General features: G+C 63.2%; 45 protein-coding genes, 1 tRNA gene and 2 rRNA genes (2 of these 48 running past the window's edge). 17 read left to right on the forward strand and 31 right to left on the reverse strand.

The window, feature by feature from the left end; genetic code table 11:
* Together DVR09_RS00325 and DVR09_RS00330 are read right to left on the reverse strand one after the other, a co-directional pair.
* On the reverse strand, positions 1-214 hold the 5' end (the start) of the coding sequence (locus DVR09_RS00325) for an alpha/beta hydrolase (RefSeq protein WP_115415173.1). Its footprint begins 704 nt before the window's first position; only the first 214 of its 918 coding nucleotides appear in the window; it begins with the start codon at positions 212-214; its stop codon lies off the left edge, out of view.
* Between the two features lie 13 nt (positions 215-227).
* Positions 228-632, reverse strand: a complete 405-nt coding sequence (locus tag DVR09_RS00330) for a GFA family protein (protein WP_115415174.1) — start codon at positions 630-632, stop codon at positions 228-230.
* A 199-nt stretch (positions 633-831) separates the two neighbouring features.
* On the opposite strand from DVR09_RS00330, the gene DVR09_RS00335 reads away from it, so the two are divergent.
* Positions 832-1,404 carry a hypothetical protein gene (locus DVR09_RS00335; RefSeq protein ID WP_115415175.1) on the forward strand — a complete coding sequence of 191 codons (573 nt, stop codon included), beginning with the start codon at positions 832-834 and terminating at the stop codon, positions 1,402-1,404.
* Between the two features lie 101 nt (positions 1,405-1,505).
* On the opposite strand, the gene DVR09_RS00340 is transcribed toward DVR09_RS00335, so the two are convergent.
* The 4 genes from DVR09_RS00340 to DVR09_RS00355 form a co-directional block, all read right to left on the reverse strand.
* The gene (locus DVR09_RS00340) at positions 1,506-2,087 is read right to left on the reverse strand and encodes a fasciclin domain-containing protein (protein WP_115415176.1); all 582 of its coding nucleotides are present in this window, start codon (positions 2,085-2,087) and stop codon (positions 1,506-1,508) included.
* A gap of 317 nt (positions 2,088-2,404) precedes the next feature.
* On the reverse strand, positions 2,405-2,620 hold the full coding sequence (locus tag DVR09_RS00345; RefSeq protein WP_115415177.1) for a hypothetical protein: 216 nt from the start codon (positions 2,618-2,620) through the stop codon (positions 2,405-2,407).
* A 77-nt stretch (positions 2,621-2,697) separates the two neighbouring features.
* Positions 2,698-2,910 (reverse strand): cold-shock protein, encoded by a 213-nt coding sequence (locus tag DVR09_RS00350; protein ID WP_115415178.1) that lies wholly within the window; start codon positions 2,908-2,910, stop codon positions 2,698-2,700.
* A 297-nt stretch (positions 2,911-3,207) separates the two neighbouring features.
* Entirely contained in the window at positions 3,208-3,552 is a 345-nt protein-coding gene (locus DVR09_RS00355) for an HPF/RaiA family ribosome-associated protein (RefSeq protein ID WP_115415179.1), read from the reverse strand.
* 98 nt (positions 3,553-3,650) lie between these two features.
* Between DVR09_RS00355 and DVR09_RS00360 the strand changes: the two genes are divergently transcribed.
* Both DVR09_RS00360 and DVR09_RS17740 read left to right on the forward strand, forming a co-directional pair.
* Positions 3,651-4,124 (forward strand): YaiI/YqxD family protein, encoded by a 474-nt coding sequence (locus DVR09_RS00360; protein ID WP_115415180.1) that lies wholly within the window; start codon positions 3,651-3,653, stop codon positions 4,122-4,124.
* Between the two features lie 96 nt (positions 4,125-4,220).
* Positions 4,221-4,352 carry a hypothetical protein gene (locus tag DVR09_RS17740; protein WP_255704424.1) on the forward strand — a complete coding sequence of 44 codons (132 nt, stop codon included), beginning with the start codon at positions 4,221-4,223 and terminating at the stop codon, positions 4,350-4,352.
* A gap of 5 nt (positions 4,353-4,357) precedes the next feature.
* On the opposite strand, the gene DVR09_RS00365 is transcribed toward DVR09_RS17740, so the two are convergent.
* The 3 genes from DVR09_RS00365 to DVR09_RS00380 form a co-directional block, all read right to left on the reverse strand.
* A complete protein-coding gene (locus tag DVR09_RS00365; RefSeq protein ID WP_115415181.1) occupies positions 4,358-4,537 on the reverse strand; it encodes a hypothetical protein in 180 nt (59 codons plus the stop codon).
* A gap of 310 nt (positions 4,538-4,847) precedes the next feature.
* Positions 4,848-5,237: a type II toxin-antitoxin system death-on-curing family toxin gene (locus DVR09_RS17480; RefSeq protein WP_115415183.1), complete on the reverse strand. Its 390-nt coding sequence runs from the start codon at positions 5,235-5,237 to the stop codon at positions 4,848-4,850.
* Between the two features lie 127 nt (positions 5,238-5,364).
* Complete coding sequence (locus DVR09_RS00380) at positions 5,365-5,592, reverse strand: AbrB/MazE/SpoVT family DNA-binding domain-containing protein (RefSeq protein ID WP_115415184.1); 228 nt, start codon at positions 5,590-5,592, stop codon at positions 5,365-5,367.
* A 236-nt stretch (positions 5,593-5,828) separates the two neighbouring features.
* Here DVR09_RS00380 and DVR09_RS00385 point away from each other — a divergent pair, with 236 nt between their 5' ends.
* Positions 5,829-6,956, forward strand: a complete 1,128-nt coding sequence (locus DVR09_RS00385; RefSeq protein WP_115417695.1) for a Fic family protein — start codon at positions 5,829-5,831, stop codon at positions 6,954-6,956.
* A gap of 2 nt (positions 6,957-6,958) precedes the next feature.
* On the opposite strand, the gene thiC is transcribed toward DVR09_RS00385, so the two are convergent.
* A complete protein-coding gene (gene thiC, locus DVR09_RS00390; protein WP_115415185.1) occupies positions 6,959-8,860 on the reverse strand; it encodes a phosphomethylpyrimidine synthase ThiC in 1,902 nt (633 codons plus the stop codon).
* Between the two features lie 304 nt (positions 8,861-9,164).
* Between thiC and DVR09_RS00395 the strand changes: the two genes are divergently transcribed.
* The 6 genes from DVR09_RS00395 (at position 9,165) to DVR09_RS00420 (ending at position 18,856) form a co-directional block, all read left to right on the forward strand.
* A complete protein-coding gene (locus tag DVR09_RS00395; protein WP_234041487.1) occupies positions 9,165-11,477 on the forward strand; it encodes a TonB-dependent hemoglobin/transferrin/lactoferrin family receptor in 2,313 nt (770 codons plus the stop codon).
* A 14-nt stretch (positions 11,478-11,491) separates the two neighbouring features.
* Positions 11,492-12,487, forward strand: a complete 996-nt coding sequence (locus DVR09_RS00400; RefSeq protein WP_234041488.1) for a DUF6607 family protein — start codon at positions 11,492-11,494, stop codon at positions 12,485-12,487.
* A gap of 277 nt (positions 12,488-12,764) precedes the next feature.
* A complete protein-coding gene (locus DVR09_RS00405) occupies positions 12,765-14,858 on the forward strand; it encodes a TonB-dependent siderophore receptor (RefSeq protein WP_162814792.1) in 2,094 nt (697 codons plus the stop codon).
* Complete coding sequence (locus tag DVR09_RS00410; protein ID WP_115415188.1) at positions 14,858-15,433, forward strand: hypothetical protein; 576 nt, start codon at positions 14,858-14,860, stop codon at positions 15,431-15,433. Before DVR09_RS00405 ends, DVR09_RS00410 begins: the two co-directional genes overlap by 1 nt.
* Entirely contained in the window at positions 15,430-16,746 is a 1,317-nt protein-coding gene (locus DVR09_RS00415; RefSeq protein WP_115415189.1) for a PepSY-associated TM helix domain-containing protein, read from the forward strand. The genes DVR09_RS00410 and DVR09_RS00415 overlap by 4 nt, the downstream gene beginning before the upstream one ends.
* Before the next feature lie 52 nt (positions 16,747-16,798).
* Positions 16,799-18,856 carry a S9 family peptidase gene (locus tag DVR09_RS00420; RefSeq protein ID WP_115415190.1) on the forward strand — a complete coding sequence of 686 codons (2,058 nt, stop codon included), beginning with the start codon at positions 16,799-16,801 and terminating at the stop codon, positions 18,854-18,856.
* Positions 18,857-18,926: 70 nt separating this feature from the next.
* On the opposite strand, the gene DVR09_RS00425 is transcribed toward DVR09_RS00420, so the two are convergent.
* The 6 genes from DVR09_RS00425 to hutI form a co-directional block, all read right to left on the reverse strand.
* Complete coding sequence (locus tag DVR09_RS00425; protein ID WP_115415191.1) at positions 18,927-20,702, reverse strand: DUF885 domain-containing protein; 1,776 nt, start codon at positions 20,700-20,702, stop codon at positions 18,927-18,929.
* 8 nt (positions 20,703-20,710) lie between these two features.
* Positions 20,711-22,498 carry a DUF885 domain-containing protein gene (locus tag DVR09_RS00430; RefSeq protein WP_115415192.1) on the reverse strand — a complete coding sequence of 596 codons (1,788 nt, stop codon included), beginning with the start codon at positions 22,496-22,498 and terminating at the stop codon, positions 20,711-20,713.
* A 189-nt stretch (positions 22,499-22,687) separates the two neighbouring features.
* Positions 22,688-24,361, reverse strand: coding sequence for a urocanate hydratase (gene hutU, locus DVR09_RS00435; protein WP_115415193.1), 1,674 nt, complete (start codon positions 24,359-24,361; stop codon positions 22,688-22,690).
* Positions 24,358-25,146 carry an N-formylglutamate deformylase gene (gene hutG / locus DVR09_RS00440; protein ID WP_115415194.1) on the reverse strand — a complete coding sequence of 263 codons (789 nt, stop codon included), beginning with the start codon at positions 25,144-25,146 and terminating at the stop codon, positions 24,358-24,360. Before hutG ends, hutU begins: the two co-directional genes overlap by 4 nt.
* Positions 25,143-26,678, reverse strand: a complete 1,536-nt coding sequence (gene hutH / locus DVR09_RS00445) for a histidine ammonia-lyase (RefSeq protein WP_115415195.1) — start codon at positions 26,676-26,678, stop codon at positions 25,143-25,145. The genes hutG and hutH overlap by 4 nt, the downstream gene beginning before the upstream one ends.
* Positions 26,671-27,888 carry an imidazolonepropionase gene (gene hutI, locus DVR09_RS00450; protein ID WP_115415196.1) on the reverse strand — a complete coding sequence of 406 codons (1,218 nt, stop codon included), beginning with the start codon at positions 27,886-27,888 and terminating at the stop codon, positions 26,671-26,673. Before hutI ends, hutH begins: the two co-directional genes overlap by 8 nt.
* 65 nt (positions 27,889-27,953) lie before the next feature.
* On the opposite strand from hutI, the gene DVR09_RS00455 reads away from it, so the two are divergent.
* Both DVR09_RS00455 and hutC read left to right on the forward strand, forming a co-directional pair.
* Positions 27,954-29,324, forward strand: a complete 1,371-nt coding sequence (locus DVR09_RS00455; RefSeq protein ID WP_115415197.1) for a formimidoylglutamate deiminase — start codon at positions 27,954-27,956, stop codon at positions 29,322-29,324.
* Positions 29,321-30,013 (forward strand): histidine utilization transcriptional repressor HutC, encoded by a 693-nt coding sequence (gene hutC, locus DVR09_RS00460; RefSeq protein WP_162814795.1) that lies wholly within the window; start codon positions 29,321-29,323, stop codon positions 30,011-30,013. Before DVR09_RS00455 ends, hutC begins: the two co-directional genes overlap by 4 nt.
* Positions 30,014-30,032: 19 nt before the next feature.
* On the opposite strand, the gene DVR09_RS00465 is transcribed toward hutC, so the two are convergent.
* The 11 genes from DVR09_RS00465 to DVR09_RS00515 form a co-directional block, all read right to left on the reverse strand.
* Positions 30,033-30,161 (reverse strand): DUF2474 domain-containing protein, encoded by a 129-nt coding sequence (locus DVR09_RS00465; protein WP_115415199.1) that lies wholly within the window; start codon positions 30,159-30,161, stop codon positions 30,033-30,035.
* Positions 30,161-31,156: a cytochrome d ubiquinol oxidase subunit II gene (gene cydB / locus DVR09_RS00470; RefSeq protein ID WP_115415200.1), complete on the reverse strand. Its 996-nt coding sequence runs from the start codon at positions 31,154-31,156 to the stop codon at positions 30,161-30,163. Before cydB ends, DVR09_RS00465 begins: the two co-directional genes overlap by 1 nt.
* Positions 31,156-32,598, reverse strand: coding sequence for a cytochrome ubiquinol oxidase subunit I (locus DVR09_RS00475; protein WP_115415201.1), 1,443 nt, complete (start codon positions 32,596-32,598; stop codon positions 31,156-31,158). Before DVR09_RS00475 ends, cydB begins: the two co-directional genes overlap by 1 nt.
* A 77-nt stretch (positions 32,599-32,675) precedes the next feature.
* Complete coding sequence (locus DVR09_RS00480; protein WP_115415202.1) at positions 32,676-33,305, reverse strand: peroxiredoxin; 630 nt, start codon at positions 33,303-33,305, stop codon at positions 32,676-32,678.
* 34 nt (positions 33,306-33,339) lie between these two features.
* Positions 33,340-33,858: a ferritin-like domain-containing protein gene (locus DVR09_RS00485; protein ID WP_234041489.1), complete on the reverse strand. Its 519-nt coding sequence runs from the start codon at positions 33,856-33,858 to the stop codon at positions 33,340-33,342.
* Between the two features lie 227 nt (positions 33,859-34,085).
* Complete coding sequence (locus DVR09_RS00490; protein ID WP_115415203.1) at positions 34,086-35,843, reverse strand: SulP family inorganic anion transporter; 1,758 nt, start codon at positions 35,841-35,843, stop codon at positions 34,086-34,088.
* A gap of 15 nt (positions 35,844-35,858) precedes the next feature.
* The gene (locus tag DVR09_RS00495) at positions 35,859-37,058 is read right to left on the reverse strand and encodes an NAD(P)/FAD-dependent oxidoreductase (RefSeq protein ID WP_234041490.1); all 1,200 of its coding nucleotides are present in this window, start codon (positions 37,056-37,058) and stop codon (positions 35,859-35,861) included.
* 43 nt (positions 37,059-37,101) lie between these two features.
* Complete coding sequence (locus DVR09_RS00500) at positions 37,102-37,515, reverse strand: protein tyrosine phosphatase family protein (protein WP_115415205.1); 414 nt, start codon at positions 37,513-37,515, stop codon at positions 37,102-37,104.
* Positions 37,512-37,931, reverse strand: coding sequence for a DUF6691 family protein (locus tag DVR09_RS00505; protein WP_115415206.1), 420 nt, complete (start codon positions 37,929-37,931; stop codon positions 37,512-37,514). The genes DVR09_RS00500 and DVR09_RS00505 overlap by 4 nt, the downstream gene beginning before the upstream one ends.
* Positions 37,928-38,377, reverse strand: a complete 450-nt coding sequence (locus DVR09_RS00510; protein ID WP_115415207.1) for a YeeE/YedE family protein — start codon at positions 38,375-38,377, stop codon at positions 37,928-37,930. Before DVR09_RS00510 ends, DVR09_RS00505 begins: the two co-directional genes overlap by 4 nt.
* Positions 38,374-39,306, reverse strand: coding sequence for an MBL fold metallo-hydrolase (locus DVR09_RS00515; protein ID WP_115415208.1), 933 nt, complete (start codon positions 39,304-39,306; stop codon positions 38,374-38,376). Before DVR09_RS00515 ends, DVR09_RS00510 begins: the two co-directional genes overlap by 4 nt.
* A gap of 73 nt (positions 39,307-39,379) precedes the next feature.
* Between DVR09_RS00515 and DVR09_RS00520 the strand changes: the two genes are divergently transcribed.
* The 4 genes from DVR09_RS00520 (at position 39,380) to DVR09_RS00535 (ending at position 43,132) form a co-directional block, all read left to right on the forward strand.
* Positions 39,380-40,036, forward strand: coding sequence for a peroxiredoxin (locus tag DVR09_RS00520; protein WP_115415209.1), 657 nt, complete (start codon positions 39,380-39,382; stop codon positions 40,034-40,036).
* Positions 40,033-40,371, forward strand: a complete 339-nt coding sequence (locus DVR09_RS00525) for an ArsR/SmtB family transcription factor (protein ID WP_174223707.1) — start codon at positions 40,033-40,035, stop codon at positions 40,369-40,371. Before DVR09_RS00520 ends, DVR09_RS00525 begins: the two co-directional genes overlap by 4 nt.
* 131 nt (positions 40,372-40,502) lie before the next feature.
* Positions 40,503-40,958 carry a hypothetical protein gene (locus DVR09_RS00530; RefSeq protein ID WP_115415211.1) on the forward strand — a complete coding sequence of 152 codons (456 nt, stop codon included), beginning with the start codon at positions 40,503-40,505 and terminating at the stop codon, positions 40,956-40,958.
* Between the two features lie 53 nt (positions 40,959-41,011).
* Positions 41,012-43,132: a TonB-dependent receptor gene (locus DVR09_RS00535; protein WP_115415212.1), complete on the forward strand. Its 2,121-nt coding sequence runs from the start codon at positions 41,012-41,014 to the stop codon at positions 43,130-43,132.
* A gap of 80 nt (positions 43,133-43,212) precedes the next feature.
* Here DVR09_RS00535 and DVR09_RS00540 read toward each other — a convergent pair whose 3' ends face one another.
* Positions 43,213-43,983: a hypothetical protein gene (locus DVR09_RS00540; RefSeq protein WP_115415213.1), complete on the reverse strand. Its 771-nt coding sequence runs from the start codon at positions 43,981-43,983 to the stop codon at positions 43,213-43,215.
* 98 nt (positions 43,984-44,081) lie between these two features.
* Here DVR09_RS00540 and DVR09_RS00545 point away from each other — a divergent pair, with 98 nt between their 5' ends.
* Entirely contained in the window at positions 44,082-44,957 is an 876-nt protein-coding gene (locus DVR09_RS00545) for a LysR family transcriptional regulator (RefSeq protein WP_162814797.1), read from the forward strand.
* Between the two features lie 169 nt (positions 44,958-45,126).
* Here DVR09_RS00545 and DVR09_RS00550 read toward each other — a convergent pair.
* From DVR09_RS00550 to DVR09_RS00560, 3 genes are all read right to left on the reverse strand, one after another.
* Positions 45,127-45,203: transfer RNA gene (locus DVR09_RS00550), tRNA-Met, on the reverse strand.
* A 223-nt stretch (positions 45,204-45,426) separates the two neighbouring features.
* Positions 45,427-45,541 (reverse strand): 5S ribosomal RNA (gene rrf, locus DVR09_RS00555).
* A gap of 117 nt (positions 45,542-45,658) precedes the next feature.
* A 23S ribosomal RNA gene (locus DVR09_RS00560) occupies positions 45,659-46,511 on the reverse strand (it continues 1,936 nt past the right edge of the window).

The raw sequence follows: 46,511 nt of genomic DNA on the forward strand, positions 1-46,511 counted from the left end.
CTCCGCCCCTCGGCTCTATAGTGACCACAGGAAAGCCGCGACTGGCGAATTCGCGAATGTCGAAGCGCTTATGCCATTTGGCCCGCGGACGGACCGGCCTTCGCGCGCGCAGTTTAGCGATCCTTTCATCGAGTCTGTCGGGTTCGGCGAAAAAACGCTTGATGCCGAGCAAGGGCAGAGCGAGGTCGACGAGGCGTGCGCGGATACTGGCCATTCTTCTCGCTCCCTCAGCCGGGGTTCGTATCGAAAGCGGGAATGTCGCCCGTATCGACCCAGCACTGCTTGCTGCGCGTCCAGATATGCGCGGACGGTTGGTAATCGGACGGATCGTCCAGCGTCCCCGCCTTGACCCACAACATCCCCGGCGACACCTCCACCTTCGAGAAGAGCGGCGAACCGCAGGTGCCGCAGAACTGCCTTTCAACCGATTTGCCGCTTTCACCGCTATCGCGATAGGTCACGGGTTCGCCGTTTATGGAAACCTTATTTTCGGGCATCCCGATGATCGTGGAAAACGCGCTGCCCGACTGTTTCTGGCAATGGGTGCAATGGCACACAATCGATGCCGCCGGATCGCCTTCAATCACGTAGCGGACCTGGCCGCATAGACAGCCGCCTTCAAAACGCTCCATATCTTCCTTTCCCTCCATTCGGCCCGCGAGACTAGCCCGGCCGATGCGCGTGTCCAGCACAGTCGCTGCTCATCTCTCCGGCTTCACCCCCGTTTCCGCGTGCCCATAGTCGGCGAAGGCCCTGACAGCGTACCGGAACGCAGTCTGCCGGAACACCAGGGCATGGATGGGCGTTAACTAGGGCGAAAGACGCATTCCCATGAAGCTACCCCGCCTCGATCCCCGCTGGTACGCCGTCCCGCTCATCGCCGCAATCGTCGCGGCGGGGGCGCTCAGTGGCAGCGCGATCGGGTCGACGCCGATCCTTGCGCGGAGCGAGAGCATGATCCCCGAGGCGCCGCGCAATGCCGGTATCGGCGAATTTCGCCTCGACACGCGCAAGCCCCCGCCCAATCACTATCCACTCGTCACGCCGACAGGCACGATTCCGGTGACGGAGCTGGCTCGCCACGGGCGTCTGCGCGATGAATGGCAGGCCTTCGGCAACCATGCCGAGGAGCGAACCCTGCTCGACGCCGATTACGGTTGGGAGCTGGGCGATGCGGAGATCGACCGGCTCGATCAGTGGCAGCCGAGCCCTGCCCGCGCCGGTCTTGCGGATCGCGCGGTGGTAATCGGACAGATGCCGCATGTGATCGTTTCTTCCCCGCAATCGCGTGACGAAGCCATCACACGGGCATCGGGGCCAATTGCGGCGCCCGTTGCCATGCCTCAGCCCGGCTTGGAGGAAACAGCGCTCGGGCATGCCGCTACATCGGGATCGGGCGAATAGGCCAACCGGTATTGCCGCAAACCATGCTGGGAAGCCCGATAAACGAAAGGCGGCCCCGTCGCCGGGACCGCCTCGCATTCCTACGATCTGGCGGGGTCCGCCTATTGCGGCATCAGCACCGTATCGATCACATGGATCACGCCGTTGGAAGCCGCGACGTCGGTCGCGGTGACGGTCGACGTACCGCCCGCGGCATCGGTCAGTACGACATCGCCATCGACCACAGTGGCGGTCAGCGTACCGCCATTGACGGTGGTGATGGTATAGCCGCCCTCCCCAGCATCGGCGATGGCCTGCGTCAGCGTGGCAGCGTCCACATTACCTTCCACCACATGGTAGGTTAGGATGGTGCCGAGCGTTTCGGTATCGTTGGTGGTCAGTTCGGTCAGCGTCGCCTCGGGGATCTTGGCGAAGGCATCGTTGGTCGGCGCAAAGACAGTGTACGGCCCTTCGCCAGACAGCGTCTCGCCCAGACCTGCGGCAGTCACCGCGCCGACCAGGGTGGAAAAGGTCTCGTCGCCCTGCGCGACTTCCACAACCGTGCCAGGCGCCATTGCTTCGGCATTGGCCATCTGATCGGCGGCGGCGGCTTCTTCATAGGTATCGCTTTCCGGCGGCGTTTCCGCGCAGGCGGCAAGCGCCAGCGATGCGGTGGAGGCGAGTGCGAGGGTTAGCTTGTTCATGATAGGTCCTTCTTCGGTAGTCAGTGAGCATGCCCACAGCCGATTCATCCGGCCGGTGCTTCTAGTAGATACGAACGATGGGCGCGCATGGATGTTTCGAACATCCGTCTCATTGTGCCGAAGCGGCGCGTAAGTGCGTTAAGCCGTGGCAAAATGCACGCGGAGGGCACAGCCTGGCCGGTGCGGGCGAACAGCCCGTCGAAAGTCGATGCCTCATCACCCCTCTGGCGGGGTTTTGCGGATTGGCGGTGCTGCGGGGAACCGGTTCACCCGTGCCGCGGGGTAAGGCCTGGGGGCCTTGATGGCGAAAGAAAGGGTCAGCCGCCCTGTGCGGCCAGCGCATCGCGCGCGGCGGCTTTTTCGCGTTCCACCTTGGCCCGGCCTTCGGCTACCCGCCGTGCCTGATCGGCCAGTTCGGTCCAGGTGGCGGCGGCGCGCATTTCGCGTTGGCGCACATTGTCGAGCGTGGCCTCCTCGGCCGCGGCGCGCGCTTCGCGAGCACGTGCAGCGTAAAAATCGTAGGTCTGGCTCATGACGTGCCCCTTTCGAGCGTTCGGAGGGTATGCCGCGCGCCGCCGGCCGAAGCCGGAACGGCGCGCGACGCGTGCGATCAGTCTGCGCTCGACAGGTTCACCGCGCTGGCCTTGCCGTTGCGGCCCGTTTCGACTTCGTAGTTGAGCCGCTGCTCCTTATCGAGCGTGGTCATGCCAGCGGCCTGCACGGCGCTGATGTGGACGAAGCTGTCGTCCGAACCGTCATCGGGCTGGATGAAGCCATAGCCTTTGTCGGAGTTGAAGAATTTGACTGTACCGGTCTTGCTCATGTGTCGTTCCTTTCAAGAACGCGAGGAGTTGCCGTGCCGCAACATGCGGAACGGTCGTGCGTAAGGTCGTCCGAAGAAAGGAAGTCGTCGTCTGGTTTTCGCCGGGGCCCCGAATGCATGGCAAGCGGGCAAGCGGCGTCGTCAAAATCCGAAGTCCGTCGCAAATTTCGACGTCAGCAGGGATGCTCTACCACGCCCCTGCCGAAATACCTAACTCTATTACCGGCTTCCCGATGAAGCGGCGCGAAACGGCGAACCCGCCATGGCGGGCTCGGCTCCAGTCGCAAGGAACGGTTCCTACATCACCTTGTCGGGACGCGCGTCGTGCCTATGCTTCTCGCTCTTGCCAAAATGCCGGTCGAGCCGCTGGGCGAGCGTGGCGGCGGCCTTGCGCGCGGCATCATCGACAGTGGAGGCATGTTCGGTCACGCCGATCGCCCGCCCGCCGCTGGGCCGCGCCTCGATGGTGCAGGCCTTGTCGTCGGCCCCGCCCTTGGCGCCATTCTCGTCGCGAACATGAATTTCGAGCCGCGTCAGCCGATCCTCGAACCGCGCCAGCTTGTCGCGCACGGACGCCTCGATGCGTTCGGCAACGTTTTCCGTGCCCATGACGCTGCTGTCGGAATTGAACTGGACCTGCATGTGTGACTTCCTCTTATTCTCTTTATCCCGTCCGCTTTCCGATATGGGCCTTCGTGCTGCACTTTCCAGCACAATCGCACGGGGTTAGAGCGCTTTTCATGAGCCTGTCCGCCCCAACGCCGCCCACCATCCTCGTCGATGCCGATGCCTGCCCGGTGAAGGACGAAATCTACCGCGTCGCCGAACGGCACGGGGCGCATGTCCGCGTGGTCAGCAACAGCCCCTTCCGCGTGCCGATGAGCGAACGGGTCAGGCGCGTGGTGGTGTCGGACAGCTTCGATGCTGCCGACGACTGGATTGCAGAGAATGCGGACGCGCGCAGCGTGGTGGTGACCGCAGACATACTGCTCGCCGAACGCTGCCTCAAGGCGGGTGCGCGCGTCCTGAAACACGACGGCCGCGAATTCGACGCCGCCAGCATCGGCAGCGCCATCGCCACCCGCGCAATCATGGAAGACCTGCGCGCCGGGATGGACGGAGTGGGAGGCGGCCCGCCGCCGTTCAGCAAGGCGGACCGGTCGAAGTTCCTGCAGGCGCTGGACCGGGTGCTGGTGAGGATGGCACGCGGCTGAAGCCGGTCAGGCAGGTGCGCCCGCCGGTTTCGCTATCTATTCCCTGCAATCGGCCCATAGAGGGGCCGGGGCATTCCGCCCCGATTGGAAAAGACCATGGCCAAGGGCCAGCAGAAGAAGAGCCGCGAGAACCGCAAACCCAAGCAGGAAAAACCCAAGACCAACGCCTCGAACCCCAGCACCAAGCCCGGCAGCGTCAAGGGGCTGGAGAATATGCGTAACAGCTAGGGGCCTCAGCCCTCCCCGCGCTCGACCGGCGGCTGTTGCTTCTTCGCCTCGTGCTCCGCCAGCAGCCGGTCGATCTCGGCAATTCGCAAGCGCTCCGACGTATCGCGCTTCAATCCCTTGAGGCGGCAGGTCGCCCACAGCTGGCGGCGTTCGGATTCGAGATTCTTGCGATAGAGATCGGCCATGCGCCGCTATGGGCGCGTTCGAGCGCGCTGGCTAGCGCAGTCGCGCTCGGTGGAACCGCGCAGCCCGTCAAGAGGGATGGTGTCGGAACCCGTCGGCGATTTCGACGCCGCCAGCATCGGCAGCGCCCCCAAAGCATTCGGGCCACCCGCGCGATCATGGAAGACCTGCGCGCCGGAATGGACGAAGTAGGCGGCGGCCCGCCGCCGTTCAGCAAGGCGGGAGTCGGAGCCGTAGGCGGAGACGGCCAAAGGCCACCTCTGCACGGTCGAAGTTCCTGCAGGCGCTGGACCGGGTGCTGGTGGGGATGCGCTAGGCGAGGTGCTGGCGGAACCAGTCGGCGAGTTCGTCTTCGGACAATTCGTCGGCCGCAAGGCGCTCGACCGTGCGGATGGCGTCCAGTTCTTCGAATGACAGGCTCAGCCCGTTCTTGCGCAGGAACAGCCTAGCGGTGACCCAGGCAGTGCGCTTGTTGCCGTCGGCAAAGGGGTGGTTGCGCGTGAGACCGAAGGCATAGGCAGCAGCCAGCGCGCACAGATCATCCTCGCCATAGGACCACTGGTTGACGGCGCGCGCCAATGCGGATCCGAGCATTCCCGCATCGCGAATGCCCGAAGGACCGCCGTGCTCGGCCAGTTGCCGGTCGTGCAGCGCAAGCGCGGTCGGCTCGCCCACCCAGCGCGGTTCGGTGCGGTTGGTCAAGCTTATCCCCTCCCTTGAGGGAGGGGTCGGGGGTGGGTGTACGGCATTGCGTGGTCGCACCGCACCTGAACCGCCAAGCCCCCACCCCTCGATCCCCTCCCCGCGGGGAGGGGAGGGTAGACAGCAATCATTTCGCCAGCGCGCGAAGGATGTTGCGATCCTCGCGCATGATTTCCTCGGCCAGTTCCATGTCTTCGGCAAAGTCCGGATCATGCGCGGTAAGCCTGACCCCGTCCGGCCCCTCGGTCAGGTACAATTGATCCCCCAGCCCCACGCGCAGCTTGGCGAGGACTTCCTTGGGCAGGATGACCCCGGCGGAATTGCCGATCTTGGTGACCTTAAGCGGTGTGTTCATACGGGTGTTATAACGATTTTGCGTCTTTTAAGATAGAGCTTTTGTAAGCTCATGATCAATCTGGCTTTGGAAACCCACTTTGTGAAATTTGAAGTTTGCAATTTGTGATTCGCGATAGGTGGAAGCGGTTTTTAGGAATCGATTGCAAACGCGTATAAACTCCAGTTTACGCAAAATGCGTTTTGAAAAGTGAGAAAGCCCTTCACTTTTCGCAATCGTTCACTATCAGAATTTGCATGGAACCATGCATACCAGACAAACTGCCGATTGATGACCTCGATTGGCGAGCGATCCTGCCAAATGTAGGGAAAGCAAATGCCGCGTTGGCTAGATATGACGGCATGCTTCAGACATTGCCAAACCCTGCAATCTTGCTTTCACCAATGACAGCAAATGAAGCAGTTCTTTCATCAAAAATTGAAGGCACGCAGGCGACGCTTGATGAGGTGCTTGAAGCCGACGCCGGGATTGCGACTTCAGAACTTCGCAAAGGCGACATTGAAGAGATATCAAACTACAGATCAGCCGTCGGCATAGCTGAAGCAGCTTTAGAAGAACGGGATATCACGCTGTCCCTGATCCGCGAAGTTCATCAGCGCCTCTTACAGGGCGTTCGCGGACGTAACAAAGCTCCCGGGCAATTCCGAGAAGATCAAAACTGGATTGGGCGCCGCGGGGACCCAATCGAGAGAGCACGTTTTGTGCCTCCCAATCCAGTCGCCCTTAAAACTGAACTCTCGAATTGGGAGGCGTACCTAGCATCGGAAGATGAGGATCCGATCCTCCAAACTGCAATAGCCCATGCACAATTTGAGATTCTTCACCCATTCAAAGACGGCAACGGGCGTATTGGACGCATGCTCATTCCGCTTTTGCTCTACAAGCGCAACACACTTTCAAGACCAATGTTTTACATGTCAGAGTACTTGGAAGATAATCGGGAGAAATACTACGATGGACTGCTGGCCATAACCGAACGTGGCGCATGGAAAAATTGGATCGACTTTTTTGTCAACGCCATGATCATCCAAGCCGAAAACAACCTCGAAAAGGTTAGGCTCATTCGGAATCTCTACGACGAAACACAGCGTCGCGTCGTGGACATCACGCACTCCCAATTCTCGATGGCGACTGTCAATGCGCTTTTCGAGAGGCCAGTGATTTCCAGCACGATGTTCGCCGACTCGGCAGGATTCAACAATCGCGTGACAGCGAACAACATGCTTAGGCAATTAGAGGCCGATAACGTGATCACGCGCATTCGTGAGGGTGGAGGCCGCACGCCAGCAGTCTATGCTTTCCCTGAACTGGTCAACATCGCAGAAGGTAGAGACATCTTCAGGCGGCGCCCGCCCGAAGCTTAGCCTTACCCCTCCGGCAAATACAGCTTCTCGCCCTTCTCGCGATACACCTCGCTCATCTCCTCCATGCCCTTCTGCGCTTCCTCGGCCTCTTCGGCTGAGGTATCGGCACGCAAGTTCTCGCTCGCGAGATAGCTGTCCGAGTTCTGCTTCGCTGCAAACTCCCGCACTTCCTGCGTGATCTTCATCGAGCAGAATTTCGGGCCGCACATGGAGCAGAAGTGGGCGGTCTTGGCGCCTTCCGCGGGCAGCGTCTGGTCGTGATATTGCTCGGCCGTGTCGGGGTCGAGCGACAGGTTGAATTGGTCGCGCCAGCGGAATTCGAAGCGGGCTTTCGACAGCGCATCGTCGCGGACCTTGGCGGCCGGGTGGCCCTTGGCGAGATCGGCTGCGTGGGCGGCGAGCTTGTAGGTCACCACGCCCACTTTCACATCGTCGCGGTCGGGCAGGCCGAGGTGTTCCTTGGGTGTGACGTAGCAGAGCATCGCCGTGCCGTACCAGCCGATCTGCGCCGCGCCGATACCACTGGTGATGTGGTCGTAGCCCGGCGCGATATCGGTGACGAGCGGCCCGAGCGTGTAGAACGGCGCTTCGCCGCAGGCCTCGAGCTGCTTGTCCATATTCTCCTTGATCTTGTGCATCGGCACGTGGCCGGGGCCTTCGATCATCACCTGCACGTCCTCTGCCCAGGCGCGCTTGGTCAGCTCGCCCAGCGTGTAGAGCTCGGCGAACTGCGCTTCGTCATTGGCGTCGGCGATGGAGCCGGGGCGCAGGCCGTCGCCCAGCGAATAGGCGATGTCATAGGCCTTCATGATCTCGGTGATCTCGTCGAAGCGTTCGTAGAGGAAGCTCTCCTTGTGATGCGCGAGGCACCATTTCGCCATGATCGAGCCGCCGCGGCTGACGATGCCGGTGACGCGCTTGGCGGTCATCGGGACATAGGGCAGGCGCACGCCGGCATGGATGGTGAAATAGTCAACGCCCTGTTCGGCCTGTTCGATCAGCGTGTCGCGGAAGATTTCCCAGGTCAGGTCCTCGGCAATGCCGCCGACCTTTTCGAGCGCCTGGTAGATGGGCACGGTGCCGATGGGGACGGGCGAGTTGCGGATGATCCACTCGCGCGTGTCGTGGATGTTGCGGCCCGTGGAGAGGTCCATGACCGTGTCCGCGCCCCAGCGGATCGACCAGACCATCTTGTCGACCTCGGAGGCGACATCGGATGCCACGGCGGAATTGCCGATATTGGCGTTGATCTTGACGAGGAAGTTGCGCCCGATCGCCATCGGCTCTGTTTCGGGGTGGTTGATGTTGTTGGGAATGATCGCGCGGCCCCGCGCAACCTCGTCGCGGACGAATTCGGGGGTGACGTAGTCGGGCAGCGACGCGCCCCAGGGCTGGCCATCGTTGCGGGCTGTGAGGCGCGCGGATTCCTCGCGCAGCATTTCGCGGCCCAGGTTCTCGCGCTCGGCGACATATTCCATCTCGGGCGTGATGACGCCGCGCCGCGCATAGTGCATCTGGCTGACGTTCATGCCGGGCTTGGCGCGCAGCGGGCGCCTGATGACATTGGGATAGGCCGGGACGCCGCCCGAACGGTCGGGGCCGAGCTGGCCATTGTCTTCCGGCTTCACTTCGCGCGCATCGTATTCCTCGACATCGCCGCGCGCCATGATCCATTCGCGGCGTAGCTGGGGCAGGCCCTTGTTGATATCGATGGTCGCATCGGGATCGGTATAGGGGCCGCTGGTATCGTAGACGCGCACGCTGGGCTCGCCGCCCTCAAGGTCGATCTCGCGCATGGCGACACGCACGCCCGAGCCGCTCTTCGCGCCGACATGGACCTTGCGGCTGCCACGGATCGGGCCGGTGGTCACGCCAATGTCGAATTTGCTGTTGATGTCGGCCATGCGAGTTCTCTCCTCATGGCGGGAGAGCGGATTGCGGGCCTGACCCGGTCCACTCCCTCCGCCGATGCTAATCGGTTCAGGTTCGACGGGTCGGGCAGCGCAACCTGCCCCTCTCAGCCCAAAGCACGAAGGCTCTGCTGGCTCCCCGGGGATGCAGCTTCTTTAGGCGGTTCGGCGCGCCGTGTCCATTGCAGTCGAATCCCGCTCGAATGCGATTGCGACTCATTTGCAAAATAGGTTGACGCCAACACCGCTCTGCTGCAATTGCGAATCATTCGCAGTAAATAATGGATGGGCGGAACTCATGAAGGATCACAAGCAGGCGTTCGCGCCTGAGCCACCGTGCCGACAGGCAGGCAGGGGAGGTGCGCGATCGACAATCCGCGCGGCGCGACCGGCCTGCGCATCGCTGGCTATGGCCTTTGCCCTGCTCGCACCGCAAGCGCAGGCCACCGAGCGGAGCGAAACCGCCGAGGAAGCGTCGCAGGACCGCACGATCACAGTGACCGCCACGCGTATTCCCGTGACGGAAATCGAGGCTCCGGCCACGGTCACCGTGATCGATGCCGAAGAGATCGCCGACATGCACGCGACCGACATCAAGGATCTGGTGCGTTACGAGCCAGGCGTCACCGTCCGTCGCGCCCCGGCCCGTTTCGGAGCCGCGCTGGGCGCCACGGGCCGCGCCCGCAACGAAGATATCGCGATCCGGGGCATCGGCGGCAATCGGGTCCTGATCCAGGTCGATGGAATCCGCAGCCCCCAGGGATTCGGCTTCGGCGCGCAGGATGCCGGGCGCGGCGGCTATTCCGACATTTCGCTGATCAAATCGGTCGAGATCCTGCGCGGCCCGGCATCCGCGCTCTACGGTAGCGACGGGTTGGCCGGGGCGGTCAGCTTTACCACCCGTGATCCGGCGGACCTGATTGCCGATGGCGAGAGCTTTGGCGGTTTCGCGACCGCGCAATATCAGACGGCCGACGAAGAGTTCGCCGAAACGCTGGCCTTGGCCGCCACCAGCGGCGCACTGTCCGGCATGATCGCCTATAGTCGGCGGGATTTCCAGGAACTCGACAATAAGGGCACGGTGGGCGGCATCGGCGAAACCCGCACGCTGCCCAACCCTCAGGACGGCCATTCCAACGCGCTGCTCGGCAAGCTGGTCTGGGCCGATGGTGGCCACCGCCTGCGCCTGACCGGCGAATATTACGAGAGCAAGCTGACCAGCGACGTGCTGACGGGCCAGGGCCCGGCCTTCCTGTTCGGCCCCACGCCGAGCTGGATCGTCGACGCGCTTACAGCACGTGACACTGCCGAGCGCATCCGCACCTCCATCGACTGGACCTGGGAAGGCGAAGGCACGCTCGAATATGCGCATCTGGCGCTGTATTATCAGGATGGCGAAGACGTGCAGTTCACCGACGAGGACCGTTCCCCCGTCGGCCCCCGCCCCCGCCCCGATCGCGAGCGCCTGAATACGTTCGAAAACGAGGTGTACGGCGCGGTGGCCGAAGCACGCTCCAGCTTTGCCACCGGGTCGGCCGATCACGTGCTGGCCTTTGGCGGGGACATATCCTGGACGCGGCAGGAAGGGCTGCGCGACGGGGTGGAGCCTTCCTTCGGTGAGAGGTTCCCCACCCGGCCCTTTCCCGCCACCGATTTCATGCTGGGTGGGATCTTCCTGGCGGACGAAATCGCCCTGTTCGATGGGCGAGTGACGCTGTTCCCGGCGCTGCGCTTCGATTTCTACGAACTCGACCCGACCGACGACCCGCTGCTGCCGGCGTTCACAGGCAAGGGCCAGAGCGACAGCCGGCTGTCTCCCAAGATCGGCCTGACGGTCGACCTGTCGGACAGCGTGCTGTTCTTCGCCAATTTCGGCACCGGTTTCCGCGCGCCGACACCCAGCCAAGTGAACAATTTCTTCGAGAACCTGGCCTTCGGCTATACCTCGCTGCCCAATCCCGACCTCGGGCCGGAACGCAGCGAGAGCTACGAGGCGGGACTGCGCTATATCGGCGACAAGGTGACGCTGTCGGCCAGCGCCTTCCGCGCGGATTACGACGACTTTATCAGCCAGGAGGTGGTCGGCGGCTCGTTCACGCCCACAGATCCGGCGCAATACCAGTTCGTCAATATCGACAGTGCACGGATCGAAGGGATCGAGGCCCGTGCATCGTTCGACCTCGACAGCGGCATTTTCGGACGGCTCGCCGCGGCTTATGCGGATGGTGACAGGCGTACGCCCGGAGCGGCAGGGCAGCCGCTGGGCACGATCGATCCCTTCAGCCTGGTGGTCGGCGCGGGATATCGCGATCCCGCAGGCCGGTTCGGCACCGAACTGTCGGCGATCTACAATGCCCGCAAGTCACTGGAAGATACCGCCGGTGTGTGCAGCACCGAATGCTTCCGGCCCGATTCCTTCGTCGTGCTCGACCTGTTCGCCTGGTTCGCCGTAACCGACCGGATCAAGCTACGCGGCGGCATCTTCAACCTGACCGATGAAACCTATGCCTACTGGTCCGACGTGCGTGGGCTGTCGGCCGCCAGCGGGGTGACCGAGGCATATACCCGGCCCGGGCGCAATTTCAGCGTGTCGGCCAGCTTTACGTTCTGATGGAGGACAGCATCATGAATATCCGCAGATACACTTCCGCCGCGCTGATCGGCACGGCCCTTTTCACCCTGGTGCTGCCGGTCGGCCCGGCACTGGCGGACGCCCCGGTGAAGGAGCGCGGCGAAACTGCCGAAGCCGCCGCCTTCGAGCAGGATCGCGCAAGTATCCTGGCGATGGCAGGCGACTACAAAGTTCGTTTCGACATGCAGGAAGCGACGCCCTGGCGCGAAGGCTACGAGCCGCTGGAGCGCAAGATTTCGGGCGGCCATGAATCGGTGCGCGTGATCGAGGATACCGGCACCCGGATCGTGCTGCAGCACCTGCTGGTGGTGGGCACGGGGCAGGATGCCTTCGTCATCAAGCACTGGCGGCAGGACTGGGAGTACGAGCCCGAACGGATCCTGACCTATCACGGCCCCAACCGCTGGGTATGGTCCGATGTACCGGAACCGATGCGCAGGGGACGCTGGTCGCAGACCGTGTACCAGGTCGATGACAGCCCGCGCTATGCCGGATTGGGCCAGTGGGAAACCACCAATGGCATCCGCCGCTGGCGCAGCAACTGGACGCAGCGCCCGCTTGCCCGCAGGGATGCGGTGCGCGATCCGGTCTACGACCTCTATACCGCGATCAACCGCCATCAATTGACCCCGGATGGCTGGATCCACTGGCAGGACAATACCAAAATGGATCTGGTCGAGGGCAAGAGCCAGCCGGTGGTGCAGGAATATGTTCTCAACACCTATGCCCGCTTCGATGGCTACGACACGGCAGCGGCGGACAGATACTGGGCGGCCACCAGCGATTATTGGGCAGCCGTGCGGGCGCAATGGGCTCGGATTGCCGACGCCAATAGCGGGATCGCGATCGAGGAAGAGGCGCAGACGGGCACGGTCATCAGCGCAGAACTGCTGCAAATGGGCGATGCGATCCTGGCGGGAGAGCTCGACCAAGCCGAGGCAATCGCCCGGGCGCGAGATCTGATTACATCGCACACGTCGCCGACCTGAGCGATCGACGAGTGGGGGGCGGGTGCATCGAGATCGCACCCTTCCCCACACAATCACCCGCCTCCACCCACGAATATCCCGCGTCCGCCTGCCCGGCTCCGAGGCATCACCGCAAATGCGACGCATTCCCAATTTCGACTGTAGAAAGGTCAGCAACTCAATGAGACAGCCGTACAAGGCAGTGCAAGGCAACCGCGTTCAAGGGATGGCGGGGCTCGCCACCGGCGCACAGCATAATGTGCCACGCCATCGTCCTGCGTTACTGCGGGGATCGACCATGCGCCACGGTCTATCGGGCGCTGCGCTGGCATTGGCATCCCTCGTCGCCATCAGCGTCCCGGCCCATGCCGACGACACGGCGGATAGCGCGGAAGACGCGCCCCGCATCGTCGTCTGGGGCGAACGCGTCGAGGATGCGCCGCGCAGCGCGACCAAGCTCCCTCTGGAAGTGGTCGATACGCCGCAATCGGTTTCCGTGCTGGGCGAGGATCTGATCGAGGATTTCGGTTTCGACGAGATCAACGATGCGCTGGCCGTGGTCCCCGGCATCCAGGTCGAGCAGGTGGAAACCGACCGCACCTATTATACCGCACGCGGCTTCGATCTTAGCTGGCTGATGGTCGACGGGCTGGCCACGCCCAATGTCTATGGCCCGACCGGCGGTTCGCTCGATACGGTGTTCTACAGCCGCATCGAGGTGGTGCGCGGCGCCAATGCGCTGCTGTCGGGGATCGGCAATCCGGCGGGCACGATCAATTTCGTGCGCCGCAGGCCGTCGGGCGAAACCGGCGGCACGGCGGCGATGAGCTTCGGTTCGTGGAACACCGCCCGCGCCGAGGCCGATCTCGACCTGGCCCTTACCGAGGGCGGCACGTGGGGCCTGCGCGCGACGGGGGCAGTCACCAGCGGGGATTCCCACCTGCGCGACTATGGCTCCACCCGCTATGCCGGTCAGGTGATCCTGGCAGGCGAAATTACGCCCGACCTATCGCTTGCGCTCGGCTATTCGTACCAGCGCAACAATGCCGAAAACGTCCTGTGGGGCGCGCTGCCGCTGCTCTATACCGACGGCACGCCGACCGATTTTCCGGTAGAAACCTCGACCACGCAGGACTGGACCTTCTGGAACACGACCAACAGCCGCGCCTTTGCCGAGCTGGCCTGGGACCTGGCCCGCGACTGGACGCTGCGCACGGTCCTGACTCGGCAGGAGATCGGCAGCCTGTCGGAGATCTTCTATGTCTATGGCACGCCCGACCCCGATAGTGGCCTCGGCCTGTCCGGCTTCCCCGGCGCATACGATTTCGACACCAAGGGATGGATTTCCGACACGGAACTGAGCGGCACTTTCGCGGCCTTCGGGCGCGAGCACGATGTGAGTGTAGGCATCCAGTACAGCGACACGGATTTCGACTATCTCGGCCGCTCGGTGCCCACCAGCGATCCCGCCTGGGGTGCCTTGCCCGCCCTGCCCGACTGGACCGGACGCGAAGTCGGACGCCCCGCCTACGATGCCCCGGCGGTACAGGCCGATTTCGATTACCGGATGTGGCGCGCCTATGCCGCGACCCGGCTGGCGCTGAGCGATCGCCTGAGCCTGATCGCAGGGGCGAACTACATCGACGTCCAATCGGAAGGTTTCAGCTTCGGCGTCGATTTCGGGCGCAGCGAAAAGGCGCTCAGCCCCTTTGCCGGTCTGACCTTCGAGGCGATCGACGGGGTCAAGCTCTATGCCAGCTATTCGGATATCTTCCTGCCTCAGAGCGAAACCGGCACCGACCTCAGGCCGTTGGGCGCGGCCAAGGGGGAGAGCATGGAAGCGGGCCTCAAGGCGCAAACCGCCGATGGCGCGCTGCTCGGCACGCTGGCGGTGTTTCGCGCGGAGCAATCGAACATCGCCGAATCCGCGGGCTTCGATCCGGCATCGGGGCTGACGCTCTACACCGGGATCGAAGTGGTCAGCGAAGGCGTGGAGGCCGAGATAACCGGCCGTATTGCCGAAGGGCTGCTGGTCCAGGCGGGCATCACGCATCTCTCGCTCGAAGACGGCCAGGGCAATGAAGTGCGCACCTATGTCCCGCGGACCACGGCGGACATCGCCCTGCGCTGGCAGCCGACCGAGCGCCTTTCCGTCGGCGCGGTCCTCGGCTGGCAGGACGATGTCTATCTCGACACGGCTGTCGGGCGGATCGAACAGGGCGCCTATGCCACGGTGCAGTTGCAGGCCGGCTTCCAACTGACGGACACGCTCGAACTGCAAGCCAATGTCGCCAATGCGACCGACAAGAAGCATCTGGCGAGCCTCTATTGGGAGCAGGCCTATTACGCGGCACCGCGCAACTACACTCTGACCCTGCGGGGTACCTTCTGATGGCGGGTGACACCATGCTTTGGTTTGGCTGCGCGCTCGCCATCGGCGGTATTGCCGCCTTGCGACTGTCGTGGAGCCGCGCCGGGCGATCGGCTGGGCTCAATGCGCTGGGCTGGGCCGGACTGGCCGGGGGCAGCCTGCTGGCCGGACTTGCCGAGGGGGCGTGGGGCATTGCCGTGGTCGCGCTTTTCGCCATGGGAACGGCCGCGCTGTTCCTCGCCCGGGCCGCGCTGGAACAGCCACGCTCGCTCCGGCGCTCCGCTGTCTCGTTCAGGGCGGTGAGCACGGCCGGGCGGGGGAACTGGCGACGCGGGACGGTGACTTTCCTGCTGGCCGGGCCGGCCGCTTTGGCGCTGGCGGTGGCCGCCGCGCTGGCGGCGCGCAGCCTGGCGATCCGCTGGCCGGTCGCGGAAGCGGATGCCAATGTCATGGTCCTCGCGCTGGTCCCGCTGATCTGGCCGCTACTGGCCTTCGCCGTCCTGATGGTCTGCGACAGGCGCCGACAGATCGCAATGCTGGTCGCCGGCCTCGCGGCCGCATCGCTGCCTCTGCTCGCCATGGGAGGCCAGCCGTGAAAGCCCTGTTTACCAAGGACACCGTGCGCCGGGGCGTCGCGGCGCATTCGGCCATCGGTCTGATATGCTGTGCGCTGCTCTATCTCATCTGCGTCACCGGAACGGCGATCGTGCTGTACGAGGAATGGCAGAGGTTCGAGCAGCCGGACGCACCCGAAATGCAGGCTGTTACACCGTCGGCGATCGATACCGCGATCGCCAATGTCGCCGCCTCCGAAACGGGCCGCGAACCGACCACCCATCTCTTCGTCCACATGCCCACCGACGCGCTGCCCCGCACCACCATCACCACCGATACCCAGGCGGTGCATGTCGACGGCAAGGGCGCGATCGCGGTGCCGGAGGAAAATGCCTGGGCCGAATTCCTGCTCGCGCTACATTACCGGCTCAACCTCCCCGCCGTCTGGGGCATGACGCTGGTCGGCCTGTTCGGCGCGATGATCGTCGCGCTCGCGGTTTCCGGCATCGTCGCGCATCCGCGCATCTTTCGCGACGCATTCCGGCTGCGCGCGCGGCGCCGGGACGATGTCGCCACGCTGGACTGGCACAACCGGCTGGCGGTGTGGACGCTGCCCTTCGCCCTGGCGATGGCGCTGACCGGGGCGATGATCGGGCTGTTCTACATCTCGGGTTCCAGCCTTGCCCAGACCGCTTATGGCGGCGATGGCGATGCCGCGCTCGCGCCCGTGTTCGGGGCCGAACCCGAAGCCGACGACACCCCCGCCCCGCTGCCCCGGGTCGCGCCGGTGCTGCGCTATATGGCGCGTGATTATCCGGCGGTGCGGGTATCCTATCTCATCCTTCACGATCCCGGCACGCGCGGCCAGCATATCCAGGTGGTCGGCGAGCATGACCGGCGGCTGATCTTCGGCGAATATTACGCCTTCGGGGCCGATGGCACGTTTCACGGAACGACCGGCCTTGCCGACGGCACCTTGGGCCAGCAATTCGCCGCGTCGATCTACAATCTGCATTTCGGCAATTACGGCGGCCTACCGGTCAAGATCGCCTATATCCTTTTCGGCATCGCGCTGAGCGCGGTGGTCGCGACGGGGACCTTCATCTGGCTCGACAAGCAGGCGCGCAAGGGCCGCCCGCGCCGGACCATCCGCGCTGGCTGGTGGGGCGTGACGATCGGCGTGCCCGTGGCGATCGGCGCGACCCTGATCGCGCGCCTGATCTGGGGCAACGGCGCGCCTTTCGTGGCCATCTTCTGGATCGCGACACTCGCCATCACAGCCGCCGCAGTGCATCGGTCCCGGCGGGCCGGTGCACGCGGAACGGCTTCTGCGACCCCGGGATTTGCCCCCTAGCCCGGCTCCGCTATAGCGGCCTCACCATCTTCACGAAGAGGACCGTATTCCCATGAACCATCGCGCGCCGTTGACTGCCGCCGCCCTGCTCGCCACCGCCTCGATCGCCGCACAGGCACAAGCCAGGCCGATGACCCCCGAGGATGTCGCCAAGCTCGAAAGCGTCGGCACCATCGCCGTCTCGCCCGACGGCAGCCGTGTCGCCTATACGACCGCGCGGCTTCCCGACGTCACCGATGGCGAGGAAAACGGAACCACAACGCAGCAGCTGTCGGTCGCCTACGGCCCCGGCAATGCGCGCGAGTTCCTGCCCGCCGACATGGATGTAAGCAGCGTCCGGTTCTCGCCCGACGGCCGGATGATCAGCTTCCTGTGGGCCGACGGCAAAGACGAGAAAACCGCCGTATGGGGCATCCCCGTGGACGGCGGCGCGCAGCGCAAGCTGGCGCATGTCGAAGGCGCGTCGGTGCGCTCCTATGCCTGGTCGCCCGATGGCGGCCACATGCACCTGCTGGTCGCGGCAGAAGAGGACAAGGATCGCAAGAAGCAGAACAAGGCAGGCTTCAATTCTGTCGTTTACGAGGAGGAACAGAAGCTCAACCGCCTGTTCCGTGCGCGTATCGGCGGCGAACCCGATGCCGAACCGCAGCAGGTCGAGGTGCCGGGCTATGTCACCTCGTTCCAGATCGCCGACAATGCGCGCATCGGCGTGATCGAGACCGCGCCGACCACGCTGATCGACGACGAATACGTCAACAAGAAGGTCAACATCCTCGACATGGCCTCGGGCGATGTGCGGATGGTCATCGAGACGCCGGGCAAGATCGACGATGTCGAAATCTCGCCCGACGCCAGCCAGCTGGCGCTGATCGCAGCGGTCGACATGAACGATCCGGCGGCGACCACGATCCATTTCGTCGATGTCGCGACCGGCACAGTGACACCGCACAATGCGGGCGCGCCCGAGGCCGTGGTCGATGTCGAGTATATGGACGATGGGCGTCTGATCGCGGCAGTCCATGTCGGCGCGCAGAGCGTGCTGCGCATCCACAATGCCGACGGTTCGCTTGCACGCGAAATCGATCCCGGCGCGCTGATCATCAGCAATGTAGAGACCGAAGGTTCGGTGATCGCGGTGGAGGCGAGCGCGCCCCGGCACCCGACCGAGCTGTTCCGCCTCGACGGCGACAGCTTCACCCGCTGGACCAGCCACAACCCCTGGCTGAGCGAGATCGATTTCGGAGAGCAGCGCACCTTCCGCTACACCGCGCGCGACGGGCAGGAAGTCGAAGGCGTATTGATCGAGCCGGTCGGCGGCGCCCCGGCAGGAGGCGCCCCGCTGATCCTCAACGTCCACGGCGGCCCGGAAGCGCATGACAGCAATGGCTGGCAGACCGCCTATTCCAAACCCGGCCATGTCGCGGCGGGTCAGGGTTATGCGGTCTTCCTGCCCAACTATCGCGGTTCGACCGGTTACGGCACCGCGTTCTCCAAACAGCACACCGGCAATTACACCGATCCCGAGTTCACCGATCTCGTCGATGCCAAGCGCGCGCTGGTCGCCGAAGGGATCGCCGATGCCGATCGTGTCGGCGTGACCGGCGGCTCCTATGGCGGCTATGCCACCGCGTGGTCATCGACCCGCTGGAGCGAGGAATTCGCGGCAGGCGTGATGTTCGTCGGCATTTCGAACCAGGTCAGCAAGTTCGGCACGGGCGACATTCCGTACGAGATGTACAACGTCCACAGCGGCAAGTGGCCGTGGGACGACTGGATGGCGATGCTCGAAGTGTCGCCGATCTTCCATGTCGACAAAGCCAACACCCCGCTGCTGATCATGCATGGCGAGGAAGACACGCGTGTCGACCCGGGCCAGAGCCTGGAGCTTTATCGGGCGATGAAGATCCGCAAGCCCGACGTGCCGGTGCGGCTGGTCTTCTATCCAGGCGAAGGCCACGGCAACCGCAAGGCCGCCGCGCGCTACGATTACAACCTGCGCATGATGCGCTGGTTCGACACCTATCTGAAGACGGGCGACCGCGACGCAGCCATGCCGCCCGAGCGCCCCGAGCTTCCCGCCGGGACGACGGGGACCAAGAGCGAGGACTGATCGCTCACCCGCTTACGAAAAGGGGCCGCGCGACGCCGTGTCGCGCGGCCCCTTTCTTATTGTGCGAGAGCTAATTGCCGCCGGCCGCGATCCAGGCGTCGATCTTCGCTTCCAGCACGGCTAGCGGGATATTGCCGCTGTTCAGCACTTCGTCGTGGAAGCGGCGGATGTCGAAGTCCTCGCCTAGCGCCGTTTCGGCCCGCACGCGCAGTTCCTTGATCTTCAATTCACCGATCTTGTAGCCCAATGCCTGGCCCGGCATGGCAATGTAACGCGCGACCTCGTTCTCCGAATAATCGCGCGGATTGCCGTTCTCGACCATGTATTCGACTGCCTGCTCACGGGTCCAGCCGAGCGCGTGCATCCCGGTATCGACCACCAGCCGCACCGCACGCTTCAATTCGCCATCCTCGAGCGCCTGCAATCGGTCGACCGGATCGTCATAGAGGCCAAGCTCGTAGCCCAGGCTTTCGGCATAGAGCGCCCAGCCCTCGCCAAAGGCGGTATACCAGCCGTGGCGCAGCAGGTCCGGCAGGCTCTCATCCTCGATCGCAAACATGATCTGGAAGTGATGTCCGGGATTGCCCTCGTGAATATAGAGCCGGACCGAAGGGCTGAGCTCGCGCTCCGCCGCGTTCCAACCGCTGAAATAGAAAGTCCCCGGGCGCGAACCATCGGCCTCGCCAGGGCGATAGGATGCGGCGAGGAAGAACTGTTCGCGATAGGGTTCGTAGGGTTTGATCTCGAGCGGGGTTTCGGGCTGGCGCAGGAAGAGCGGGGCAATCACTGCATCGACCTTCTCGCCCACCTCGTACCACGCCTCGGTCAGCGCCTCCTTGCTCTTGTAGACTGGCGGACGGCGATCGCCGCGCTCCTCGATCGCCTGTTGCCGGGCCACGTTGATGCGGGCGACTTCAGAAAGGCCGAGACGATGAATCTCCTCGGCCGTCAGGGGCAGCGTGGTCATCTCCTCGATGCGATAGGCGTAATAAGCCTCACCCCCGGGCGCTTCGGTCGCCCCGATGGTATCGCGAGCTTGCGGCAGATAGGTCTCGGAAAGATAGGCCCGCAGACGGCGCATGGCGGGGTAGAGCGTCCCTTCGATCGCTGCCGTCAACGCAGCGCGCGCGTGGTCTTTCTGCGCTTCGGTGAAACCTTCGGGAAACTGGCGCAGCGGCGCGAAATAGGCATTTTCACCTTCGGGCGCGGCGAGCTGGGTATCGAGCTGTTCGATCATCAGCTCGACCGTCAGACGCGGCAGCGTGATCCCCTGTTCGATCCCGGTATCGAAACGCGCGATCACGTTTTCGACCATGCGGGAATAGGCCGCATGGCGCGCGATATTGTTGGCATAGTCCTCGGGAGTATCGAACGGCATGATGCCATCGGGTGCAGAGAAGCCGGGATAGTCGCCCTGAATGCCGCGGAAATGGTCGAGCGGGAGGGCGAGGATCGTCCTGAGCACGTCCGGTTCGGTGCCCGCGAGAACGCGTTCCTTCGAATAGCGAAACGTATTGTAAGCGATCTGCTCACTTGCCGTAAGCGCAGCGCGGTCGATCGTGCCCAGCACGGCGATGTCGCACATGGCGGCCGCCCGCTCGGTCTCGTGGGATGCGGGCGAGAAATCGCCGAGGCTACCCGCATCGGAGAAGTCGCCGCGATAGAAGGCAGCGATCGGGTTGCGATCGAGGTAGGCCGGCTCGCTCTTGGCCATCAGCGTGCGCAAGCGCTCGCTTTCGGTCTCGGCAGTTTCGATCGGATCGCAGGCATGGGCAACCGGCGCTGCGAGAGCAGTGGTCGATATCGCCAGCGCAGTGGCAAGGCGCAGAACGGTGCGGTTCATCATGATCCCTCTTATTGCCCGCCGCCAGTAATCCAGGCGTCGATCTTGGCTTCGAGCACGGGTAGCGGAATATCGCCGGTATTGAGTGTCTGTTCGTGGAATTTGCGGACGTCGAAGGCATCACCGAGCGCGGCCTCGGCCCGGGCGCGCAGTTGCTTGATCTTCAGTTCGCCCGTTTTGTAGGCGAGCGCCTGTGCCGGCATCACGATGTAACGCGCGGTCTCGCTTTCCGCGAAATCGCGCGCGGCGCCGTTGGCCATCATAAAGTCGATGGCTTTTTCGCGGCTCCAGCCGAGCGCATGCATGCCGGTATCGACCACCAGCCGCACCGCGCGCAGCATCTCGCCACCCTCCAGCGCCTTCAGCCGCTCGACCGGATCGTCATACAGGCCGAGTTCGTAGCCCAGGCTTTCGGCATAGAGACCCCAGCCTTCGCTGAAAGCAGTAAACCCGCCATAGCGCATGAATTCCGGCAGGTCCTCGTTCTCGATCGCGAACATCGACTGGAAGTGATGGCCCGGATTGCCTTCATGCATATAGAGCGAGATCGAAGTGCCGAGCAGTCTTTCGGCCACGTTGTAGCCGCTGAAATAGAACGTGCCAGGGCGTGACCCATCGGCCTTGCCGGGCATGTAGCTTGCCGCGAGAGAGAACTTCTCGCGATAGGGCTCGTAGGGTTCGATCCTGAGTTCGGTCTCGGGCTTGCGCAGGAAAACCTCGTCCATCAGCGGGTCGACCTGCCCGGCAACCTCGTACCAAGCGGCCTGCAAATCGGCCTTGGTTGTATAGGTCTTGCCCGTCCGACCGCCGGCCTCCGCCCTGGCCGCATCGATGGCCGCATTGATCCGGGCGACTTCGGCCAGGCCGATTTCGTGGATCTGCCGCGCGGTCAGCGGCAGCGTGGTATTTTCCTCGATCCGGTAGGCGTAATAGGCGTCGCCGCCGGGATTGTCGGTCGCCGCGATGCTGATGCGCGATTGTTCCAGATATTCATTCGCGAGATAATCGCGCAGCTTGGCGAGCGCAGGGATCAGTGTGCCCGTCAACGTTTCACGATGCCTGTCGATCAACTCCTCGTGCGCGCTTTGCGGGACCGTATCGGGAAAATTCGCCACCGGCGCCCAATAGGGACTCTGCTCGACCGGCGTATCGATTTGCAGACCGAGCTGTTCGATCATCAACTCCACCGACATGCGCGGCAGGGTAATGCCTGCAGATGCCCCAGCGCGGAAGCGGGCGATGGCATCGTCGATCACCTGCGCCATGGCGCGGTGGCGGCTGAAATTGTTCTCGTAATCCTCGACCGTATCGAAGGGCATCAGCGCCCCGGGTGCGGAAAGGCGCGGATAATAAACATGCAGCCCGCGAAAGTGATCTATCGGCAGGGCGAGCACAGTCGGCAGCACATCGGGCGCGGTCATCGCCAGCGTGCGCTGCTGCGTATATGCAAACACGTCGTAGGCAATGCGATCTGTTTCGCCCAGCGCCGAGCGGTCGATAGTGGCGAGTTCGGCGAGATTGGCTTCCGCAGCCGCACGGTCCGCCGCATAACCCGCAGGCGAAAAATCGCCGAGTTTGTCGGCATCGGAGAAATCGCCACGGAAAAAAGCGCTGACCGGATTGCGGTCGAGCATGGCGGCTTCGCTGCGCGCGAACAAATCGTGAAGTTTGGCGGCTTCACGCTCGCTGGCGGACATCCTGCTGTGATGCGCGGAGTGATCCTGCGCGACGGCAGGTGTCGAAGCCGTGGCGCAAGCGATAGCGATCGCCGAAGCGATGCGAGTGTAAGTGCGGGTCATGCGAGACTCTCCCCTGAGATCGTGCAGCTCAGGCTAGCCGGTCATACCGGCACCGCAAAGCCTGTTCGACAAACGGGTTCCGCCGATCCGCAGGAAACGTCCAGCCATGCGCAAGCCCTTCGCGGGTACCCCACAACTACACCCGCGAGGACTCATGCGGTGGCCAAGGAGATAGTCGCGACCAGCGGCCTAACCGCCGAGGATGGCGGGCAGGTCCAGCCCCTTTTCCCGCGCGCAGTCGAGCGCTTCCTCGTAACCCGCATCGGCATGGCGCATGACGCCGGTCGCTGGATCGTTCCACAGCACCCGTTCGAGACGGCGTGCGGCGTCCTCGGTCCCGTCGGCGACGATCACCATGCCGGCATGCTGCGAAAAGCCCATGCCCACACCGCCGCCGTGGTGCAGGCTCACCCAGGTCGCGCCGCTGGCCGTGTTGAGCAAGGCATTGAGCAGCGGCCAGTCGCTGACCGCATCCGAGCCGTCCTTCATCGCCTCGGTCTCGCGGTTAGGGCTGGCGACCGAACCGGAATCAAGGTGATCGCGGCCGATCACCACGGGTGCTTTCAGTTCGCCATTCGCGACCATTTCGTTGAACGCCATGCCCAAGCGGTGACGGTCGCCGAGCCCGACCCAGCAAATGCGTGCGGGCAGGCCCTGAAAGGCAATCCGTTCGCGCGCCATGTCGAGCCAGTGATGCAGGTGGTGGTCGTCGGGCAGCAGTTCCTTCACCTTGGCGTCGGTCTTGTAGATATCTTCCGGATCGCCCGAGAGCGCGGCCCATCGGAATGGCCCAACGCCGCGGCAGAATAACGGGCGGATATAGGCCGGTACGAAACCGGGGAAGGCGAAGGCGTTTTCCAGCCCCTCCTCCAGCGCGACCTGACGGATGTTGTTACCATAATCGAGCGTGGGCACGCCTGCGTCCCAGAACGCCAGCATGGCCTCGACCTGCTTGCGCATCGAGGCGCGCGCGGCTTTCTCGACCGCTTTAGGATCGCTTTCGCGCTTGGCCCGCCATTCGCCCATGGTCCAGCCTTCGGGAAGGTAGCCATTCACCGGATCGTGCGCGCTGGTCTGGTCGGTAACGATGTCAGGATGCACGCCGCGCTTCACCAGTTCGGGGAAGATTTCGGCGGCATTGCCGAGCAGGCCAACCGATTTCGCCTCGCCTGCGGCGGTCCAGCGCTCGATCATCGCCAGCGCCTCGTCCACACTGTCGGCCTTCTCGTCAAGATACCGCGTGCGCAGGCGAAAATCGATGCTTTCGGGATTGCATTCGACCGCCAGGCAGCATGCTCCCGCCATCACCGCGGCGAGGGGTTGCGCACCGCCCATGCCGCCCAGGCCGCCGGTGAGGATCCACTTGCCCGTGAGATCGCCGTCATAATGTCTGCGACCCGCCTCGACGAAGGTTTCATACGTGCCCTGCACGATGCCCTGCGTGCCGATGTAGATCCAGCTACCGGCCGTCATCTGGCCGTACATCATCAAGCCCTTCCTATCGAGTTCGCTGAAATGGTCCCAATTGGCCCAGTGCGGCACGATGTTGGAATTGGCGATAAGCACGCGCGGCGCATCGGCATGCGTGCGAAACACGCCGACCGGCTTGCCCGACTGGACCAGTAACGTTTCATCGTCGGAAAGGGTCTTGAGGCTGGACAGGATCAGTTCGAAATCCTGCCAGCTACGGGCCGCCTGGCCGATCCCGCCATAGACAACCAGCTCATCGGGATTTTCCGCCACCTGGCGGTCGAGATTGTTCTGGATCATGCGGAACGGCGCCTCGGCCTGCCAGCTGCGGCAGGTGAGTTCAGGCCCGGTGGGCGCCTTGATATCTCGGGCATTACGGCGGTCGATGGTCATGTAAGATCTCCGAAAGTGCTTTCGATGCCGTCGAATATCTCGGCGAGCGTGTCGCGCAGGTCGGCGGCCTTGTCTGGACTGAAAGTGAAGGGCGTTTCTTCCGATTGAAGGTAGGTCGATTGCGCGATTTCCATCTGAATCGCGTGGATGTTCTTGCCGGGATGACCGTAATGTCGCGTGGTCCAGCCGCCACGAAAGCGGCCATTTACGACATAGCTGTAAGGGCCATTGGCGCAGGCGATGGCGGCAGCGCGCTCGATTGCCTGCCCGCAGGTCGCACCGCCATTGGTGCCGATATTGAGATCGGGCAGCGTGCCCTGGAACAGGAAAGGCAGACGCGACCGGATCGAGTGGCAATCATAGAGCACGGCAAAACCATGCGCCGCACGCACGCGGTCGAGTTCCGCGCGCAGCGCGGCGTGATAAGGCGCGTGGAAGGCCTCGCGGCGCCGGGCAATCTCATTCTCATCCGGCTCTTCGTGCCACAGCGGCCGGTTCTCGAAATCGACCAGCGGCACCAGGCCGGTGGTGTTCTGCCCGGGATAGAGACTCGCCCCGTCGGGCGGGCGGTTGGCGTCGATAACATAGCGATTGAATTCGGCGCGCACGACCGTCGCTTGCGGGACGAGGCCGTCATAGAGCTGGGGGATATGCCAGTCGGTATCGGCGAGCATCGCCCCACGTTCGGTCAGCTTCGCGCAGATGTCCGCAGGCACGAAAGTCCCTGAATGCGGCTGCGCCAGCACGATTGGCGAGGTACCGCGGACGACGGTGACGGGGCTCATGGATCGAAACCCGCGATTGTTTCGGCGGCAATGCCCTCGGCCAGAACCGCGGAGCCGAGCAGGTCCGCCATGGCCGCGATGTCGGGTTCCATCAGCCGGTCTCCGGTCAATGCGGGCGAGGCCGAGCGGATACGCTTCATCGCTGCTTTCAGGCTCGCGCTGGTCTCCAGCGGGGCCCGGCATTCGACGCCCTGCGCGGCCGTCATCGCCTCGATACCGAGGATGGCGGCGAGGTTGGCGTTCATTTCGAACAGCCGCCGCGCGCCATGGCAGGCCATGGACACATGATCCTCCTGATTGGCCGAGGTCGGGGTGGAATCGACCACGCGCGGATTGGCAAGCGCCTTGTTCTCGCTCATCAGAGCAGCGCTGGTGACTTCGGCGATCATAAGGCCCGATTGCAGACCCGGCGACGGCGCGAGAAATGCAGGAAGGCCGAAGCTCAGCGCCGGATCGACCAATAGCGCGATGCGACGCTGGGCGATGGCGCCGATCTCGGACACGGCAATGGCAATCCCATCCGCCGCCATGCCGACCGGTTCGGCATGGAAATTGCCGCCAGAGACGATGCTTCCATCGGACAGCACCAGCGGGTTGTCGGTCGCGGCATTGGCCTCGATCCGCAGGACATTGCCCGCATGGGCGAGCTGGTCGAGGCAGGCACCGATCACCTGCGGCGCACAGCGCAGGCAATAGGGATCCTGCACCCGCAAATCGTCCTCGCGGTGGCTCTCGCGGATCTGCGAGCCTTCGAGCAGGGCACGAATAGCCTCCGCCGCGGCGATCTGCCCGCGATGACCGCGCAGCGTGTGGATTTCCTCTCGGAACGGCGCTGTCGAACCCATCGCGGCATCGAGCGACAGCGCGGTCGTCACGAGAGAATTGATTGCCAGCCGCCAGCTATCGAACAGCGCGGCAAGAGCCAGCCCGGTCGAAACCTGCGTGCCGTTGAGCAGGGCAAGGCCTTCCTTGGCTTCGAGCACCAGCGGTTCGAGCCCGGCGCGCTGGAGCGCGCTGCCTGCCGCCATGCGCTCGCCGCGATAGAAGGCATCGCCCTCGCCGATCAGCGTCGCCGCGACATGGGCAAGCGGTGCGAGATCGCCCGAGGCGCCGACCGATCCCTTCTCAGGCACTACGGGAGTAACGCCCGCCTCCACCAGCTGTTGGAGGCGCTCCACCACCACCGGGCGAACGCCCGATGCCCCGCGCCCAAGCGAAAGGCACTTGAGGGCGATTATGAAGCGCACGATCTCGGGGGCGAGCGGTTCGCCGAAACCGGCGCTATGCGAAAGGACGAGATTGCGCTGGAGCGTCCCGAGATCGGTTGCCCCGATGCGCACGCTGGCCAGCTTGCCGAAGCCGGTATTGACCCCGTAGATCGCCTCTCCCGAGCCGACCGCCGCGCCCAGCCGATCGGCCGATTGCGCCACCGCCGCCATGGCGGCATCATCGATCCGGAAGGAACCGGAGGAGCGATAAAGTGCTTCCAGCTCGGCTAGGCCGAGCGATCCGGGCGACAGCAAGTCATGCATGGTGATGGGTTCCTGCAACAATGCGACCGCGCAGCAAGCGTCCGCCGATCCAATAGCTGAGATAGTCCGGGTGGGGCGCATCCCACACCGCAAGGTCGGCGCGCTTGCCTGCTTCGATCGTGCCGTAATCGGCCTCCAGCCCAAGCGCCTTGGCCCCGTTCCGCGTCGCACCAGCCAGCGCTTCTTCCGCCGTCATGCCAAACAGCGTACAGCCCATGTTCATGGCCAGTCGAAGCGAAGAGAGCGGTGAGCTGCCCGGGTTGCAATCGGTAGCCAGCGCCATTGCCACGCCCTGTTCACGCAGCGCATCCATTGGTGGCAGACGCGTTTCGCGCAGGGCGTAGAATGCGCCGGGGAGAAGCACCGCCACCACACCCTTTTCCGCCAGCTTCGGGACATCCTCGGGCGCGAGCCATTCCAGGTGATCGGCTGACAAGGCATCATGTTCGGCGGCCAGAACCGCACCCTTGAGGTCGCTCAACTGCTCGGCATGCAGTTTGACACGGATGCCAAGATTGCGCGCGGTTTCGAATACCCGGCGGATCTGTTCGGGAGAAAAGCCGATCCCTTCGCAGAACCCGTCGACAGCATCGACCAGGCCCTCGGCAGCGGCGGCCTCGAGGCCCGGGATGACAACCTCGTCGATATAACGGTCTGCCTCGCCCTCGAATTCGGGCGGCAGCGCATGGGCGGCAAGCCAGCTTGTCACGATACGAACGGGCCGTTCGGTTTCGATCGCCCGTGCAACGCGAAGCATACGCATCTCGTGTTCGATCGTAAGCCCGTATCCGGACTTGACCTCGATCACCGCCACACCGTCTGCAATCAAATCGTCGACGCGGCGTAGAGCGCTGGCGAGCAGCCCTTCCCCGGTGGACTCGCGGGTGGCAGCGACCGTCGAGCGAATGCCGCCCCCTGCCTTCGCAATCTCCTCATAGCTCGCGCCTTCCAGGCGCAGCGCGAACTCGCGGCTGCGATCGCCGCCGAAAACGAGATGAGTGTGGCAATCCACCAGCGCCGGAGTGACGAGCTTACCGCCAAGATCGACCTGCTCCCAACCATCATGCCCCCGGGGAAGGACGCCACGCGGCCCGATCCAGGCAATCCGCCCTTCATCGACCGCGATCGCCGCATCGTCGATCAGCCCATAGCCGACTTCATCCGCGACCATCGTCGCGGCCCTGCAATTGATGAACACCCGACCCGTCATATACTTGCGTTACTCCTCGCTGTGTGATTATGTATACACATAATATTGGAAAGGCACAACGGCCAATGGGAAGCATAATTTCCGCACGACAGGTCCTCACACCCTCGGGCTGGCTCGCCGATCACGCAATCCATGTGGACGAAGCAGGGGTCATCGCCGAAGTCTCGCCTCGCGGCTTCAACGCAGCCGCGGCGGTCGGCACTGCACTGCCCGGTATGGCCAATGTCCACACCCACAGTTTCCAGCGCGCGATGGCCGGACTGGCCGAAGCCCGCGGCCCCGCCGGGGCCGACGATTTCTGGACGTGGCGGCAAGTCATGTATCGCTTCCTCGACATCCTTGCGCCCGATCATATGGAGGCGATCGCCGCACTGGTGCAGCTCGAAATGGCGGAAGCAGGCTACACCGCTTCGGCAGAGTTTCATTACCTCCATCACCAGGTGGGCGGCGGACATTTCGACAATCTGGCCGAGACTTCGCAGCGCATCTTCGCCGCGAGTAAGAGCAGCGGGATCGGCCTGACTCATCTTCCCGTGCTCTATACCCATGGCGGGCTCGACGGACGCCCGCTTAAGGACGGTCAGTTGCGCTTCGGCAGTTCGGCTGCGGCGTTCGAGGCGCTTTACACGCGGATTTCGGGATGCGCCCGCGATATGCCAGCCGACTTCCGGCTCGGCGTGGCCCCGCATTCGCTGCGTGCGGTGGACCGCGAGGGACTCGAGATGTGCCTGGCGCTGTGCCCAGACGGCCCTTTTCATATCCACGCCGCCGAACAGGTAAAGGAAGTCGAAGAGGTTGAGGCCCATCTCGGCGCGCGCCCGGTGCGCTGGCTGCTCGACAACCTGCCCGTCGACAAGCGCTGGTGCCTCATCCATGCAACACATCTCAATGCCCGTGAAACATCCGATCTCGCGGCATCCGATGCAGTGGCGGGCCTGTGTCCGACCACCGAGGCGAATCTCGGCGACGGTATCTTCCCCGCGCAAGCTTATCTCACCGCGAAGGGGCGCCTCGGAATTGGTTCCGATTCGAACATCCGGATCTCGGTCGCAGAAGAGTTGCGCATGCTTGAACTCTCGCAGCGTCTGGCCCATCGCCAACGCGCCGTGCTGACCGACGATATCACCCGATCCAATGGTCGCTATCTCTATGAACGCGCCGCACGCGGCGGCGCGCAAGCGATCGGACGCAATGCGGGATCGATCGAGACAGGCAAGCTCGCCGATGTCGTGGCACTGCGCGACGATCTGCCCTTCCTCGACTGGCCCGAGGCGGACCAGCGGCTCGATGCGTGGATCTTCGGAGTTGAGGCGCGCGCGGTCAGCGATGTTTGGGCGGCGGGTCGGCATATCGTTCAAGACGGCGAACATCGTCGCGCTCCCGAAATCCGATCCCGTTTTGCCCGCACGATCCGCGAGCTTGGCGCAGCCCTGTGAATGCGAACACCCATCGCGGCATTCGCGACGCGATCCGCGCGCGCATCGTCGCAGGCGAATGGAAGCTGGGCGAACTGATCCCGGGCGAGGCCGATTTCGCGCAGGAATACGGCTGTTCGCGCACAACGGTGAATCGCGCGCTGCAGGCATTGGCCGAGGAAGGCCTGGTAGAGCGCAAGCGCAAAGGTGGCACGCGCGTGCGCCCGCTGCCGCTACCGCAGGCGAGCTTGCGCATCCAACTGCTGCGCGAGCAGGTCGAAGAGGCCGGTAGCACCTATCGCTGCGAGATTATCGAGCGAAAGCTGGCATCGCCACCACCGGCGGTGGCGGAACGTCTGAAGGCTGGGGGCGATGTGCGTTCCGTCTATCTCGAGACGCTGCATCTGGCCGATGAAGCCCCGTTCGCGTTCGAGACCCGCTGGATCAATCTCGCCACGGTTCCGCAGTTCGAACATGCCGAACTCGGTACGCTAAGCGCCAATGAATGGCTGGTGCGAACCGTGCCTTTCACACGCGGCGAGGTGGCATTGTTGGCGACCAATGCCGATCGGCACACGGCCGAAATGCTCGGCACGATCGATGGCAAGGCACTGCTTACCATGGAACGGACCACCTGGCTCGACGATCGTCCGGTGACCACGATCACACTTTGCTATGCGCCAAACCACCGGATCGCATTCACGATCTAGGAGGCTTCGACGGCCTGCGTCACGGGGCCAGCCACAGCCTGATAATCCAAGCGACAGCTCCCAGCACTGCGACGCTTGCCAGCCAGATCGCCGCCATCCAGGCCAGGCGCCGCCACAGGGGCGGTTCGCGTTCCGGCAGCCAGGCCATCAATGATACCCCTCGTCGGCGACCTTGCCGCGAAAGACCCAATAGGCCCAGGCCGTATAGGCAATGATGAGCGGCAAGGTGATGGCCACCCCGATCAGCATGAAGACCTGGCTCCGCTCGGGTGCGGCGGCATCCCAGATGGTCACGCCGGGCGGCACCACATAGGGCCACATCGTCACGCCCAGCCCGGCCATTCCGAAGAAAAACAGCGCGATGGAAAGCCAGAATGGCTTGCTGTTCCGGGCCTTGCGGATGGCCTGGATCATCGACAGCGCGACGATGGCGGTCAGGATCGGGACGGGCGCGGCAAAGTAGATTTCCGGCGCCGTCAGCCAGCGTTCGGCATATTCGGCGTTGAGGAACACGTTATAAAGGCTGACCGCCCCCATCAGCACGATGGTTGCAAGAGCCGAACGCAAAGCGAGCTTGCGGGCGTGTGCCTGGCCCGGCCCGTCGAGCTTCCAAATCAGCCAGGTGCTGCCGAGCAATGCATAGCCGGCGACGACGCCGAGACCGCACAGCAATGTGTAGGGTGTCAGCCAGTCGAACCAGCTTCCGGCATAGGCGCGGTCGATCACTTCTATACCCTGCAGCAATGCGCCCAGAGTCATGCCCTGAGCCATGGCTGCCACCAGCGAACCGCCGGTGAAGGCGGCATCCCACAAACGCCTGTGCCCCGGATCGCGCCAGCGATATTCGAAGGCCACGCCGCGGAAGACCAGCCCCAGCAGCATTGCGATGATCAGCGGGTAGGTCGCGGGCAGAATCACGGCATAGGCAAGCGGGAAGGCCGCGAACAGCCCGCCTCCGCCAAGCACGAGCCAGGTTTCGTTGCCGTCCCATACGGGCGCGATCGAATTCATCGCTCGGTCGCGTTCGCGGCCCACATCGAAGGTCGGGAAGAGAATGCCGATGCCCAGGTCGAACCCGTCCATCACCACATAGGCGAAGACGGCAAAGGCGATGATAAAGGCCCAGATGACGGTGAGGTCCATTATCCCTCCTCCTTCTCGGTCGGCAGCGGTTCATCATGGCCCGGGTTCTGGGTGGGGCCGGGTGTGATACCGGCAGTGCGGATCGGCCCCGTATCGCCGCGCTTCGCCCCCAGTTCGCCGACATGCGGTGCATGGCTCATCAAGCGCAGGATATACCAAATGCCGATGCCGAAGACGGCGAAATAGACGACAATGAATGCCAGCAGGGAAACCGCTACGGCGGGCGCGTCGAGCGGGCTTGCCGCGTCGGCGGTCCTTAGCAAGCCGTAAACGACGTAAGGTTGACGTCCGACTTCGGTGGTTATCCAGCCCGCCAGCACGGCGATGAAGCCCGACGGCCCCATGACGACCGCCGCCTTGTGCAGCAACGGCCAATCGTAAAGGTTCTTTCGCCATCGTGCGTAGAGGCTCCACAGACCGATTCCGAGCATGGCAAAACCGAGGCCGACCATTATACGGAACGACCAGAAGACCATCCCTACGGGCGGTTCTTCGTCGTCGGGTACGGTATCGAGCCCGGCCAGCGGCGCATCGGCATCGTGCTTGAGAATGAGCGAAGAAGCCTTGGGGATTTCGATCGCGTAATCGACCCGCTTTTCCGCGCTATTCGGTATCCCGAACAGGATCAGCGGCGCACCATCGGGGTGGCTGTCGAAATGCCCCTCCATCGCCATTACCTTCTGCGGCTGGTGTTCCAGCGTGTTGAGACCATGCAGATCGCCCGCGAAGATTTGGAGCGGCGTGACGATCGCGGCCATCCACATCGCCATCGAGAACATCTTGCGCGCATGGAGGTTGGTCCGGTCCTTGAGCAGGTGCCACGCCCCCACCCCGCCCACCACGAAGGCAGTGGTCAGATAAGCGGCCATGACCGTATGGACCAGGCGATAGGGAAAGCTCGGATTGAACACGATGTCCCACCAGCTTTCGCCCGGGAGAATCTGCCCGTTGGCAGCCATTTCGAAGCCTGTGGGCGTCTGCATCCAGCTATTCACTGACAGGATCCAGAAGGCGGATACGAAGGTGCCCAAGGCCACCATGCAGGTCGCGAAGAAATGCAGCTTCTTGCCGACCTTGTTCATGCCGAACAGCATCACCCCGAGGAACCCCGCTTCGAGGAAAAAGGCGGTCAGCACTTCATAGGCCATCAGCGGCCCGATCACCGGCCCGGCAACGTCCGAGAATACGGCCCAGTTGGTGCCGAACTGATAGCTCATGACGATGCCGGACACGACGCCCATCGCGAATACGATGGCGAAGATCTTCACCCAGTATTTGAACAGGTCCAGATAAAGCTGCCTGCCGGTCTTGAGCCACAGCCCCTCGAGAACCATCAGAAAGCTCGCAAGCCCGATCGTGAAGGCCGGAAAAAAGAAGTGGAAGCTCACCGTGAAGGCGAACTGTATGCGTGCGAGCAAGAGGGCGTCGAACTGTTCGAACATGGGCCTACCTTGTCAGTCTGTGCATGGGTCTAGGGCGCGCCCCCGAGGCGGGGCAAGGGGACGCGTCCCTGCGGCCCTCACCCTAGCTTCGTGGTGCGCAGATAGGGTTTGATCGTCTCGAACCCTTGCGGGAATTTCTCGCGCGCCTCTTCATCGCTGACCGAAGGCGGGATGATCACGTCCTCGCCGGGCTTCCAGTTGGCGGGCGTGGCGATCCCCGCCCGATCACCGGTCTGGAGGCTGTCGACGACCCGCAGGATCTCATCGAAATTGCGCCCGACGCTCATCGGATAGGTCATCGTCAGACGGATCTTGTTCTGCGGATCGATGATGAAGACGGAGCGAACAGCAGCCGTCTCGCTCTCGTCCGGATGAATCATGTCGTAAAGCCGGGCGATCTTCAGATCGGGATCGGCAACGATCGGGAAACGAAGCGTTACGCCCTGGGTTTCGTCGACGTCCTTTACCCACTTGCAATGCTCCTCGACCGTATCGGTCGACAGTCCGAGAGGCTTCACGTTGCGCTGTTCGAATTTCTCGGCAAGCTTAGCGGTCATGCCCATTTCCGTGGTGCAGACGGGGGTGAAATCTGCGGGGTGGCTGAAGAAGAACACCCAGCTATCGCCCGACCAGCTATGCAGCTCGATCTCGCCAGCGGTGGTGGCTGCGGTAAAGTTCGGCGCGGTATCGCCAATGTGAAGAGACATGGGAAAAGTCCTCTCTGGTAACAGGAACAGGGCTCTAGCGACGGCGGCCGGGGCCTCGCCCGGCCTGCCCACCGCGGGCGACACAACGCTCGAAAGCGGGAAGGTGACGTTCGCGAGATGCCCGCTGAAGATTGCTCAGGACCGCTCGCACTCCTTGGTCCCGAATGGTCGGGAGTAGGCGGTCGTAAAGCGCGATATTCTCGATCTCGGCAGAAACGCCCTGCTCGCAGGCCGCCAGCAATGTCGGCGGTGCCGGGATCGAGCCGAGATAGGGATTGGCCGGATCATAGCCGATACCGAGCCGGTCCATTTCCGCCTTCACCCGGGCAGCGTGGCGCCGTTCCGCGTCGATGATCCTGATAAAGGGACGCACTTCGCCAAAGGCTTCGATGACCGCAGCATAGGTCGCTTCGGCCCGATATTCATCGTCGAGCGCCATATGCAGTGCCTTGGCGTCGGCATCGGTGGTGTCCGAGGCATTCACAAGCGTGCCGCCGAAGACCATCGCGAGGCCAGACATCAGGATCGGCAGAAGGTAACTGGAACCGGACATATCGGCCTCCTTTCGCTGCATAGCCTTACCTCACCCACACCTTGCCGAGAAGGTTTATTTATCATTTAATGTAATCGAATTTGCAATCGGTGATGAGTGGCGCGCAACTCGCCTTTTCACGAGCTTCCGGAGGGGTTCTCGCCCCTCTCAAATACGATTTTTCCATAAATGAACTTTGGTGCTGGGTTGCGTCACCAACGTTCTTCCCCGGACCGGAGCACGTTCGGTCAGATAAGGCCGCGCGCCAGATAGTGATCGTGCGGTTCGGGCGGTGCACCATCGTCGGATGCCAATTTTTCGAAAGCGCGCGATTGGGAAAGGAAGACTTGGCCGTTCAGCTCTTCGAGGAAATGCGACCGCTGCAGCCGGTCCATCACCGGCCCCTTCACCTCCGACAGGTGGAGACCGATGCCGCCATCGCCCAGCCGGTGGTTGATTGCTTCCAGGCTTTCCAGGCCCGAGGCATCGATGGCATTGACCGCGCTGCACATCAGGATCACGTGACGCACGGCGGGCCGCTCGGCCACTTCCTCGAGGACGTATTCCTCCAGCCAGCGGGCATTGAGATAGGTCAGCGCCTCATCGATACGGATCGAGAGCACATGCGGCACGGTGAAGACCTCGTGCCGCTCGACATTGCGGAAATGCTCGGTCTCCGGAACCCGCCCGACGATTGCGGCGTGCGGGCGGCTGGCGCGCCAGAGATACAGCAGCAGCCCCACGACCACGCCCGCGATCACGCCCATCTCGACACCGGCGATCAACGTAATGGCGATCGTGGCGATATGCGCGGCGAAATCCGCTTTCGAATAGCGCCACAGGCGGCCGGGTGTCTTGAGGTCGACCAGGCTGAGCACGGCAACGATGATGGTTGCCGCCAGCGTGGCGATAGGCAGGCTAAACAACAGCGGCGTGAGGAACAGCGTGGCGAGCGCAATGCCCACAGCGGTATAGGCGCCCGCGGCAGGGGTTTGCGCACCGGCATCGAAATTGACTGCGGAGCGGGCGAAACCGCCCGTCACCGGATAGCCACCGGAAAACGCGCTGGCGACATTGGCCGCACCCAGGCCGATCAGTTCCTGATCCGGTGAAATGCGCTGGCGGCGCTTGGCGGCCAGCGTCTGCGCTACCGAAACGCTTTCGACGAAGCCGATGATCGAAATCAGCAGCGCGGGGACCCACAATTGCTCGATCAGCGCCAGGTCGGTCGATGGCACTGCGAAGGGTGGCAGGCCCTGTGGGATCGCGCCGACAATGTTGACGCCCTTATCTTGCAGATCGAAAGCGATCGCGGCCAGAATCGTCAGCGCGACCGCAACCACCGGGCCGGCTTTGGCCGTCATATCCGCCGCCCGTTCAGGCAGGCCCACTTTCTGCAGCGCCGGCTTGGCGCCCTTGCGAACCCAGAACAGGAACATGGTCGCCGGGATGCCGATGGCCAGCGTCCAGCCATTCGTCTCATCTATGGATGCCGCAAGCGAGCCGAGCATGTCCGGCCAGTTGTCGCCTCCCGCTGTCACCCCGAGAATGTGCTTGAGCTGACTGGTCGCGATGAGAATGCCGGATGCGGTTATAAACCCGCTGATTACCGGATGCGAGAGGAGGTTGGCGAGAAAGCCCGCCCTCAGAATACCGAGGATCGCCAGCATCACCCCCGAAAGCATGGCGAGCGTGATCGCCGCCTCCAGATATTGCGCTGTGCCTTGTTCCGCGATCGCACCCGCGGCCGACGCGGTCATCAGCGAGATCACGGCCACCGGCCCCACCGCCAGCGTGCGGCTGGTCCCGAACACGGCATAAAGCACCAGCGGCAGGATCGAGGCATAGAGCCCCACCACCGGCGGCAGGCCCGCCAGCAGCGCATAGGCCAGGCTTTGCGGGATCAGCATGATGGTGACGATCACGGCCGCCATCAGATCGTCCGTCAGGACGTTCCGGTTGTATGTCCGGCCCCATTCGAGGATCGGCAGGTAGCGCGAAAACACCGGAAGCGTCCTTTCCTACTGCGCGATCATATTGCCGGGACCGGCAAGCCATTCGCGCCCCTTGAGCATGCCGTTCCAATAGATCCAGGGCAGTGCATCGGCCTTGAGCATCCAGGACAGGCGCTGCGCCTTGGTTCCATCGATCAGCCAGGTCGGGAAGCTTGGGGCAAGCTTGCCGCCATAGGCGAATTCGGCGAGGACGATTTTCCCGCGCTCGACCGTCAGCGGGCAGGATCCATAGCCATCATATCCCGCCTTCGGCCCCCGCCCGGCAAGCTGTTGCAGCACATTCACCGCGACGACCGGCGCCTGTTTTCGCGCCGCTGCCGCCGTTTTGGCATTGGGCATCGATCCACCATCGCCAAGTCCGAAGACATTGTCGTAGCGGTTATGGCGCAAGGTATGCTGATCGACGTCGGTAAAGCCGCTTTCGGCCGCCAGGGGGCTGTCGGCAAGGAACTGGGGCGCAACCTGTGGCGGAACGACATGAAGCATATCGAAATCGCGAGTCACCTCGCCGTCTTCGGTCTTGAAAACGGCCTGCTGCGCCGGGCCGTCGACGGACACCAGATTGTGGCCCAGCCGGAGCCCGATATCGTATTTCTCGACATAGCTCATCAGCGCGGGAACATAATCGGGAACGCCGAACAGCACCCCGCCCGCATTGCAGAATTCGACATCGATCCGGTCGAGCATGCCTTCACGGCGCCAATGGTCGCAGGATAGATACATCGCCTTCTGCGGCGCACCGGCGCATTTGATCGGCATGGGTGGCTGCGTGAAGATGGCCCGGCCCGAGGTGATGCTCTGAACCAGTTCCCACGTATAGGGAGCCAGATCGTACCGGTAGTTGGAGGTGACGCCGTTCTTGCCCAGCGTGTCCTCGAGACCGGAAATCTTCTCCCAAGCCAGCCGGATACCTGGGGCGACGACAAGGACCTCGTAGCGCAGGGTGGAGCCGTCCTCGAGCGTCACCTGATTATCGTCCGGCTGGAAGGATTTGGCCGCCGCCCTGATCCATTCGACGCCGCGCGGCATCACGCTGGCCATCGGTCGCCGCGTGACTTCGGGTTCGAAGATCCCGCCGCCAACCATCGTCCAGCCCGGTTGATAGGCATGGGTATCGGCCGGCTCGACAATCGCGATGTCGAGACCGGGGCGGCGTTTGAGCAGCGAGGCGGCCGTCGCGATGCCTGCCGCGCCCCCGCCGATCACGACGACTGTATGCGATTTGGAAATCTGTCTTCTCCCGAATGCGTCAGCCGAGCGTGTCGCGTAGAGTGCCGAGGTCGTACCCGGCGGAGGCGGCGCGCTTCAGCCGCTTGTCGCGGTCGATGCCATCCGGGTTGGCCAGCGTCTCGAGCGTGATCGAGCGCGTGCCGGTACGGCAATAGGCAAGCACAGGCCCATCGGTCCCGCGCCGAACCGCGCGAAAGGCCGCGACTGCCGCATCGGGAAACGCGCCGCCCGAAACCGGAATATGGTGGAATGCGATTCCCGCCGCCTGCGCGGCTTCGCGCATTGCATCGACGCTTGGCTGCGTCTCTTCCTCGCCATCGGGCCGGTTACAGATCAGAGTGGCGAATCCACGTTCTTTCAAGGCGTGCATATCCGCGAGTTGAATTTGCGGCGCCACGGCGAAGCCTGGCGAAACTTCTCGAATATCCATCATCCATTCCCTTCCATCAGGCGCACCAGGAACATGCCCGCAAGCATGGCGACCACGAAGATCGCCGCCGACGCAGGCTCGATCACGAGCGCCGCGACACCCGGCCCGGGGCACAGGCCCGCGATACCCCAGCCGATCCCGAACAGCGCCGATCCGCCGATCAGGCGCGCGGTCAGGTCGCTGCGGTCCGGCAGGGCGAATTTTTCCGCGAAGAATGGGTGCGCCATGCGTGGTTGGAAGCGCCAGGCGATGGCCATGACGATCACCGCACCGCCCATCACGAAAGCGAGCGTGGGATCCCAATCGCCGAACAGGTCGAGGAAGCCGCGCACCCGGGCGGGATTGGTCATTCCGCCCAGTGCAAGGCCTGCCCCGAACAGCGTTCCCGAGAGCAGCGGGGGGAGCAGACGCCGGATCATGGCAGCACCTCCAGTCCCGCCATGTTCATCACCGCGACCGTGGCAATGCCGAAAGCCATAAAGGTGAGCGTCGCGACGACCGAGCGCTGCGAGAAGCGGCTGACACCGCAGACGCCGTGGCCACTGGTGCAGCCGCTGCCAAGGCGCGTCCCCACGCCCACCACGAGCCCTGCGACAGCGAGATAGAGAGGGCTGGCGAAGCTGGCATCGATCCCCCCCGTTGCCATGGCAACGACCAGCGCCCCCAGCGGCAAGCCGATCAGGAACATCCAGGCGCTCGATCTGGACATGCCGCTGTCGCCGATGCCGGTCGCGCGCGCAGCTATGCCGGACACGCCGGCAATGCGGCCTGCGCCAAGCAACATCAGCGCCGCTGCCAGTCCGATCACTATGCCGCCGACCAAGCCCGCAAGCGGCGCCGCTTCGGGAAAACCGGGCAGCATCATACCGCGTTCACCGGGATCTTGATGTAGCTGACGCCATTATCCTCGGGCTCGGGCAGGCGCCCGCCGCGAATATTCACCTGCACCGACGGCATGATGAGGTTGGGCATCGCCAGCGTCTTGTCACGCGTGGTACGCATCTCGACGAACTCGTCCTCGCTCACGCCGTCCTTTACATGGACGTTTTCGCGGCGCTGCTGGCCGACGGTCGTCTCCCAGGCATATTCATCGCGCCCCGGCGCCTTGTAATCGTGGCACAGGAACAGGCGCGTATCTTCCGGAAGCGAGAGCAGCCGCCGGATCGAACGGAACAATTCGCGTGCATCGCCGCCGGGAAAATCCGCCCGCGCGGTCCCGAAATCCGGCATGAAGATCGTATCGCCGACGAACGCCGCGTCACCGATAATGAAGGCCATGTCCGCGGGCGTGTGCCCCGGCACGTGGAGAGCGATGCCCTCGATTTCGCCGAGATTGAATTTTTCCCCGTCGGTAAAGAGGTGATCGAATTGCGATCCGTCGCGTTCGAAATCTGTTCCGGCATTGAAAAGCTTGCCGAACACTTCCTGCACCCGGATGATCTCGGCGCCGATAGCCAGCTTACCGCCCAGCTTTTCCTGCAGATAGGGCGCAGCCGAAATATGATCGGCATGGGCATGCGTTTCGATCAGCCACGTCACTTTCAGATTATGGGAATTGACGTATTCGACGATCCGGTCCGCAGACCCGTATGACGTGCGTCCGGCAGCAGCCTCGTAATCGAGCACCGAATCGATGATCGCAGCCTCGCACGTGGCGGGATCATGCACCACGTAGCTGACCGTATTCGTCGCTTCGTCGAAAAAGCCCGCGATTGAGGGCCGCAGGGCCTTTTCATCCTGAGCGCGCCCGATCTGCTCCGCCGCCGCCTGCAACGCCACGTCATGCCCAACCATGTCAAAACTCCTTTGATTACGTAAAGTGTGTATATGTATTGCTTTCTGTGTGTCAAGTGCTAAGGGTCTGGCGATGGATATGGGCGAAAAGTACGAAGGCGCTCCCCGGGGCCTGAGAATCGGCGACACCGCACCCGATTTCGAGGCGCGGAGCACGATAGGACCGGTCAAGCTGACCAACTTCAGGAAGCGATGGCTGATCCTGTTTTCGCACCCTGCGGATTTCACGCCGGTCTGCACGACCGAATTCGTCGCGCTCGCCCGGCAGGCCGACGATTTCGAGAAACGCGATTGCGCGCTCATGGCGCTTTCCGTCGACAGCCTGTTTTCGCACTTCGCCTGGCTGCGCATGATCCGCGACCGCTTCGATGTCGAAATACGGTTTCCCATCGTGGAGGACCCTACGCTGGTGATCGGCGAAGCCTACGGAATGGTCTCGCCGCAGGATAGCGACAGCGCGACGGTGCGATCGACCTATTTCATCGATCCCACCGGCGTCATCCGGGCGATGACCTGCTATCCGGCCAATATGGGCCGCTCAATTCCGGAAATGCTGCGCATGCTCGATGGACTTCAGGCGATCGATGCGGAAAATGCGCTTGCGCCTGCCAATTGGACCCTGGGCGAGCCTCTGCTCACGCCGCCGACCCAGAATCTGGACGAGGTCTTCGCGGCAAAGGATCAAACCGCATGGTTCCTGCGTGAAGCCAGCAGGGGCAAGCGCAAATGATGGACGAGGCACCTATCGAGGAACTGAAGGCCATCGCCCATCCGCTACGGTTCCGGGTCGTCCAGATATTGAGAGCCGGGGAACTCAATGTCGGCGAAATCGAGAAGGCGTCCGGCATCGGCCAGCCTGCGCTTTCGCAGCAGCTCGGCGTCTTGCGCAAAGCGGAGCTCGTCGAAACCCGCAAGGATGCCAAGCTGGTCTATTACAGCCTGAACGAGGACCGCCTCTCGCAACTTGGTGCATCGATTTCCGGAACCGACATGGCCGCATCGGCAAAGCGCCCGCATGTCCGCACACCATCGCCCGGAGTAGCGAATTTCGCGCGGTTGTCGTGAAAGGGTTCTAGCGATATGGGCGGCAGCGCGAAGATGCCCGATATATCTTGATCGAGACCGCGCAGGATAGACGATACCCTCCCGTGTTGCCGCCCCTCTCTCTCCTGACGCGCATTCGTCGCACCTCCGTCATGCGCCCCGGCATCTTTCTCGCGCTGCTTCTGGCCGCGCTGGGGATGAATGCGATCGTCCCGGCGGGCCATATGGTCGCGCCCTCGACGACGCATTTCGTCACTATCGATCCCTGCCCGGAAACGAACGCGCTCTACCGCGCGCTCGCATCCGCCAAAATTCACGAACCGGCGGCCCCCAATGCGCTCGATCATGCCGCGATGGGGCACCACACGCCGCCCCTAGATGACGAGCAACCGGCTTCAACGGCCTCCAAGGCCGACTGTGCATTCTCCGCCCTGGCCTTCACCGGAATGCTTCCGGAAAAACCGGCGGAGTTCGCAAGTGCACCAGGCGGCATCGGGCCGGATACTCGTCATCTCCCGCCCCTCGCCCTTGCTCCGGTCCGCCATTTGCGACCGCCGCTGCGCGCGCCGCCACGGATTCCTGACCCGGTTACAATTTTTCGCGCGTAGCCCGGCAGCATGCCGCGGCGCGCCCGCGTGCACACCAAACAAACGAGATCACCATGTTTTTGAACGCCCTTTGCAGGGCGAGCTTGCTCGCATCCTGCGCCCTGTTTCCCACCCATTCCGTCTCGGCCGAGAACGAGAACGCCGCCGATGGCGCCGATCCGGTTCTGACCGACACGATTACGGTTACAGCACCGCGCCGCAATGGCGAGACGGAAGACGTCGTCGCACCGCCCCAGCAAGTCGCCCTGCCGCCCGATGCCGCAGCGATTGCGGCACGGACGCCGGGCGGTTTTCTCGTGGGGAACGGCGCGCTATCCGGCCAGCTTTCCTATCGCGGCCTCTCCGGACAGCGGGTTCTCGGCCGCGTAAATGGCCAGCGCTTCGCCACCGGCGGCCCGAATGCGATGGACCCGCCGCTGCATTACGCGCCATCCATACTCCTCGACCGGATAGAGATCGCGCGCGGTGTGGCTCCGGTCTCGCAAGGCCCATCGCTGGCCGGCGCGATCGATGCCCGGTTGGTGGAGACGCAATTCACCGGCGGATCGGCGCTTGCCCCCCAGGCGCGGTTTGCAAGCCAATACCGCAGCGCCGATGACAGTTATGCCCTTGGCGGCTTGATCGGCCTTGCCAATGAACGCTGGCGCTTCGGTGTGATCGCCAGCAAGGAAGAAGGGGACGATTACAGCTTTGCCGACGGCACGGTCGGTGGCTCCTCCTTCGAACGAACCCTCTACGGTGCCCATGCCGGCTTCCGTGCCGGGCCGGGCGAACTCTTCATCGAATATCGCCGCAGCGAAACCGACCCAACCGGCAATCCGCCCTTCGCGCTCGACATAGTGTTCTTCGATACCGATTTCGTTCAGGGCGGATTTCGCGGCGAAATCGCAGAGAACGTCAACCTCGACCTGCGGCTCGGCCATGTCGCGGTGCGGCACCTGATGGACAATCAGACGATCCGCCAACCCGCCGCTTCGCCGATGCGCGCCCGCGCAACCTTTGCCGATGCCGATACCACCACAGCCGAGGGATCGGTGCGCTTCGGCACGGATCGGGATTACGTGCAGATCGGCGCGGATGCGGAACTGACCGACAAGTTCGTAAACATCACCAATCCAACCAATTCCGCCTTCTTCATCGAAGCGCAGCCCAACTTCCGAAGCGAGCGGCTTGGCGCATTCGCGCAGTGGCGCGGCGATATCGGAGGCGTGGAGTTCGAGCTGGGCGGCCGGATTGATCGCACCGGACACTCGGCGGGAGTGCCGCAGCTTGGTAACGCGGTGCCAATGGGTCCGCGAGCGCTCGCCGCAGCCTTCGCCGCGGCCGATCGGACTGCGTCGGACACCACGGTAGACGGCGTAATGCGTACCTGGCTGCCGCTTGGGGCCGTCACCCCGCGTGTGACTCTGGCGCGCAAAGAGCGGGCGCCCAGCCTGCTCGAACGATTCGGGTGGCTGCCGACACAGGCTAGCTATGGCTTGGCGGACGGAAATATCTATGTCGGCAATCCGGGCATCGAGCCCGAAACCGCGTGGATCGCCGAAGTCGGTCTGGACCTTGAAACCGGTGCATTTTCGTTCCGACCGAGCGTGTTCTATCGCCGGGTCGACGGCTTCATCCAAGGCGTGCCGTATGACGACAGTGTCGGTGTGATCGATAGCCCGGTCGAGATGATCGCAGCCATGAATGGCGATCCCACGCCCCTTACCTTCGGGAATGTGGACGCCGAATTGTACGGCGCCGATCTCGATTTCAGCTTTCGCCCGGTCGAGAGGTTCGAGATTTCCGGCGTCGCGAGCTTCGTCAGGGGCAAGCGCCGCGACATAGACGACGATCTCTATCGAATTGCCCCGGCCAATTTGCTGCTATCTGCAGCCTATCTCGGAGACCGGCTGTCATTCGGAGCGGAGCTCATGGCAGCGGCGAAACAGGATCGCGTCTCGGCATCGAACGATGAGCAGCCGAGCGACAGCTACGCCGTCGTTGGCCTGTTCGCCCGCTATGCGGTCGGTCCCGATCTGCGGATCGAAGCGGGCGTGGAAAACCTGTTCGACGAGCAGTACCAGCCCCACCTCGCCGGCCGCAGCCGTGTCGGCGCATCCGACGTTCCGCTGGGCGAGCGTCTGCCAGGCCCCGGCCGTGGCGCCTGGGTACGGCTCACCACGCAGTTTTGAACCGTGTGTGACGACCGGAGCGGCCGGATATGGCTGTCCCGGTCGTTACCGAGCGAATGTCCGACTTCGTTGCAGCGGTGTCAGCGATCTCGGCCCGTCACGCCGAGCCAATAGAACTCGAACCTGGTCGTACCCGATGCGAAATAGCTTCGGTGGGCGAGATATTCGGGCGTTTTCTGGACGCGGGCAAAACCCTCGCGGTCGGCCCATTCGACGAAGGTGATCTGTCCGGGAGCTACCTCGGCGTTCGCGTTGGTCTCGAGCGTGGGGTTGCGCATCTTGTAGATGAAACGCCCGCCCTCGCGCTCGACCGCCGGCTCGATCCCCTCGAGATAGCGCCTGTAGTCGCCGGGATTTGCGGGATCGAACCACGCAACGACGATCGAATAATCCTTGTTCGGATCGAGTATCAATGTCGTGTCTTCCTCCACGAGATCGTCGAAGATCTTGAGTTCGCTCCAGCCATCGGACCGCCGAGCCCGGATCTCGGGCAGATCCGGGCGGTCGAGAAAGGCCTGTGCATTCGCCGCGCTGGGCCAGGAGAAGAAGATGAAGGCGCCGGGATCGAATTCGCCGACCACCTTCTGCTCGACATCGAGCTGACCAAGGCGCCTGAAACCGTAATTTTCGGCGATGGGGATGACATCGCGGTAATAGTCCCGTCGGGCCTCGAGCCCCCCTTCGCGGGCTTCGGGCGCGATCACCTGCAGCACCTCGCCCTTGCGCAACTCGACTGTGACGGGCGCGGGATCGCCTTGCGCGGCGGCGGGCTGTGCCATTGCGACAAAGGAGCTGGTCAGGCACAGGGCGGCTACGGACGCCGCGCTTCTCGAAAGGGCAAGGAATGGCATGGGTATTCTCCAGCAGATGCGATCAATTTGCACCATAATCGGGCGTAACACGGCGGTCTCGGCTAGTATTTGCGCATATGTGGTGCAAAAATGAGCCAATGGAGAATTGGGACGACTACCGCCTTCTGCTGGCGCTGGCGCGATCGGGCAGCATGCGAAGCGCCGCCGAAATGCTGCGCACAACGCATACCACCGTCTCGCGGCGCTTGGCTGGGCTGGAGGCGCGTCGCGGTAAGCTGTTCGATCGGGCGCCGGGCCGGTATCTGCCCACTCCGCTGGGAGAGCAGCTGGTGGAGATCGCGGAGCGGATGGAACAGCTATCCTTCCAAGCGATCCGGCGTCAGAACGCTGCGGGCGAGGCGATTTCGGGCGTCGTCACGTTATCGCTGCCCGAAGCGATCGCGCAGTATCTGTTGCTGGACGATCTATTCGAACTGGCTGCACGGCATCCGGCAATCGACCTGCGGGTCGATACCACGTCACGGTTCGTCGATCTCGACAAGTCGGAAGCGGACATTGTGGTGCGCGGAGCACAGAAACCGCCCGATCACCTCGTCGGGCGCAGGGCTTGCGCGCTACACGTCACTTACTATGCGGACCGCACTTATCTGGAACGAACCCCGCAAGAATCACTGCAATGGATCGCGCCCCTCGATCCGGGAATGTGGCCCGACTGGCTGGATACATCCCCTTTTCCCCACGCGCCTATCGGGCTTCGGATCGCCGACATCACTGCCCGCCACCGCGCTTTGTGCCAAGGCTTCGGCTTGGGTCGGGGAGCGTGTTTCATGGCCGACCCGGAGCCGAATCTGGTGAGACTGACCGAGGAGAAGCCAGTCAGGCAGCAGGACATCTGGGTGCTTGCGCATCCCGATCTCAGGCATACGCCACGAATTCGGGCTGTCGCCGATTTTGTTTACGATGCGCTCGCGGCCAAAGCCGACCTGGTGACAGGCAAGCGCGCCCCGACATGATCCGCATCCACCCAGTCGGCCTCGGCACGATCTACAGGTTCGAACCTATCGAGTTACAGGAACGCTCCCATCCCTCGCGTCATCACGCGAACTATGGGAAAACTTACAGCTAGATCAGCTTCGTTAGGTTTTCGGTTTTGCGGTTTGTTGTTGTGTGTTGATTTGTGTTTGGTTGCGGGGGTTGGATTTGAACCAACGACCTTCAGGTTATGAGCCTGACGAGCTACCGGACTGCTCCACCCCGCGGTACCGTTTTTGCTGGCTTCAAGCGCCAGCGCCGACATCCGTCGGCTTGGCTATCCTAGCTCATGCGACCTGAAGGTCGCGTCGCCGCGGACGGCCGCTTGGCCTTGCCTTACCCTGGCGGGCTCGGTTTGGCGCGACGTCTCGAGAGACGCCAAAAGGGCCGCCCTTTCGGGTCAGCCCTTCGACATGTGAATGGGTTTATGCCTTGACCGCCTGCTGTAATGCCTGGCGACGACCTACTCTTCCAGTGCTTGAGCACTAGTACCATCGGCGCTGTCCGGTTTCACGGCCGAGTTCGAGATGGGATCGGGTGGGTCACGGACGCTATAGCCACCAAGCAATAGAGCGGGCGGTCAGGGTTTAAATCGATGCTGTTGAGCCTTCGAGGGCTTATCCGGCTGGAGTTCCTCCTTATCGCGGACAGCTTTCAGGGCTGTCGTTGATGGTATGGATCCTGCAAGCGCGAAAAGAACTATTAGGACCGGTTAGCTCCACGCATTACTGCGCTTCCACACCCGGCCTATCAACGTCATGGTCTATGACGGTTCGAAGATTGCTTATCTCAAGGGAGGCTTCCCGCTTAGATGCTTTCAGCGGTTATCCCGTCCGTGCATAGCTACCCTGCGGCACCCTTGGCAGGATGACAGGTACACCAGAGGCACGTTCACCCCGGTCCTCTCGTACTAGGGGCAACTCCTTTCAACAATCGACGCCCACGGCAGATAGGGACCAAACTGTCTCGCGACGTTCTGAACCCAGCTCACGTACCACTTTAATTGGCGAACAGCCAAACCCTTGGGACCTGCTCCAGCCCCAGGATGTGATGAGCCGACATCGAGGTGCCAAACGATTCCGTCGATATGAGCTCTTGGGAATCATCAGCCTGTTATCCCCGGCGTACCTTTTATCCGTTGAGCGATGGCCCTTCCACGAGGGACCACCGGATCACTATGACCGACTTTCGTCTCTGCTCGACTCGTCAGTCTCGCAGTCAGGCAGGCTTATGCCATTGCACTCTTGCAGACGGTTTCCAACCGTCCTGAGCCTACCATCGCGCGCCTCCGTTACTCTTTAGGAGGCGACCGCCCCAGTCAAACTACCCGCCACAGAGGGTCCCAACACCGGCTAACGGTGCCTGGTTAGACATCAGAAAATCACAGGGTGGTATTTCACAGGTTGGCTCCCCTCGGACTGGCGCCCGAGTTTCAAAGCCTCCCACCTATTCTACACAGTAATTTCCTAATGCCACTCTGAAGCTGCAGTAAAGGTGCACGGGGTCTTTCCGTCTAACCGCGGGTACTCCGCATC

It is taken from the genome of Erythrobacter aureus (genome assembly GCF_003355455.1).
Taxonomy (GTDB): Bacteria; Pseudomonadota; Alphaproteobacteria; order Sphingomonadales; family Sphingomonadaceae; genus Qipengyuania; species Qipengyuania aurea.

What these genes read in the sequence shown, in the direction of transcription:
- DVR09_RS00395 (WP_234041487.1), top strand. Translation starts at nt 9,165, where the DNA reads ATGAAGGATCACAAGCAGGCGTTCGCGCCTGAGCCACCGTGCCGACAG.
- DVR09_RS00455 (WP_115415197.1), top strand. Translation starts at nt 27,954, where the DNA reads ATGGGAAGCATAATTTCCGCACGACAGGTCCTCACACCCTCGGGCTGG.
- DVR09_RS00535 (WP_115415212.1), top strand. Translation starts at nt 41,012, where the DNA reads ATGTTTTTGAACGCCCTTTGCAGGGCGAGCTTGCTCGCATCCTGCGCC.
- DVR09_RS00380 (WP_115415184.1), bottom strand. Translation starts at nt 5,592, where the DNA reads ATGAACACACCGCTTAAGGTCACCAAGATCGGCAATTCCGCCGGGGTC.
- hutG (WP_115415194.1), bottom strand. Translation starts at nt 25,146, where the DNA reads ATGAGCCCCGTCACCGTCGTCCGCGGTACCTCGCCAATCGTGCTGGCG.
- DVR09_RS00385 (WP_115417695.1), top strand. Translation starts at nt 5,829, where the DNA reads ATGGAACCATGCATACCAGACAAACTGCCGATTGATGACCTCGATTGG.
- DVR09_RS00505 (WP_115415206.1), bottom strand. Translation starts at nt 37,931, where the DNA reads ATGATCCGGCGTCTGCTCCCCCCGCTGCTCTCGGGAACGCTGTTCGGG.
- DVR09_RS00500 (WP_115415205.1), bottom strand. Translation starts at nt 37,515, where the DNA reads ATGATGGATATTCGAGAAGTTTCGCCAGGCTTCGCCGTGGCGCCGCAA.
- DVR09_RS00335 (WP_115415175.1), top strand. Translation starts at nt 832, where the DNA reads ATGAAGCTACCCCGCCTCGATCCCCGCTGGTACGCCGTCCCGCTCATC.
- DVR09_RS00545 (WP_162814797.1), top strand. Translation starts at nt 44,082, where the DNA reads ATGGAGAATTGGGACGACTACCGCCTTCTGCTGGCGCTGGCGCGATCG.
- DVR09_RS00355 (WP_115415179.1), bottom strand. Translation starts at nt 3,552, where the DNA reads ATGCAGGTCCAGTTCAATTCCGACAGCAGCGTCATGGGCACGGAAAAC.
- DVR09_RS00400 (WP_234041488.1), top strand. Translation starts at nt 11,492, where the DNA reads ATGAATATCCGCAGATACACTTCCGCCGCGCTGATCGGCACGGCCCTT.
- DVR09_RS00365 (WP_115415181.1), bottom strand. Translation starts at nt 4,537, where the DNA reads ATGGCCGATCTCTATCGCAAGAATCTCGAATCCGAACGCCGCCAGCTG.
- DVR09_RS00425 (WP_115415191.1), bottom strand. Translation starts at nt 20,702, where the DNA reads ATGATGAACCGCACCGTTCTGCGCCTTGCCACTGCGCTGGCGATATCG.
- DVR09_RS00540 (WP_115415213.1), bottom strand. Translation starts at nt 43,983, where the DNA reads ATGCCATTCCTTGCCCTTTCGAGAAGCGCGGCGTCCGTAGCCGCCCTG.
- DVR09_RS00430 (WP_115415192.1), bottom strand. Translation starts at nt 22,498, where the DNA reads ATGACCCGCACTTACACTCGCATCGCTTCGGCGATCGCTATCGCTTGC.
- DVR09_RS00480 (WP_115415202.1), bottom strand. Translation starts at nt 33,305, where the DNA reads ATGTCTCTTCACATTGGCGATACCGCGCCGAACTTTACCGCAGCCACC.
- DVR09_RS00475 (WP_115415201.1), bottom strand. Translation starts at nt 32,598, where the DNA reads ATGTTCGAACAGTTCGACGCCCTCTTGCTCGCACGCATACAGTTCGCC.
- DVR09_RS00330 (WP_115415174.1), bottom strand. Translation starts at nt 632, where the DNA reads ATGGAGCGTTTTGAAGGCGGCTGTCTATGCGGCCAGGTCCGCTACGTG.
- hutU (WP_115415193.1), bottom strand. Translation starts at nt 24,361, where the DNA reads ATGACCATCGACCGCCGTAATGCCCGAGATATCAAGGCGCCCACCGGG.
- DVR09_RS17740 (WP_255704424.1), top strand. Translation starts at nt 4,221, where the DNA reads ATGGCCAAGGGCCAGCAGAAGAAGAGCCGCGAGAACCGCAAACCCAAG.
- DVR09_RS00525 (WP_174223707.1), top strand. Translation starts at nt 40,033, where the DNA reads ATGATGGACGAGGCACCTATCGAGGAACTGAAGGCCATCGCCCATCCG.
- DVR09_RS00530 (WP_115415211.1), top strand. Translation starts at nt 40,503, where the DNA reads ATGCGCCCCGGCATCTTTCTCGCGCTGCTTCTGGCCGCGCTGGGGATG.
- DVR09_RS00485 (WP_234041489.1), bottom strand. Translation starts at nt 33,858, where the DNA reads ATGTCCGGTTCCAGTTACCTTCTGCCGATCCTGATGTCTGGCCTCGCG.
- DVR09_RS00520 (WP_115415209.1), top strand. Translation starts at nt 39,380, where the DNA reads ATGGATATGGGCGAAAAGTACGAAGGCGCTCCCCGGGGCCTGAGAATC.
- DVR09_RS00405 (WP_162814792.1), top strand. Translation starts at nt 12,765, where the DNA reads ATGCGCCACGGTCTATCGGGCGCTGCGCTGGCATTGGCATCCCTCGTC.
- DVR09_RS00340 (WP_115415176.1), bottom strand. Translation starts at nt 2,087, where the DNA reads ATGAACAAGCTAACCCTCGCACTCGCCTCCACCGCATCGCTGGCGCTT.
- hutI (WP_115415196.1), bottom strand. Translation starts at nt 27,888, where the DNA reads ATGACGGGTCGGGTGTTCATCAATTGCAGGGCCGCGACGATGGTCGCG.
- DVR09_RS00420 (WP_115415190.1), top strand. Translation starts at nt 16,799, where the DNA reads ATGAACCATCGCGCGCCGTTGACTGCCGCCGCCCTGCTCGCCACCGCC.
- DVR09_RS00510 (WP_115415207.1), bottom strand. Translation starts at nt 38,377, where the DNA reads ATGATGCTGCCCGGTTTTCCCGAAGCGGCGCCGCTTGCGGGCTTGGTC.
- DVR09_RS00515 (WP_115415208.1), bottom strand. Translation starts at nt 39,306, where the DNA reads ATGGTTGGGCATGACGTGGCGTTGCAGGCGGCGGCGGAGCAGATCGGG.
- cydB (WP_115415200.1), bottom strand. Translation starts at nt 31,156, where the DNA reads ATGGACCTCACCGTCATCTGGGCCTTTATCATCGCCTTTGCCGTCTTC.
- thiC (WP_115415185.1), bottom strand. Translation starts at nt 8,860, where the DNA reads ATGGCCGACATCAACAGCAAATTCGACATTGGCGTGACCACCGGCCCG.
- DVR09_RS00350 (WP_115415178.1), bottom strand. Translation starts at nt 2,910, where the DNA reads ATGAGCAAGACCGGTACAGTCAAATTCTTCAACTCCGACAAAGGCTAT.
- DVR09_RS00465 (WP_115415199.1), bottom strand. Translation starts at nt 30,161, where the DNA reads ATGGCCTGGCTGCCGGAACGCGAACCGCCCCTGTGGCGGCGCCTGGCC.
- DVR09_RS00410 (WP_115415188.1), top strand. Translation starts at nt 14,858, where the DNA reads ATGGCGGGTGACACCATGCTTTGGTTTGGCTGCGCGCTCGCCATCGGC.
- DVR09_RS00345 (WP_115415177.1), bottom strand. Translation starts at nt 2,620, where the DNA reads ATGAGCCAGACCTACGATTTTTACGCTGCACGTGCTCGCGAAGCGCGC.
- hutH (WP_115415195.1), bottom strand. Translation starts at nt 26,678, where the DNA reads ATGCATGACTTGCTGTCGCCCGGATCGCTCGGCCTAGCCGAGCTGGAA.
- DVR09_RS00360 (WP_115415180.1), top strand. Translation starts at nt 3,651, where the DNA reads ATGAGCCTGTCCGCCCCAACGCCGCCCACCATCCTCGTCGATGCCGAT.